General features: G+C 57.9%; 51 protein-coding genes and 1 tRNA gene (2 of these 52 running past the window's edge). 22 read left to right on the forward strand and 30 right to left on the reverse strand.

Annotated elements, in window-relative coordinates; all coding sequences use genetic code 11:
• The 9 genes from ACTG4B_RS00570 to ACTG4B_RS00610 all read left to right on the forward strand — a co-directional run.
• Positions 1-794: the 3' portion of an ABC transporter permease gene (locus ACTG4B_RS00570; protein ID WP_439153720.1), read on the forward strand. Its footprint begins 403 nt before the window's first position; the window shows 794 of its 1,197 coding nt (coding positions 404-1,197); its start codon lies beyond the left edge, outside the window; the stop codon is at positions 792-794.
• Entirely contained in the window at positions 791-2,437 is a 1,647-nt protein-coding gene (locus tag ACTG4B_RS00575) for an ABC transporter ATP-binding protein (protein WP_439153721.1), read from the forward strand. The genes ACTG4B_RS00570 and ACTG4B_RS00575 overlap by 4 nt, the downstream gene beginning before the upstream one ends.
• 74 nt (positions 2,438-2,511) lie before the next feature.
• Positions 2,512-4,053 carry an ABC transporter substrate-binding protein gene (locus ACTG4B_RS00580; protein ID WP_439153854.1) on the forward strand — a complete coding sequence of 514 codons (1,542 nt, stop codon included), beginning with the start codon at positions 2,512-2,514 and terminating at the stop codon, positions 4,051-4,053.
• Positions 4,054-4,250: 197 nt separating this feature from the next.
• Positions 4,251-4,907, forward strand: a complete 657-nt coding sequence (locus ACTG4B_RS00585) for a hypothetical protein (protein ID WP_439153722.1) — start codon at positions 4,251-4,253, stop codon at positions 4,905-4,907.
• A gap of 164 nt (positions 4,908-5,071) precedes the next feature.
• Positions 5,072-5,647, forward strand: coding sequence for a ribosome maturation factor RimP (gene rimP / locus ACTG4B_RS00590; RefSeq protein ID WP_439153723.1), 576 nt, complete (start codon positions 5,072-5,074; stop codon positions 5,645-5,647).
• On the forward strand, positions 5,647-7,257 hold the full coding sequence (nusA, locus tag ACTG4B_RS00595; protein ID WP_439153724.1) for a transcription termination factor NusA: 1,611 nt from the start codon (positions 5,647-5,649) through the stop codon (positions 7,255-7,257). Before rimP ends, nusA begins: the two co-directional genes overlap by 1 nt.
• A gap of 24 nt (positions 7,258-7,281) precedes the next feature.
• A complete protein-coding gene (locus ACTG4B_RS00600; protein WP_439153725.1) occupies positions 7,282-7,914 on the forward strand; it encodes an RNA-binding protein in 633 nt (210 codons plus the stop codon).
• Entirely contained in the window at positions 7,911-10,397 is a 2,487-nt protein-coding gene (gene infB, locus ACTG4B_RS00605; RefSeq protein WP_439153726.1) for a translation initiation factor IF-2, read from the forward strand. The genes ACTG4B_RS00600 and infB overlap by 4 nt, the downstream gene beginning before the upstream one ends.
• Positions 10,398-10,587: 190 nt before the next feature.
• Positions 10,588-11,031, forward strand: coding sequence for a hypothetical protein (locus tag ACTG4B_RS00610; protein WP_439153727.1), 444 nt, complete (start codon positions 10,588-10,590; stop codon positions 11,029-11,031).
• Positions 11,032-11,061: 30 nt separating this feature from the next.
• Here ACTG4B_RS00610 and mutT read toward each other — a convergent pair whose 3' ends face one another.
• Genes mutT through ACTG4B_RS00625 form a run of 3 tightly spaced genes read right to left on the reverse strand, consistent with a single transcriptional unit; the run spans position 11,062 to position 13,520 of the window.
• Entirely contained in the window at positions 11,062-11,460 is a 399-nt protein-coding gene (mutT, locus tag ACTG4B_RS00615) for an 8-oxo-dGTP diphosphatase MutT (RefSeq protein WP_439153728.1), read from the reverse strand.
• The gene (gene argJ, locus ACTG4B_RS00620; protein ID WP_439153729.1) at positions 11,457-12,671 is read right to left on the reverse strand and encodes a bifunctional glutamate N-acetyltransferase/amino-acid acetyltransferase ArgJ; all 1,215 of its coding nucleotides are present in this window, start codon (positions 12,669-12,671) and stop codon (positions 11,457-11,459) included. Before argJ ends, mutT begins: the two co-directional genes overlap by 4 nt.
• Before the next feature lie 6 nt (positions 12,672-12,677).
• Positions 12,678-13,520 (reverse strand): peptidylprolyl isomerase, encoded by an 843-nt coding sequence (locus ACTG4B_RS00625; protein ID WP_439153730.1) that lies wholly within the window; start codon positions 13,518-13,520, stop codon positions 12,678-12,680.
• Between the two features lie 184 nt (positions 13,521-13,704).
• Between ACTG4B_RS00625 and secA the strand changes: the two genes are divergently transcribed.
• Positions 13,705-16,404 (forward strand): preprotein translocase subunit SecA, encoded by a 2,700-nt coding sequence (secA, locus tag ACTG4B_RS00630; protein WP_439153731.1) that lies wholly within the window; start codon positions 13,705-13,707, stop codon positions 16,402-16,404.
• 94 nt (positions 16,405-16,498) lie between these two features.
• A complete protein-coding gene (locus tag ACTG4B_RS00635; RefSeq protein WP_439153732.1) occupies positions 16,499-17,497 on the forward strand; it encodes a translocase in 999 nt (332 codons plus the stop codon).
• 12 nt (positions 17,498-17,509) lie between these two features.
• Here the strand turns inward: ACTG4B_RS00635 and radC are convergent, their stop codons facing one another.
• The 4 genes from radC to ACTG4B_RS00655 form a co-directional block, all read right to left on the reverse strand.
• The gene (gene radC / locus ACTG4B_RS00640; protein WP_439153733.1) at positions 17,510-18,268 is read right to left on the reverse strand and encodes a RadC family protein; all 759 of its coding nucleotides are present in this window, start codon (positions 18,266-18,268) and stop codon (positions 17,510-17,512) included.
• A 41-nt stretch (positions 18,269-18,309) separates the two neighbouring features.
• On the reverse strand, positions 18,310-19,452 hold the full coding sequence (gene dnaJ / locus ACTG4B_RS00645) for a molecular chaperone DnaJ (RefSeq protein ID WP_439153734.1): 1,143 nt from the start codon (positions 19,450-19,452) through the stop codon (positions 18,310-18,312).
• 74 nt (positions 19,453-19,526) lie between these two features.
• Positions 19,527-21,437 (reverse strand): molecular chaperone DnaK, encoded by a 1,911-nt coding sequence (gene dnaK, locus ACTG4B_RS00650; protein ID WP_439153735.1) that lies wholly within the window; start codon positions 21,435-21,437, stop codon positions 19,527-19,529.
• A gap of 228 nt (positions 21,438-21,665) precedes the next feature.
• Positions 21,666-22,487 (reverse strand): ABC transporter permease, encoded by an 822-nt coding sequence (locus ACTG4B_RS00655; RefSeq protein ID WP_439153736.1) that lies wholly within the window; start codon positions 22,485-22,487, stop codon positions 21,666-21,668.
• Between the two features lie 129 nt (positions 22,488-22,616).
• On the opposite strand from ACTG4B_RS00655, the gene cysQ reads away from it, so the two are divergent.
• The 7 genes from cysQ (at position 22,617) to ACTG4B_RS00690 (ending at position 30,458) form a co-directional block, all read left to right on the forward strand.
• Positions 22,617-23,414, forward strand: coding sequence for a 3'(2'),5'-bisphosphate nucleotidase CysQ (gene cysQ / locus ACTG4B_RS00660; RefSeq protein WP_439153737.1), 798 nt, complete (start codon positions 22,617-22,619; stop codon positions 23,412-23,414).
• Positions 23,414-24,214 carry a 3-deoxy-manno-octulosonate cytidylyltransferase gene (locus ACTG4B_RS00665; RefSeq protein ID WP_439153738.1) on the forward strand — a complete coding sequence of 267 codons (801 nt, stop codon included), beginning with the start codon at positions 23,414-23,416 and terminating at the stop codon, positions 24,212-24,214. The genes cysQ and ACTG4B_RS00665 overlap by 1 nt, the downstream gene beginning before the upstream one ends.
• 144 nt (positions 24,215-24,358) lie before the next feature.
• Positions 24,359-25,243, forward strand: coding sequence for a UTP--glucose-1-phosphate uridylyltransferase (locus ACTG4B_RS00670; RefSeq protein ID WP_439153739.1), 885 nt, complete (start codon positions 24,359-24,361; stop codon positions 25,241-25,243).
• A gap of 90 nt (positions 25,244-25,333) precedes the next feature.
• Positions 25,334-26,317, forward strand: a complete 984-nt coding sequence (locus ACTG4B_RS00675) for a glycosyltransferase family 2 protein (RefSeq protein WP_439153740.1) — start codon at positions 25,334-25,336, stop codon at positions 26,315-26,317.
• Positions 26,318-26,329: 12 nt separating this feature from the next.
• Positions 26,330-27,340: a glycosyltransferase family 2 protein gene (locus tag ACTG4B_RS00680; RefSeq protein ID WP_439153741.1), complete on the forward strand. Its 1,011-nt coding sequence runs from the start codon at positions 26,330-26,332 to the stop codon at positions 27,338-27,340.
• Complete coding sequence (locus ACTG4B_RS00685; protein WP_439153742.1) at positions 27,337-29,040, forward strand: DUF5927 domain-containing protein; 1,704 nt, start codon at positions 27,337-27,339, stop codon at positions 29,038-29,040. The genes ACTG4B_RS00680 and ACTG4B_RS00685 overlap by 4 nt, the downstream gene beginning before the upstream one ends.
• Entirely contained in the window at positions 29,037-30,458 is a 1,422-nt protein-coding gene (locus tag ACTG4B_RS00690; RefSeq protein WP_439153743.1) for a sulfotransferase family 2 domain-containing protein, read from the forward strand. The genes ACTG4B_RS00685 and ACTG4B_RS00690 overlap by 4 nt, the downstream gene beginning before the upstream one ends.
• Here ACTG4B_RS00690 and ptsN read toward each other — a convergent pair.
• The 10 genes from ptsN to ACTG4B_RS00740 all read right to left on the reverse strand — a co-directional run bounded on the left by ptsN (position 30,455) and on the right by ACTG4B_RS00740 (position 40,215).
• The gene (ptsN, locus tag ACTG4B_RS00695; protein ID WP_439153744.1) at positions 30,455-30,919 is read right to left on the reverse strand and encodes a PTS IIA-like nitrogen regulatory protein PtsN; all 465 of its coding nucleotides are present in this window, start codon (positions 30,917-30,919) and stop codon (positions 30,455-30,457) included. The genes ACTG4B_RS00690 and ptsN overlap by 4 nt on opposite strands.
• Before the next feature lie 28 nt (positions 30,920-30,947).
• Complete coding sequence (gene hpf / locus ACTG4B_RS00700) at positions 30,948-31,523, reverse strand: ribosome hibernation-promoting factor, HPF/YfiA family (RefSeq protein ID WP_439153855.1); 576 nt, start codon at positions 31,521-31,523, stop codon at positions 30,948-30,950.
• 235 nt (positions 31,524-31,758) lie between these two features.
• Positions 31,759-32,520, reverse strand: coding sequence for an LPS export ABC transporter ATP-binding protein (gene lptB / locus ACTG4B_RS00705; protein WP_439153745.1), 762 nt, complete (start codon positions 32,518-32,520; stop codon positions 31,759-31,761).
• Positions 32,520-33,005: a lipopolysaccharide transport periplasmic protein LptA gene (lptA, locus tag ACTG4B_RS00710; protein WP_439153746.1), complete on the reverse strand. Its 486-nt coding sequence runs from the start codon at positions 33,003-33,005 to the stop codon at positions 32,520-32,522. Before lptA ends, lptB begins: the two co-directional genes overlap by 1 nt.
• Before the next feature lie 27 nt (positions 33,006-33,032).
• Positions 33,033-33,617, reverse strand: coding sequence for a hypothetical protein (locus ACTG4B_RS00715; protein WP_439153747.1), 585 nt, complete (start codon positions 33,615-33,617; stop codon positions 33,033-33,035).
• Between the two features lie 20 nt (positions 33,618-33,637).
• Entirely contained in the window at positions 33,638-34,606 is a 969-nt protein-coding gene (locus ACTG4B_RS00720) for a KpsF/GutQ family sugar-phosphate isomerase (RefSeq protein WP_439153748.1), read from the reverse strand.
• Positions 34,606-35,217 (reverse strand): ribonuclease D, encoded by a 612-nt coding sequence (locus ACTG4B_RS00725; RefSeq protein ID WP_439153749.1) that lies wholly within the window; start codon positions 35,215-35,217, stop codon positions 34,606-34,608. Before ACTG4B_RS00725 ends, ACTG4B_RS00720 begins: the two co-directional genes overlap by 1 nt.
• Positions 35,218-35,276: 59 nt before the next feature.
• Positions 35,277-37,331 (reverse strand): putative bifunctional diguanylate cyclase/phosphodiesterase, encoded by a 2,055-nt coding sequence (locus ACTG4B_RS00730; RefSeq protein ID WP_439153750.1) that lies wholly within the window; start codon positions 37,329-37,331, stop codon positions 35,277-35,279.
• Between the two features lie 582 nt (positions 37,332-37,913).
• The gene (locus ACTG4B_RS00735) at positions 37,914-38,978 is read right to left on the reverse strand and encodes a 2Fe-2S iron-sulfur cluster-binding protein (RefSeq protein ID WP_439153751.1); all 1,065 of its coding nucleotides are present in this window, start codon (positions 38,976-38,978) and stop codon (positions 37,914-37,916) included.
• A 4-nt stretch (positions 38,979-38,982) separates the two neighbouring features.
• Entirely contained in the window at positions 38,983-40,215 is a 1,233-nt protein-coding gene (locus ACTG4B_RS00740) for an aromatic ring-hydroxylating oxygenase subunit alpha (protein WP_439153752.1), read from the reverse strand.
• Between the two features lie 145 nt (positions 40,216-40,360).
• Here ACTG4B_RS00740 and ACTG4B_RS00745 point away from each other — a divergent pair, with 145 nt between their 5' ends.
• Complete coding sequence (locus ACTG4B_RS00745; RefSeq protein WP_439153753.1) at positions 40,361-41,242, forward strand: LysR family transcriptional regulator; 882 nt, start codon at positions 40,361-40,363, stop codon at positions 41,240-41,242.
• Between the two features lie 2 nt (positions 41,243-41,244).
• Here the strand turns inward: ACTG4B_RS00745 and ACTG4B_RS00750 are convergent, their stop codons facing one another.
• A complete protein-coding gene (locus ACTG4B_RS00750; RefSeq protein WP_439153754.1) occupies positions 41,245-41,889 on the reverse strand; it encodes a TetR/AcrR family transcriptional regulator in 645 nt (214 codons plus the stop codon).
• A gap of 117 nt (positions 41,890-42,006) precedes the next feature.
• Here ACTG4B_RS00750 and ACTG4B_RS00755 point away from each other — a divergent pair, with 117 nt between their 5' ends.
• Both ACTG4B_RS00755 and ACTG4B_RS00760 read left to right on the forward strand, forming a co-directional pair.
• Positions 42,007-44,043, forward strand: coding sequence for an FAD-dependent oxidoreductase (locus tag ACTG4B_RS00755; protein WP_439153755.1), 2,037 nt, complete (start codon positions 42,007-42,009; stop codon positions 44,041-44,043).
• 166 nt (positions 44,044-44,209) lie between these two features.
• Entirely contained in the window at positions 44,210-45,553 is a 1,344-nt protein-coding gene (locus ACTG4B_RS00760; protein WP_439153756.1) for a polysaccharide biosynthesis/export family protein, read from the forward strand.
• A gap of 21 nt (positions 45,554-45,574) precedes the next feature.
• On the opposite strand, the gene ACTG4B_RS00765 is transcribed toward ACTG4B_RS00760, so the two are convergent.
• The 4 genes from ACTG4B_RS00765 to ACTG4B_RS00780 form a co-directional block, all read right to left on the reverse strand.
• Positions 45,575-46,354, reverse strand: coding sequence for an IclR family transcriptional regulator (locus ACTG4B_RS00765; RefSeq protein WP_439153757.1), 780 nt, complete (start codon positions 46,352-46,354; stop codon positions 45,575-45,577).
• Between the two features lie 18 nt (positions 46,355-46,372).
• The gene (locus ACTG4B_RS00770; protein ID WP_439153758.1) at positions 46,373-47,731 is read right to left on the reverse strand and encodes a TRAP transporter large permease; all 1,359 of its coding nucleotides are present in this window, start codon (positions 47,729-47,731) and stop codon (positions 46,373-46,375) included.
• Positions 47,731-48,399 carry a TRAP transporter small permease gene (locus ACTG4B_RS00775; protein WP_439153759.1) on the reverse strand — a complete coding sequence of 223 codons (669 nt, stop codon included), beginning with the start codon at positions 48,397-48,399 and terminating at the stop codon, positions 47,731-47,733. Before ACTG4B_RS00775 ends, ACTG4B_RS00770 begins: the two co-directional genes overlap by 1 nt.
• Positions 48,400-48,509: 110 nt before the next feature.
• Complete coding sequence (locus ACTG4B_RS00780) at positions 48,510-49,742, reverse strand: TRAP transporter substrate-binding protein (RefSeq protein ID WP_439153760.1); 1,233 nt, start codon at positions 49,740-49,742, stop codon at positions 48,510-48,512.
• Positions 49,743-49,849: 107 nt separating this feature from the next.
• On the opposite strand from ACTG4B_RS00780, the gene ACTG4B_RS00785 reads away from it, so the two are divergent.
• Entirely contained in the window at positions 49,850-51,457 is a 1,608-nt protein-coding gene (locus ACTG4B_RS00785) for a GMC family oxidoreductase (protein WP_439153761.1), read from the forward strand.
• 97 nt (positions 51,458-51,554) lie between these two features.
• Here ACTG4B_RS00785 and ACTG4B_RS00790 read toward each other — a convergent pair whose 3' ends face one another.
• From ACTG4B_RS00790 to ACTG4B_RS00825, 8 genes are all read right to left on the reverse strand, one after another.
• A complete protein-coding gene (locus ACTG4B_RS00790) occupies positions 51,555-51,809 on the reverse strand; it encodes a hypothetical protein (protein WP_439153762.1) in 255 nt (84 codons plus the stop codon).
• 193 nt (positions 51,810-52,002) lie between these two features.
• Positions 52,003-53,697 carry a SulP family inorganic anion transporter gene (locus ACTG4B_RS00795; protein ID WP_439153763.1) on the reverse strand — a complete coding sequence of 565 codons (1,695 nt, stop codon included), beginning with the start codon at positions 53,695-53,697 and terminating at the stop codon, positions 52,003-52,005.
• 77 nt (positions 53,698-53,774) lie between these two features.
• Positions 53,775-54,035, reverse strand: coding sequence for a helix-turn-helix domain-containing protein (locus ACTG4B_RS00800; RefSeq protein ID WP_439153764.1), 261 nt, complete (start codon positions 54,033-54,035; stop codon positions 53,775-53,777).
• A 330-nt stretch (positions 54,036-54,365) separates the two neighbouring features.
• A tRNA-Thr gene (locus tag ACTG4B_RS00805) sits at positions 54,366-54,441 on the reverse strand.
• Positions 54,442-54,519: 78 nt separating this feature from the next.
• Positions 54,520-55,380 (reverse strand): autotransporter outer membrane beta-barrel domain-containing protein, encoded by an 861-nt coding sequence (locus tag ACTG4B_RS00810; RefSeq protein WP_439153765.1) that lies wholly within the window; start codon positions 55,378-55,380, stop codon positions 54,520-54,522.
• 594 nt (positions 55,381-55,974) lie between these two features.
• Positions 55,975-56,244, reverse strand: a complete 270-nt coding sequence (rpsO, locus tag ACTG4B_RS00815; protein ID WP_439153856.1) for a 30S ribosomal protein S15 — start codon at positions 56,242-56,244, stop codon at positions 55,975-55,977.
• Between the two features lie 132 nt (positions 56,245-56,376).
• Positions 56,377-57,216: a calcium-binding protein gene (locus ACTG4B_RS00820; RefSeq protein WP_439153766.1), complete on the reverse strand. Its 840-nt coding sequence runs from the start codon at positions 57,214-57,216 to the stop codon at positions 56,377-56,379.
• 91 nt (positions 57,217-57,307) lie between these two features.
• Positions 57,308-57,671, reverse strand: the 3' portion of a protein-coding gene (locus ACTG4B_RS00825) for a DUF1643 domain-containing protein (protein ID WP_439153767.1). It continues 146 nt past the right edge of the window; 364 of the gene's 510 nt are visible here — the last part of the coding sequence; its start codon lies off the right edge, out of view; it ends in the stop codon at positions 57,308-57,310.

Genomic DNA, 57,671 nt, shown 5'->3' on the forward strand with positions numbered 1-57,671 from the left:
CACCTTATGGGCAGGAACAGATCATTCCGGGTGTTGCCGCGAATATCGTGCCGGGCGGTGATCCGGCGCTGGGCGGTGATCCTGCGTTTCCATTCGGCACCGACCAGATCGGGCGCGATATCCTGTCGCGGCTGATCTATGGTGCGCAGAATACTGTCGGCATCGCCTTTGCTACGACCGTGCTCGCATTTCTGCTGGGTGGCACATTTGGCTTTCTGGCGGCGACGCTGGGCGGTTGGCTGGATCAGCTGCTGTCGCGCGCGGTCGATGTGCTGATGGCGATCCCGTCGCTGATCTTTGCGCTGCTTTTGATGACGATCGCCAGCGTCTGGGCACCGCGCACCGGCATTCCGCTGACGGTATTCATGGTGTTGATCATCGCGGTGATCGACAGCACCCGGGTGTTCCGGCTGGCGCGTGCCGTGGGGCAGAACATCGTGGTGATGGACTATATCGAGGCGGCCAAGCTGCGCGGCGAGGGGCTGGGCTATCTGGTGTTCAAGGAAATTCTGCCCAATGCGACCGCCCCGCTGCTGGCCGAATTCGGCCTGCGGTTCTGTTTTGTTTTCCTGACCATTGCAGCGTTGTCGTTCCTTGGGGTCGGCATTCAGCCGCCCTTGGCTGACTGGGGCACGATGGTGCGCGATCTGGGCAGTTTTGTGAATTATGCCGCCTTCGCGCCGCAGGCGGCAACTGCACCCCTTTTGGCGGCGGGGGCAATCGCGATGCTGACCGTGGCGGTCAATTTTGTCGTTGACTGGATGCTGCAAAGATCATCGGGGCTGAAAGAATGACAGATACGCTGTTGAAAATGCGCGGTGTCAAGCTGGAAGGCCGCAGTGAAGAGGTGTGGAACCCGATCATCAACGGGATCGACCTGACGCTGGCCAAAGGCGAGGTGCTGGGGCTGATCGGTGAATCCGGTGCCGGAAAATCCACACTGGGGCTGGCCGCGATGGGCTATACCCGTGACGGCGTGCGGATAAGCGGCGGGTCGGTGGAATTTGACGGAATTGACCTTCTGACAGCCTCTGCCGCAGTCAAACGCGGGCTGTTGGGCAAGCGTATCGCGTATGTGGCGCAATCGGCGGCGGCCAGTTTCAACCCTGCGCACAAACTGATCGACCAGCATGTCGAAGGGCCCGTGCAGCACGGTGTCATGTCACGTGCCGAAAGCATTGCAGACGGGATCGAGCTTTACGCCAAACTGCGTCTGCCGGACCCGGAACAGATCGGGTTTCGCTATCCGCATCAGGTGTCTGGCGGGCAATTGCAGCGGGCCATGACGGCGATGGCAATGTCCTGTCGGCCTGACCTGATCATCTTTGATGAACCGACAACCGCGCTGGATGTGACGACGCAGATCGAAGTTCTGGCCGCGATCCGGGATATTGTCGAACAGTTCAACACGGCCGCGATCTATATCACCCACGATCTGGCGGTCGTGGCGCAGATGGCCGACCGGATCAAGGTACTACTGCGCGGGGACGAAGTGGAAACCGCCGACACCCGCACGATGCTGGCGGCCCCCACGCAGGAATACACCAAATCGCTATGGGCGGTGCGCAGTTTTCAACGACCTGTGAAACCCGCGGTATCTGCGGACGCGGTGCCTGTCATCAGCGTGCAAAACGTGGATGCCGCCTATGGCAAGGTGCCGGTGCTGCATGACATCAGCTTTGACATGCATGAAGGGCGCACCGTGGCCGTGGTGGGCGAAAGCGGGTCGGGCAAATCGACGGCTGCGCGCTGTATCACCGGGCTGTTGCCGCCAAGTGCAGGCCAGATCCTGCTGGATGGGCAGGTGCTGCCCCCTGATTACCGCAAGCGTAGCAAGGACCAGTTGCGGCAGATCCAGATGATTTATCAGATGGCCGATACCGCGTTGAATCCGCGCATGTCGATCGGCCAGATCATCGCGCGACCGGTGCAATTCTACCTAGGCCTGACCGGGTCTGCGAAACGCAAGCGCGTGAACCAGCTGCTGGAACAGATCGAGATGGAGCCGTCGGAATATTACAACCGCCTGCCGTCGGAATTGTCCGGCGGGCAAAAACAGCGCATCGGGATCGCCCGCGCGTTGGCGGCCGAGCCGAAGTTCATCATATGCGATGAGGTGACATCGGCGCTGGATCAGCTTGTCGCCGAAGGTATCCTGCGGCTTTTGGCCAAGTTGCAGGACGACTTGAAACTGACATACATGTTCATCACACATGATCTGGCGACGGTGCGTGCCATCGCCGACGAGGTAGTTGTGATGAAAGACGGACGTGTGGTGGAAATGGGTCCCAAGGATGCCATGTTCAAACCGCCCCATGACCGTTATACTGAACTTCTGTTGTCGTCTGTGCCGGAAATGGACCCAGACTGGTTGACCAATCTGCTGGCCGAACGCGGAGTTGATAATATCGGCGATGCCGCCCTTGATAAGATGTAGCACGAATCATGCGCCCTCTGGGCGACGAACAGGCCGAACAGGCCCTGACAAAATCGAAATGGGAGAGTAATCAAATGAGTGGATTAAGTAGACGCGGACTGCTGAAAACGGGTGTTGCTGCTGGTGTTCTGGGCCTGTCCGGCATGCCCCTGCGTGCGCAAACGAAGGGTGGCAAGTTTACTGCTGGCCTGTCCGGTGCCAACACATCCGACAGCTGGGATGGCCGGACACATTCGGATGTGTTCATGATTGCCGCAGCGCTTGGTGGTGTATTTGATGCACTGACCGAGGTTGCCGCCGACGGGTCGCTACAGGGCGAATTGGCCGAAAGCTGGGAGGCCAGCGCCGACGCGAAAGTCTGGACCTTTAATCTGCGTCAGGGTGTGACATTTCACAACGGCAAGGCCTTTGGTGCTGATGACGTGATCGAATCGCTGCAAATGCACGTGGCCGAGGGATCGAAATCCGCCGCGCAGCCGCTGGTGGCCGCTATTACCGAGATGAAAAAGGTCACCGACCATCAGGTGCAGTTCACGCTGGAAGCCGGTAACGCCGATTTCCCCTATCTGATGTCGGATTATCACCTGCTGATGTATCCCGCAGGCCAGATCGAAGAGGCGATTGCCCAGGGGATCGGCACCGGTCTGTATCAGGTCGTGGCCTTTGACCCCGGTGTGCGTTTCGTGGGCCGCCGTGTGGCCGACCATTACAAGGGTGACACCGCAGGTTTCTTTGAAGAGGTCGAGCTGATCGCAATCAATGACAACACGGCCCGCATGAACGCGCTGATGACCGGACAGGTCGACGCGGTCAACCGGATTGATTTCAAGGCCGAGGCCTTGCTGCGCGCCAACCCCCGCATCAACATTCAGGAAGTGACGGGTAATCAGCACTATACCTTCCCGATGCTGACCAAAACCGCGCCTTTTGATGATGTGAACGTGCGCAAGGCGCTGAAATACGGCGTCAACCGTCAGGAAATGGTCGACAAGATCCTGCTGGGTCACGGCAAGGTCGGCAACGATTCCCCGATTGGGCCGGCCAACCAGTATTATGCCAGCGGGCTGGAGCAGCTGACCTATGATCCCGACAAGGCCAAGTTCTATCTTCAGCAGTCGGGGCTGGACAGCATCGACATCAACCTGTCCGCGTCGAACGCGGCGTTCGAGGGGGCTGTTGACGCGGCCCAGCTTTATCAGGCGGCTGCGGCACCTGCTGGCATCAACATCAATGTCGTGCAGGAACCTGCCGACGGGTATTGGTCAAACGTCTGGCTGAAAAAGCCGTTTTGCGCGTCGTATTGGACGGGCCGCTCTACCGAGGACTGGATGTTTTCCTCGGCCTACGAGGCAGGCGTGCCGTGGAACGACAGCCAGTGGGATCACCCGCGGTTCCAGGAACTGTTGTATGCCGCACGCGCTGAACTGGACAGCGACAAGCGCCGCGAGCAATACACCGAGATGCAGATGATCCTGCGTGACGAAGGCGGTGTGATCATTCCGATGTTCGCCAACTTTGTGCAGGCCCTGAGCAGCCGGATTGCGACGCCTGATATCGTCGGGAACACTGCGCAAATGGACAACAACCGCATGTTGGAACGCTGGTCCGTCGCCTGATCGGCCATAAATTGCTGAATAACGCCCTGCCGAAAGGCAGGGCGTTATTTTATGTATCATGTTAATACGTTGATATTAAAAGATAAAATCTTACCAGAATGATCAAACTTTGCGTTTGATGATAACGGATCGTTCAACGCTGGTTCATCGCATAGCCACTACGCAACCTAAGTGGGAAATGAACCAGAGGAGGATTCGTGATGAATCTGTTCAAGAAATCAATCGCAGGAACGAGTGTGCTTGCGCTTGCGCTTTCTGTGACGACTGTGTCTTTCGTATCAGTTTCGCCAACCGCTGCACATGCAGAACGCGGTGGCAACGGTAAAGGCAACGGAAATTCCAATCGCAACCGAAGCCGTAGTGAAAATTCGCGCAGTGACAATGCCCGCGGGGGCAGCGAACGCGGTCGGGTCGCGCGCGAACTGCGGGGCCTGAATGCCGCGCATGCCAACCAGAATGCGCTGGAAAATGCCTCTGGCGACAGCATGCCGGGCAAGCTCTATGTTTATCAGCAGGCACAGCAAGAGTATTCTGACCTTGCTGCGATAGAAGCCGCCGCTGGCGACAAATATCTAAGCTTGCTGGCGCTGACCGAAGACGAAAGAGCAGCACTTTTCCCTGCCGCAGCCGTAGAAGAAACGGTTGTCGTTGAAGGCGAGGAACAAACCGCCGTAGCCTATGATGAAGCAGCATATGACGCTGCTGTCGGCGCTGCGCTTGCTGATCTGGCAGAGGCAGAGGCAGATGCGCAGGAAGCAGAAACAACGCTGCAAACCAGCCTTGATGTTTTGACCAAGGGAGACGAACTGTCAGATGCGGCTTTGGCAGAACTGAACCGGCTTTTGGGTCTGTAAGAAACCAGGACACCAGGGGGCATACGGTTCATCCCGTGTGCCCCCTTGCAGTTTGCGACAACACTGCGTATATCAGCATCAACAGCGGCGCTTTGGTTTCCACCCCCAAGGCCCACCGGGAAACATCAACGGGCCGCGCGCCCGTTTTTTTATGCGTGAGTGACATGAACGACCTGATCGCGAAAGCGGCGATTGACCGCCGGATAGCCGAGATTATTACCCCTGTCGTCGAGGACATGGGATTTGAGGTCGTGCGTGTCCGGCTGATGTCCGGCAAGGACACGATCTTGCAGATCATGGTTCAGAAACCTGATGGCACGATCGAAGTCGATGACTGCGGTCGGGTATCGACCGCGATCAGCGCGGTTCTGGATGTCGAAGACCCGATTCTTGACGAATATAACCTTGAGGTGTCCAGCCCTGGCATCGACCGCCCACTGACAAGGTTGAAGGATTTCGACCAATGGGAAGGGTTCGAAGCCAAGATCGAGACGGAAGCGCTGATTGATGGCCGCCGCCGGTTCAAAGGCCAGTTGGCCGGAACCGATGGCGATGAGGTCCTGATCACGATTGAGGAAGGCACCATCGGGCTGAAATTTGAATGGCTGTCAGATGCCAAGCTGGTGCTGACAGATGAACTGATCCGCGACGTGTTGCGCGGGCGCAAGGATGCGGGCCAGATCGACGAAGCCCAATTTGACGAAATAGAAACCATCATTGATGGCGAGGAGAACTCCTGATGGCATATACATCCGCAAACCAACTGGAACTGCTGCAAACAGCAGAGGCCGTGGCCCGCGAAAAGAACATCGAACCCGGTCTGGTGGTCGAGGCGATGGAAGAATCGCTCGCCCGTGCTGCCAAATCGCGTTACGGCGCGGAAATGGATATTCGCGTGTCCATCGACCGCAAGACTGGCAAGGCCACGTTCACCCGTGTGCGCACAGTGGTCGCGGATGAAGAGCTTGAGAACTATCAGGCGGAAATGACGGTCGCGCAGGCGCGCGAATATCTGGAAGACCCAAAGGTCGGCGACGAATTCATCGAGGAAGTGCCGCCGGTTGAACTGGGCCGGATCGCGGCGCAGTCGGCCAAGCAGGTAATCCTGCAAAAAGTCCGCGAAGCCGAGCGTGACAAGCAATACGAAGAATTCAAGGATCGCGCCGGCACGATCATCAACGCACTGGTGAAGCGCGAAGAATACGGCAACGTCATCGTTGACGTGGGTTCGGGCGAAGCTGTGCTGCGCCGCAACGAAAAGATCGGCCGCGAGGCATACCGCCCCAACGACCGTATTCGCTGCTACATCAAGGAGGTGCGCCGCGAACAGCGCGGGCCGCAGATTTTCCTGTCGCGCACAGCGCCTGAATTCATGGCCGAACTGTTCAAGATGGAAGTGCCCGAAATCTATGAAGGCATCATCGAGATCAAGGCAGTGGCCCGCGATCCCGGCTCGCGCGCCAAAATCGCTGTGATCAGCTATGACAGCTCTATCGACCCTGTCGGTGCCTGCGTCGGTATGCGCGGCAGCCGTGTGCAGGCCGTTGTGAACGAATTGCAGGGCGAAAAGATCGACATCATTCCATGGAACGAAGATATGCCAACGTTCCTCGTGAACGCCTTGCAGCCTGCCGAGGTGTCCAAGGTGGTGCTGGATGAAGAAGCGGGCAAGATCGAAGTCGTTGTTCCAGAAGAGCAATTGTCGCTGGCGATTGGCCGTCGCGGCCAGAACGTCCGTCTTGCGTCGCAGTTGACCGGGCTTGATATCGACATCATGACCGAGGAAGAAGAGAGCAAGCGCCGTCAGGCCGAATTCGAACTACGCACGAAATTGTTCATGGACACCCTTGATCTGGACGAATTCTTTGCCCAACTACTAGTGTCTGAGGGGTTCACAAGCCTTGAGGAAGTCGCCTATGTCGAGCAGGATGAACTGCTGGTCATCGAAGGTGTCGATGCGGATACCGCTGCCGAATTGCAGGCCCGCGCGCGTGACTATCTGGAAGAGCAGAACAAGAAAGCCATGGAAGCCGCCCGCGCTTTGGGTGTCGAGGACAGCCTTGTTGGTTTTGACGGTCTGACGCCCCAAATGCTCGAGGCATTGGGCAAGGATGGTGTGAAAACGCTGGAAGATTTCGCAACCTGCGCTGACTGGGAACTGGCCGGTGGCTGGACGACCGTCGATGGCGAGCGGGTCAAGGATGATGGCGTTCTGGAACCTTTCGATGTCTCGCTTGAGGAAGCGCAGAACATGGTGATGACCGCCCGCGTGATGCTGGGCTGGGTTGATCCGGCAGAGCTTGAGGCAGAAGCCGAAGGCGAAGAAGAAACAGAGGAGGCGGAGGCCTGATCGCAGGCCTTCGGGGGTTCGGGAATGGCGCGCGGTGGCCACAACAAGGAACGGGACGATGCCGAACGCAAGTGCATCGTTACCGGCGAGGTGCAGCCAAAGGCGGGATTGATCCGCTTTGTGGTGGGGCCTGACAATCAGGTCGTGCCTGACGTGCTGGGTAAATTGCCCGGACGCGGCATGTATGTGACTGCTGACCGCGCCACACTGGATGCCGCCCGCAAGGGCCAGTTTTCGCGCAGTGCGAAACAGGCCGTGACGGTGCCCGACGGGTTGATCGACGAGGTGGAACGCCAGCTGGCGCGCCGCGTGATTGACCTGATCGCGCTGGCCCGCAAGGCCGGCCTTGCGGTTTGCGGGTTCGAAAAGGTAAAAGGCTGGCTTGCCGGGGGTGAGCGGGTCCGTGTTCTGGTTCAGGCCTCTGACGGGTCGGAACGGGGCAAGACAAAATTATGGACGCCCGAGGGTGCCAGATACTTCGGCTGCTTGACCGCAGCGGAATTGGGTTTGGCATTTGGACGGCAAAGTGTGATACATGGCGCGCTTGCGGCTGGTGGACTCAGTGATCGTGTTGTAGACGATGCCACAAAGCTACGCGGTTTGCGCGAAGGGAACGGCGGCAAAACGGCCTCCGGGAAGGATAAAGAAGCTAGATGAGCGATAACGACGGCAAAAAGACACTCGGCCTTGGTGGCTCGCGCCCGAGCAATGTAAAGCAAAGCTTTAGCCACGGGCGGACCAAGAACGTCGTGGTGGAAACCAAGCGCAAGCGCGTTGTGGTGCCCAAACCCGGTGCGGCAAAGCCAGCCACAGGGGGCGGTTCGGCACCACTTGGCGGTGACCCGTCCAAGCGTCCCGCAGGAATTTCCGACGTCGAGCTTGCGCGCCGGATGAAGGCGCTTGCCATGGCCAAGGCCCGCGAGGCCGAGGAAAATGCAAAGCGCGAAGCCGAAGAAAAGGCCCGCGCCGCAGACCGCGAGGCCCGTCGCGCCGAGATTGAAGCCAAAGAGGCCGAAGACCGCGAACGTGAAGAACGCGCCAAGGCCAAGGCCGAGGAAGAAAAGCGCAAGGAAGAAAAAGCAGCGCGTGCCAAGGCCGCCGCCGATGCGCCGCCCGCCGCCGCTGATGTGCCAGGTGAGGCCGCGATTTCCCGTCCTTCTGCCGCGCCGCGCAAGGCGGACCGTGGTGCAGAACCACGTGACAAAGCGACCAAGGCCAAGCCTGGACGTGGAGATGACGGTCGCCGTGCAGGCAAGCTGACGCTGAACGATGCCCTGACCGGTCGCGAAGGTGGCCGCCAGCGGTCCATGGCTGCGATGAAGCGTAAACAGGACCGTGCCCGCGCCAAGGCGATGGGTGGCCAGGTCGAACGCGAAAAGGTTGTCCGCGACGTGCAATTGCCCGAGGCGATCACCGTTTCGGAACTGGCCAACCGGATGGCCGAACGTGTGGCTGATGTGGTCAAATCTCTGATGAATAATGGCATCATGGCGACCCAGAACCAGACGATTGATGCCGATACCGCCGAACTGATCATTGAAGACTTTGGTCACCGTGTCGTGCGCGTATCTGATTCGGATGTGGAAGACGTGATCGTTCAAGAGGCAGACAAGCCCGCCGATCTGGTCAGCCGCCCCCCGATCATCACGATCATGGGCCACGTTGACCACGGCAAGACATCGTTGCTGGATGCGATCCGCAACGCCAAAGTTGTTTCAGGCGAAGCAGGCGGAATCACGCAGCATATCGGCGCCTATCAGGTTACGACTGACAGCGGTGCCACGCTGACCTTCCTTGATACCCCCGGCCACGCGGCGTTCACGTCGATGCGGTCGCGCGGTGCGCAGGTCACGGATATCGTGGTGTTGGTTGTTGCTGCCGATGATGCGGTGATGCCGCAGACGATCGAGGCGATCAACCACGCCAAGGCCGCCAAGGTGCCGATGATCGTGGCGATCAACAAGGTGGATAAACCTGCCGCGAACCCCGACAAGGTGCGCACCGATCTGCTGCAACACGAGGTCATCGTCGAAAAGATGTCTGGTGATGTGCAGGATGTTGAGGTGTCGGCGCTGACGGGCAAGGGTCTGGATAACCTGCTGGAGGCCATTGCGCTTCAGGCGGAAATTCTGGAACTGAAAGCGAACCCCAATCGCGCCGCCCAAGGTGCCGTGATCGAGGCGCAACTTGACGTTGGTCGTGGGCCCGTGGCCACCGTTCTGATCCAGAACGGCACGCTGCACCAGGGCGATATCTTTGTCGTGGGCGAACAATACGGCAAGGTTCGCGCGTTGATCAACGACAAGGGCGAACGCATCAAGGAAGCAGGCCCCGCCGTTCCGGTCGAGGTTCTGGGTCTGAACGGCACGCCCGAGGCGGGCGATGTTCTGAACGTCGTCGATACAGAAGCACAAGCGCGTGAAATCGCAGAATACCGTGAAAAAGCCGCGAAAGAGAAACGCGCGGCGGCAGGTGCGGCGACAACGCTTGAACAGCTTATGGCCAACGCAAAGGAAAACGAAAACGTCAGCGAATTGCCCATCGTGGTCAAGGCCGACGTGCAGGGTTCCGCCGAGGCGATCGTGCAGGCGATGGAAAAGATCGGCAACGAGGAAGTGCGTGTGCGCGTGCTGCATTCGGGTGTCGGTGCTATCACTGAATCCGATATCGGCCTGGCCGAGGCATCGGGCGCGCCTGTGTTTGGCTTTAACGTTCGCGCAAACGCATCGGCCCGTCAGACCGCAAACCAGAAGGGTGTGGAAATCCGCTATTATTCGGTGATTTACGACTTGGTGGATGACGTCAAGAAAGCCGCCTCTGGTCTGCTGTCCGCCGAGATCCGTGAAAAGTTCATCGGCTACGCCAACATCAAGGAGGTCTTCAAGGTCTCTGGCGTCGGCAAGGTGGCTGGTTGTCTTGTCACCGAAGGCGTCGCCCGCCGGTCCGCCGGTGTGCGTCTGCTACGCGACAACGTGGTGATTCACGAAGGCACGCTGAAAACGCTCAAGCGCTTCAAGGACGAAGTGGCGGAGGTTCAGTCGGGTCAGGAATGTGGCATGGCGTTTGAAAACTACGAAGATGTGCGCCCCGGCGACGTGATCGAAATCTTTGAGCGGGAAGAGGTCGAGCGCAACCTCTGAGTGTAGCGCGACGAAAGAGCACATCACCAGAACAGCAAAGGGCGGTCCGTTTGGGCCGCCCTTTTGCACAATCCATAAGAAAAAGTCGCTTTATAAACGATTATTATGAATTTTACCCGTGCATCCGGATGGCCTAAGACCAAAGGCAGTCAAGGGCATCAGCGCGCCACAAGGGTGCGGAGGGGGTGAAATGCAAAATCTTAACATCGCACAGCAGGGCCAAGCTGCGACGAACATGGCAGAGGTTCTGACCCTGCCACACTGGCAAGGGCCTGTTGGTTACCGGCTTGGCGGCTACAGACCCGGACCGACCATTGCGGTCACCGGACACAGCCCGGTGGCTGATATCGTCTATGATCGCTTGCTGCGTGTGCCCACCCTTGCCTGGATGCGCGGGACCATGATTCTGATGCATATGGATCTGACCGAAGGCCACAGCCTGCACCAAATTCTGGGGATAGAGCGCGGGGCGCAGATCGACCGCGTCGTTGTCCTGCCGCACTTGCACACCAAGGCAGCATTAGATCTGGGCTATTGGCATGTGCTGCAAGTCTGCACACACCTTGGCATGATAAACGGACGTGGCGTCAGGCCACAGCCCGTCAGAAAAGAGACAGCAAAATCCGACAGCTAAGATTGGCCAAGACCGCGTGCTTTGCGCGGGTCATAGCCAATCGCGCAGGATCGGGATCAATGGTACATCTGCGGCAGGCATCGGATAATCCCGCAGTTGGTTGGCGCGCACCCATTTGAGCGCCTGATTTTCGCGTGATTGCGGCGTGCCATCCCATTTGCGACAGGCAAACAGCGGCATCAGCAGGTGGAAGTCATCATAGGAATGGCTGGCAAATGTCAGCGGCGCAAGACAAGACGCCCAGGTGTCGATGCCCAGCTCCTCTTGCAACTCGCGGATCAGGGCGACTTCAGGGGTTTCGCCTGCCTCGACCTTGCCGCCGGGAAATTCCCAAAGCCCCGCCATTGATTTGCCTTCGGGGCGCTGTGCCAGCAGCACCCGCCCGTCAGGATCGATCAGCGCGACCGCCGCAACAAGAACCGTTTTCATGACCGGTAATCGGCGTTGATGTCGATATACCCGTGGGTCAGATCGCAGGTCCAGACGGTGCATTGGCCATCGCCCAACCCCAGGTCGACGCCGATCGTCAGTTCGGGGTTCTTCATATAGGCGCTTGCCGCGTCTTCGGAATAGTTCGGTGCACGCCAGCCGTTTTCGGCCACCGTAATGTCACCAAAGCGGATCGACAGCTTGTCACGGTCCGCCGCTGCGCCCGATTTTCCAACGGCCATGACGACGCGGCCCCAGTTTGCGTCCTGTCCGGCAATCGCAGTTTTCACCAAGGGCGAATTGGCGATGGCCATGGCAACCTTACGGGCGTCGGCATCATCGGCGGCGCCCGTTACGCTGATGGTGACGAACTTGGTCGCACCTTCGCCGTCACGGACGACCTGATGTGCAAGGTCCAGCATGATACCATGCAGCGCCTGCGCAAAATCATCGCTGCCGGTTACATCAATACCGGACGCGCCGGTCGCGCCCATGATAAGACTGTCAGATGTGGACGTATCGCTATCGACTGTGATGCAGTTAAAAGTGCGGTCGTTGATCCCGGACAACAGCGATTGCAGCGCCCCCTGTTCGATCAGCCCATCGGTAAAGATATAGACCAGCATCGTTGCCATGTCCGGCGCGATCATCCCTGACCCTTTGGCGATCCCGGCGATCCTGACGGGCTTGCCATTCACATCAACCGTCGCAGCGGCGCCCTTGGGAAAGGTGTCGGTTGTCATGATGGCGCGGGCCGCATCAGCGATTTTTTCAGCGCTTTGCCCGTCTGAAAGCTCTGACAGTTTTGCAGTGATCCGGTCGTATGGCAACGGTTCGCCAATCACCCCGGTCGAGGCCGTAAATACGCGGGCCTTTGCAACCCCGGTGACCTGTTCGACGGCGGTGGTCAACGCCTCGACCGCTTCCACACCGTTGCGGCCGGTAAAGGCGTTGGAATTGCCGGAATTCACCAGAATGGCGGCAGGGCCGGATGGGTCACCGCCAATCTTGGCCTGACAATCCAGCACCGGAGCAGAGCGGGTGGCAGAGCGTGTAAACACCCCGGCCACCGCGCTGCCGGGTGCAAGTATTGCCAGCATCACGTCAGTGCGCCCCTTGTAGCGGACCCCGGCCGCGCCTGCGGCAAAGGTCACGCCATCAACAACAGGCAGTTCAGGAAAAGCCGCAGGGGCAAGGGGCGAAAGGGCCATGGTCAATCAATCCAGAAGATCAAGGTTGTTGATGAGTGCAGGGTCGAATTCGCCCTCTGCCGGTTTGGTGACCTCTGTCGCCACGCTCAATTCATCAAGACGGGCGGTGACGGCGGCCTCTTGCAGTTCAGATGTCAGTTCACCGCGCAACTCGTCAAGGCTGGGGCGGGGCTGAACGCGCATTTCGTTCAGCGTGGCCACATGCCAGCCGAATTGCGTCTGAAAGGGGTCCGTTACTTCGCCGACTTCCAGTGCCATGATTGCCGTCTCAAACTCCGGCACCATCGCACCTGCGCTGAACCAGCCAAGGTTGCCCCCGTTTGGCCCGGTCGGCCCAGTGGATACATCGCGTGCCACGTCAGCAAATTCAGCCCCCTCATCAATACGTGCCTTGGCGGTGATCGCCTCTTCCTCGGTTTCGACAAGAAGATGCGAAGCGTTGAATTCACTGACATCATCGGCGTTGGCAAAGCGGGCGTCATAGGCGGCTTGCAAAGCCTCCTCGGTCACAGCGGTTTGGGTGATAGCCGTGATAACCTCGCCTGCAAGCATGGCGCGGCGTTCGTTCTGCAACGCCAGTTCAATGCGGCTTGGCACAGTTTCCAGCACATCCGCCAACAGCTGCTGTTGGATCAATTGATCGACGACACCTTCGAACAGAACGCTGTCCGGAAACTGGTTATACTGTTGCGGCAGCTGTGCGCGGGCGATGATAACCTCGCCCATCGTGATTTCTGTGTCGCCAACACGGGCGACGATAGTATCGGCGGTTACGTCTTGGCCCATTGCGCTGGTTGCCAGCGCGAATGACAGGGCCGCAGACCCCAAAAATGTAACATGTTTCAGCATTTTACGATCCCTTGATTGACCACGCTGGTGCGCGGCGTTGACACTGCATACCCTGCCCCTTACATCCTTTTCAGGCCTTCGAGGGGGCTGGCCCGGGCCCTTTGTAGGTGTCCTGCGATGGGCCTACAAGCAACCTCCTCTCAAATAGATGTCAGACAGGCGCAGACGCGCCATCGGAGAAAATATGCTGGGTATCGGAACCATTGCCAAAAAGGTGTTTGGCACACCGAACGACCGCAAAGTGAAAGCAGTGCGCCCCTTGGTTGAAAAGATCAACACGCTTGAACACGAGTTCGAGGCGCTGTCTGACGAAGGTATCAAGGAAAAGACACAAGAACTGTCTGAACGCGCCAGCAAGGGCGAAAGCCTTGATGCGTTGCTGCCAGAGGCATTTGCCAACTGCCGCGAGGCCGCCAAGCGCGCGTTGGGCCTGCGGGCCTTTGACACCCAGTTGATGGGCGGGATATTCCTGCATCAAGGCAACATTTCAGAAATGAAAACCGGCGAAGGTAAAACCCTTGTCGCGACATTTCCGGCCTATCTGAACGCGCTGACAGGCAAGGGTGTGCATATTGTCACCGTCAACGACTATCTTGCCCGCCGCGACGCCGAATGGATGAGCAAGGTTTACAGTGCCTTGGGCCTGACCACCGGCGTCGTCGTGCCGCAACAGCCCGATGACGAAAAGAAAGCCGCCTATGCCTGCGACGTGACCTATGCCACCAATAACGAATTGGGCTTTGATTATCTGCGCGACAACATGAAATCTGAGCTGGACCAGATGTATCAACGCCACCACAATTTCGCAATCGTGGACGAGGTGGACAGCATCCTGATTGACGAGGCGCGGACCCCGTTGATTATTTCCGGCCCCGCGCAAGACCGTAGTGAAATGTATGCTGCCATCGACAAGGTGATCCCTGACGTCAAGGATGAATACTTTACGCTGGATGAAAAAACCAGGCAGGTGACATTCACCGATGAAGGCAACGATTTTCTTGAGGAACGGCTGACCGCATTGGGCCAGCTGCCCGAGGGTCAGACGCTGTATGATCCCGAAAGCGCGACGCTGGTGCATCACGTCAATCAGGCACTGCGGGCACACAAGCTGTTTTCGCGCGACAAGGATTACATCGTCCGCGATGGCGAAGTTGTGTTGATCGATGAATTTACCGGGCGCATGATGGCGGGTCGCCGCCTGTCTGAGGGGCTGCATCAGGCGATCGAAGCCAAGGAAGGCGTGGCGATCAAGCCGGAAAACGTTACCCTGGCATCAGTGACGTTCCAGAATTATTTCCGCCTTTATGACAAACTGTCCGGCATGACCGGCACCGCAGTCACCGAGGCAGAGGAATTTATGGAAATCTACGGGCTTGGCGTGGTCGAGGTGCCAACCAACCGGCCGATCGCGCGGATCGACGAGCACGATCAGGTGTATCGCACCGCACAGGAAAAGTTCGCCGGCATCGTGACCGAAATCAAGGAAGCTCACGCCAAGGGTCAGCCGATCCTTGTGGGCACGACATCCATCGAGAAATCGGAATTCCTGGCGCAGTTGTTGGAAAAAGAAGGTATCAAGTTCAACGTGTTGAACGCCCGCCAGCATGAAAAAGAAGCGCAGATTATTGCAGATGCGGGCAAGCTGAACGCCGTGACGATCGCGACGAACATGGCAGGTCGCGGGACCGACATCAAACTTGGCGGCAATGTCGAATTCAAGATCATGGAAGCACTGACAGCTGACCCCGATTCCGACCCTGAACAAATCCGCGCCCGGATCGAAGCCGAACACGAAGCCGATGAGCAAAAGGTGAAGGATGCAGGTGGCCTGTATGTTCTGGCCACGGAACGCCACGAAAGCCGTCGGATCGACAACCAGTTGCGCGGGCGGTCCGGCCGTCAGGGTGACCCGGGGCGGTCTGCGTTTTTCCTGTCGCTTGAAGACGATCTGATGCGGATTTTCGGATCGGAACGGCTGGACAAGGTGTTGTCCGGCCTTGGCATGAAAGAAGGCGAAGCGATTGTGCACCCTTGGGTGAATAAATCGCTGGAACGCGCGCAGGCCAAGGTTGAGGCGCGCAACTTTGATATCCGCAAACAACTTTTGAAATTCGACGACGTGATGAATGATCAGCGCAAGGTGATCTTTTCACAGCGCCGCGAAATCATGGAAGCCAACGACCTGTCGGAAATCGTGCGGGACATGCGCCATCAGGTGATTGATGACCTTGTCGCGGACCATATTCCCGCCAAAAGCTATGCCGACCAGTGGGACACCGAGGGGCTGTATGCTGCGGTGATTGAAAACCTTGGCATTGACGTTCCCGTCATGTCTTGGGCCGAAGAAGAAGGCGTGGACGACAATGACATCCGCGAACGGCTTGAACAGGAATCCGACAAATTCATGGATGAAAAGACCCAGGCTCTTGGGGCGGAAACCATGCGCAACGTGGAAAAACAGCTTTTGTTGCAAACCATTGATGCCAAATGGCGTGAACATTTGCTGACGCTAGAGCATCTGCGGTCTGTTGTCGGGTTCCGGGGCTATGCCCAGCGTGACCCGTTGAATGAATACAAGACCGAAGGCTTTCAACTGTTCGAACGTCTGCTGGACAGCCTGCGCAATGACGTTACGAAAAAGCTGGCCCAGATCCGGCCAATGTCAGCCGAAGAGCAGGAAAAGATGATTGCACAGCTGCGCGAACAACAACGCGCAGCACAGGCGCAGGCGGCAGCAGCGACCCAAGTGGCCGAAGGTGCCGGGCCAGCGCGCGAAGGCTTTGATGAAACCAATCCGGAAACATGGGGCAATCCTGGCCGTAATGACCTGTGCCCGTGTGGGTCAGGCCAGAAATTCAAGCATTGCCATGGGCGGCTTGCCTGAAATGTGACACGATCCCGCCACTCGATAACCATCGCATCGTCCTTGTCTGGTCATGCTCTGCCTCCATGATAAAACAGGATTTGTTGGTCCGGGGATGTTCGTGATGTCTGGCAAGGCGACGTTAAAGACGGTTTTGGTGACGGTTGTCGTTGCCTTGGTGGCTGGCTTGTCTTTGCAGATTGCCGGCGCGGGCAGCGCAGAATCTGAACGCACCGGGTCGGCTTACCGTTCTGAAGTCATCAGCACGATGACCGTGAATAACGCACAAAGCGATTCGATCTTTGGTGTGCCTGAGGTCGTGGTGACCCCACTGTCGCATTTGGAAAATGTGCAGACGGTTGCTGCGATCCCGGCCAGCCATCCCGATATGGCGGTGCCGGCCATGGGCACCATCCAGGCAGGGCCAATAGGTGATTGCCAAACGACCTTGGCAGCATCACCCGAGATTGCGGCGATGGTTCATCTGCATGTGTCTGCCAAGTGCCACCGTAACGCGTTCTTCGTAATCCGTCATATGGGGATGACGTTCTCTGGCAAGACCGATAGCACGGGAACGGCACGGATCAGTGCGCCAGCTTTGGCTGTCGATGCCAGTTTTGCAATTTCGTTCGACAACCTGGAAGTGGCCAGCGTGGCGTTGCGCGTTCCAGACTTGGTCTTCTATGACCGTGCGGTCCTTCAATGGCGGGGCAAAGACAACCTGCAACTTCATGCGCTGGAGTTTGGTGCAAAGATCGGAGACCCCGGCCATGTGTGGTTTGCAGCTGCATCCAGCCCTGAAAGGGCGCTTGCAGGGGAACGGGGTTTCATAAAAAGGCTTGGTCTAGCTGCCGCTGATATGCCTTATATGGCAGAGGTGTATACGGTTCCATCAGGGTTGATGAAGCGCGGTGGCGCCGTTTCGCTGTATGTCGGCGCCCTGGTCACAGAGCGGAATTGCAATCGGACTGTCGATGCCCACGCAATCCAGACAAGGGCGGGCAATATGCTGAGCGCTCGCGATTTGTACATTCCTTTGCCAAACTGCGATGCGCAGGGCCGGTCGCTCTTGATGCCGAATATGTTCGAGGACGTGATATTGGCTGCTCGCTAAAGTCCAAATGCTTTAGCCAAAGAGCCCTTCGGCGCGGAAACTGATCTCGCAGGATTTTCCGATAATCAGATGGTCGTGAACCGTGATATTCAATGGTTGCGCGGCCTGTGCGATCTGACGTGTCATGGCGATATCCATGTCCGATGGCGTCGGGTCACCGGACGGATGATTGTGGACAAGGATCAGTGATGCCGCGTTCAGTTCCAACGCGCGTTTGACCACCTCGCGCGGGTAGACGGGCACATGATCAAGCGTACCCTTCCCCTGTTCCTCATCCGCGATGAGCACATTTTTCGTGTCTAGGTAAAGCACCCTGAACTGTTCTATGTCACGATGCGCCATGACCGTATGGCAATAGTCCAGCAAGGCCGCCCAACTGGAAACAACGTGCCGCCGCATAACGCGGGCGCGGGCAAGCCTGTGGGCTGCAGCCTCGACCACTTTCAATTCGAGAGCGACAGTATCGCCAACCCCCTTGGTGCGCATCAGTTGCGTGATCGGCGCGGACAGAACCCGGTTGAAATCGCCGAAGGTGTCGATCAGATCCCGCGCCAACGGTTTGACATCCTGCCGTGGAATCGCCCGAAATAGCACCAATTCCAGTAGTTCATAATCAGGCATGGCATGGGCCCCGCCAGCCATGAACCGTTCGCGCAGGCGTTTGCGGTGGTCGCGCAGATAAGAAGGCGTGCGAGCGCCCCCTATGGGCGGGATATCCACGACATCATCAATATCGGGAAAAAGTGAACGGTTTTCGGCAAAGTGGGTCATCTGCCCACTCTGCCGCATGATTAGTTAAATGCCGGTTAATATCAGCTTTTCATCGCGTCCCAGAAGCTTTTCACCGATTTGAAAAAGCTGCTGCCTGCGGGATTGTTTTCCTCGCTGAGGCTGTCGAATTCCTTGAGGATTTCGCGCTGTCGTGCCGTCAGTTTGACTGGCGTTTCGACAGCAAGCTCGATGAACATATCGCCGTTTGCGCCACCACGCAGGGCTGGCATACCTTTGCCACGCAGCCGCATTTGCCGACCCGATTGCGATCCTTCGGGAACTTTCACCCGGCTACGCCCGCCGTCGATGGTCGGTACCTCGATTTCGCCACCCAATGCAGCGGTGGCGATAGATACGGGCACCCGACAGAAAAGGTTAACCCCATCGCGTTCGAACAGCGCGTGTTCGCGGACTTCGATAAAGATATAAAGATCGCCCGTCGGGCCGCCGCGCAGTCCGGCCTCGCCTTCGTTGGCCAAGCGAATGCGCGTGCCGGTTTCAACACCCGCAGGGATATTGACTGACAGCGATTTTTCTTTTTCTACCCGACCAACGCCATGACATGTGTTGCAGGGGTTCTTGATGGTCTGGCCGGCCCCGGAACATGTGGGGCATGTGCGTTCGACCGTAAAGAAACCCTGCTGCGCGCGCACCTTCCCCATGCCGGAACATGTCGGGCATGTCTGCGGCTCTGATCCGCCTTCGGCACCTGTGCCGTTGCAGGATCCGCACGCGACTGCGGTTGGTACGGTGATCGTCTTTTGCAGGCCGCTATAGGCATCTTCAAGGTTGATGCGCAGGTTGTAGCGCAGGTCATTGCCGCGTTGCGCACCGCCTCGCCGTGCCCCGCCGCGCCCGCCCATGAAATCGCCGAACAGGTCGTCGAACACATCGGAAAACGCACTGGCGAAATCGCCTTGGCCGCCACCACGTGGCCCGCCGCCACCGCCCATGCCGTTTTCGAACGCAGCATGACCATAGCGGTCATAGGCGGCCTTCTTGTTCTCGTCTTTCAGAACTTCGTAGGCTTCGTTGGCTTCCTTGAACTGCGCCTCTGCCTGTGGATTGTCGGAATTACGATCGGGGTGCAATTCCTTGGCCTTTTGGCGATAGGCCTTTTTGATCGCCGCAGCATCGGCCCCTTTGGCGACGCCGAGCACCTCGTAGTAGTCACGTTTTGCCATGATATTTTTCCCCTTGGGAACAGAAAAGACCGACCCGGGTTTGGGCCGGTCTGTTTCCTCAGAAGGTGGCGGCTTTAGTTGCCACGCTTGTCGTCATCAAGATCTTCGAAATCGGCATCAACGATGTCGTCAGGCTGGTCTGCGCCGCGTGCTTCAGGCTCTGCTTCGCCTGCCTCTTCCTGGCTGGCCTTGTAGATGGCTTCACCCAGCTTCATGGCGCTTTCGGTCACGTTCTGAATACCGGATTTGATCTTGTCGGCATTGTCGCCTTCCAGATCGTCCTTGAGCGCGGCAATGGCCAGTTCGATTGCTTCGATGGTGGTCGGATCAACCTTGTCCGCATGCTCTTCCATCGACTTTTCGGTCGAATGGATCAGGCTTTCGGCCTGGTTTTTCGCGTCGACAAGCTCGCGACGGGCCTTGTCGGCCTCGGCGTTTTCTTCTGCGTCCTTGACCATGGCTTCGATGTCGTCGTCAGACAAACCGCCCGACGCCTGGATCGTGATCTTCTGTTCCTTGCCGGTGCCTTTGTCCTTTGCGCCCACCTCGACAATGCCGTTGGCGTCGATGTCAAAGGTCACTTCGATCTGGGGCATGCCGCGTGGTGCCGGCGGGATGTCTTCCAGGTTGAACTGGCCCAGCAGCTTGTTGTCGGCGGCCATTTCCCGTTCACCCTGAAACACACGCAATGTCACGGCATTCTGGTTATCTTCGGCGGTCGAAAAGACCTGAGATTTCTTGGTCGGGATCGTGGTGTTGCGGTCGATCAGGCGGGTAAAGACGCCGCCCAGTGTTTCAATGCCCAAGCTTAGCGGGGTCACATCAAGCAGCACCACGTCTTTCACATCACCCTGCAAGACACCGGCCTGAATGGCGGCACCCATGGCAACAACTTCATCGGGGTTCACACCCTGATGCGGTTCCTTGCCAAAGAATTTGCCAACCTCTTCCTTGACCTTGGGCATCCGGGTCATACCACCGACCAGAACGATTTCGTCGATGTCACCAACAGACAGACCTGCGTCTTTCAACGCATCCTTGCAAGGCTTGATCGAGTTCTTGATCAGGTCGCCAACAAGGCTTTCCAGCTTGGCACGGGTCAGCTTCATGACCATGTGAAGCGGCTGCCCGTTGGAGCCCATGGAAATAAACGGCTGGTTGATTTCGGTGCTGGACGATGACGACAGTTCGATCTTGGCCTTTTCGGCCGCTTCTTTCAGACGCTGAAGGGCCATCTTGTCCTTGGTCAGATCGACCTGATGCTCTTTCTTGAATTCGTCAGCCAAGTAGTTGACGATCCGCATGTCGAAATCTTCACCACCCAGGAACGTGTCACCATTGGTGGATTTCACCTCGAACAGGCCATCGTCGATTTCAAGAATGGTCACGTCGAACGTACCACCGCCAAGGTCATAAACGGCGATCGTCTTGTTGTCTTTCTTGTCCAGACCATAGGCCAGTGCGGCAGCGGTCGGCTCGTTGATGATGCGTAGCACCTCAAGTCCGGCGATTTTGCCGGCATCCTTGGTCGCCTGACGCTGCGCGTCGTTGAAATAGGCAGGAACGGTGATGACGGCTTGCGTCACTTCTTCGCCAAGATAGCTCTCGGCGGTTTCTTTCATCTTGCCAAGGATGAAAGCGGAAATCTGTGATGGCGAATATTTATCGCCCTTGGCCTCGACCCATGCGTCGCCGTTGCCGCCATTCACGATGGCAAACGGCATGTTCTTTTTTTCCTTGGCGAGGTCTGAATCGTCAAACCGGCGACCGATCAGACGCTTGACAGCAAAGATCGTGTTTTCGGGGTTTGTGACAGCCTGACGTTTCGCAGGCTGACCGACAAGACGTTCGTCATCGGTGAATGCCACGATTGATGGCGTCGTGCGCGCACCCTCTGCGTTTTCGATAACCCGCGGTTTCGAACCATCCATGATGGCAACACAGGAGTTGGTCGTTCCCAGGTCGATACCAATAACTTTGGCCATTTTTCAAATCCCTCTCATTCAGGCGGTTTGAGCGACGCGAACCCGTTGCGGCATACGCGCCAGTTTCATGTATCAGATCGGGTTTGCCGCGCCGACCTGTGATCTAGGCGTATATAGGGACGGGATTTGTGGCCTGCAACCGCAGCTCTTGGAGGAAAATCGCGAAAACGAGGGGTTTTTTCTTTTCAAATTGTTAACGCAACGGCAACCGGGGCCATCACAACCGGGTCAGCGTGTCGCGTTCCAGCTGGCTGATGCATTTCTGCGCGTGTAAAATTCGCCCATCAAGCCGATTAGCAGCAGAACCAAGGATAGATAAATTGGATAGCTGATCGACGTGAAATGCGGGTTGTAGTGCAGAAATACAAAGCCCCGCGTCTGATCGATGATATGAAACAGGGGGTTCCAGTCAAAAACCGCGATCATATGAGCGGGCAGGGTATTGGCCACGAACATCTTGCCGGATGCGATCATGTTGGCGCGTGAATATATCGTGCTGGCCAGACCGACAAAATCCGGGGCCCACGGCTTGATCGCCAGAAAAATCACCCCGACCGCCAGACCGGAAAACCACGCTAGCAGCACCATGCCCATGGCACCCACCGGCGCGTCGATCGTGATCGGGGTCACGGCGATGTGGTAGACGAACAGGATCACCGCCATGGACAGCAACTGTATATAGAGTGACGACAGGGCGGCGGCGCAGATCGCGATGATCGTGTTCATCGGCGCGTGTTGCATCATTGGCGATGCCGGACCCTCTGACATGAGAACGGCGCCGACCGTCTTGATATGTGTCAGATAGAGAAAGATACCTGACATGATATATAGTAAAAAATCGCCCCTGAGCGCCGACTGACGCATGCCAAGCAGTTCGAACAGCACAAAAAAGGCCAGCACAAAGACAAAGGCCTGCATCATGTTCAGAAGCAGCCCGATCATTGCATTGCGATGCGATCGGCGGATATCGCGAACGACTGAATGATAAATCAGTTCGGCCATCCCGAACAGGCCGCGTGCTCTTGTTGGCTTCGCTGGAGCCTGAAACATATGATTTCCCAGATGGCACGGTGCGGGTGTTCCGACCGCGGCATGATTTCCTTGCCGTTCGCCTGATGGCCTAGCATAAGGAGACGACCAATTTCATTAACAAATACTCGGACCGCAGGCGTTTATGACATGGATTATGACAAGCTGACTACAGTAATGCGCGATCTGGCCTTGCAGGCCGGTGACAAGATCATGGAAATCTACGCCGCAGACGATTTCGCAGTGCGCGCGAAAAGCGATGCAAGCCCGGTAACCGCTGCCGATGAGGCCGCAGATGCGATCATCAGCGCGGGCTTGCACGCCGCCTTTCCCGATGTGCCACTGGTGACCGAAGAGCAGGCGGCGTCCCACACGCAGGACGTTAGCACGTTTCTGATCGTCGACCCGCTGGATGGGACCAAGGAATTCATAAAACGGCGGGGCGATTTCACCGTCAATATTGCGTATGTCGTGGATGGTGTGCCCGAGCGCGGGATCGTCTATGCCCCGGCAAAGGAACGCCTGTTCTACACCGATGCCGCCGGTCACGCGGTCGAGGAGACAGGCCCGTTTGACAAGGTGACCGTCGGGGAGACAGTGCCATTGTCGGTTTCAAATCCGGACAACAATGCGCTGCTGGTCGTCGCATCCAAGTCGCACCGTGACGAAGCAACTGACGACTACATCAATAAATACAGCGTCCGCGACATGCGCAGCGCGGGGTCGTCGCTGAAATTCTGTCTGGTCGCCACAGGCGAGGCCGATCTTTACCCGCGTCTGGGCCGCACGATGGAATGGGATACCGCAGCAGGGCATGCGGTACTGGCGGGGGCCGGTGGCGAAGTTGTGCGTTTCGATAGTCATACACCGCTGCGCTATGGCAAGCCCGGTTTTGCCAACCCGTATTTTATCGCCCACGCGCCGGGCGTCGTGTTGGAGAAACCGTGATGTCGGTGCTTGTCGTGATCCCTGCGCGCTATGCCTCAACCCGCTATCCCGGCAAGCCGCTGGTTGATTTGCGCGGCGCGACCGGCGCGGCGCGCAGCCTGATCCGCCGGTCTTGGGATGCGGCCATGGAAGTTTCGGGTGTGGATCGGGTGGTCATTGCTACCGATGACGACCGCATCGCTGATGCCGCCCGCGGTTTCGGAGCCGAGGTTGTGATGACCGCGACCACCTGCCGCAACGGCACTGAACGCTGCGCCGAGGCGTTGGGCAAACTGGGTGGCGATCATGACATCATCGTCAACTTGCAAGGCGATGCACCCCTGACGCCTGCATGGTTCATCGAAGAACTGGTTGCCGGTCTGCGCGCGCACCCTGATGCACTGGTTGCCACGCCTGTCTTGCGTGCCGATGGCCGGACGCTGAACGGGCTGCTGGCCGATCGCAGGGCGGGGCGCGTCGGTGGAACAACGGCAGTATTTGGCACCGATCACAACGCCCTGTATTTTTCCAAAGAAGTGATCCCGTTTACCGGGCAAATCTATTCCGACGGCGATCAGACGCCGGTGTTTCACCATGTTGGCGTTTATGCCTATCGCCCGCAGGCGCTGACGGCCTATCCCCATTGGGCAGAAGGGACGCTGGAAACGCTGGAAGGGCTGGAACAGTTGCGATTTCTGGAACGGGGCATCCCGATGCTCTGTGTCGAGGTCGCCGCGCAAGGCCGCCAGTTCTGGGAACTGAACAACCCAGAGGATGTCCCCCGGATTGAAGCGATGCTATGTGACATGGGTTTTGCGTGACCGGCGGCCCGCGAAATTTGGCCGAGCCTATCGGATGTTGTCAAGAATTCGTAGGCATCGGGCCTTAGGATCGCCATGATCGCATGCGACGCCAAGCGATGCGACCAACCCAATCGCCAGATCACCCAGACCAGAGGCAGCATGATGAAAAGAAAAGTAACCAAAGCGATTTTTCCTGTGGCAGGTCTGGGCACAAGGTTTTTGCCCGCGACCAAATCCGTGCCCAAGGAAATCATGACATTGGTGGACCGTCCCCTGATCCAATATGCCATTGATGAGGCCCGCGCTGCCGGGATTGAGGATTTCATCTTTGTCACCTCGCGGGGGAAATCTGCGTTGGAAGATTATTTCGACCTGGCCCCCGACCTGGAAGCTGCGCTTGAAAGTTCAGGCAAGACAGACCTGCTGCGGTTGTTGCGCACCACCAACATGGAAAGTGGTGCCATCGCCTATCTGCGCCAACATAAACCGCTTGGCCTGGGTCATGCGGTGTCTTGCGCGGCCAAGCTGATCGGGGATGAACCCTTTGCAGTGATCCTGCCTGATGATGTGATCGCCGCCGATACGCCCTGCCTGCAACAAATGGTCGAAGCCTACGCCGAAACCGGTGGCGCAATGGTCGCGGCGATGCAGGTCACGCCGGAAAAAACTTCTTCCTATGGTGTGCTGGACATTGCCAGCGAAGATGGCCCGATTGTCCGCGTCAAAGGTATGGTCGAAAAACCCGCGCCCGGAACTGCGCCGTCAAACCTTGCTGTGATTGGGCGCTATATCCTGACCCCGCGTGTTCTTCAGAATTTCGAAAAGATTACCAAAGGTGCCGGGGGCGAGATCCAGTTGACGGATGCCATCGCTCATGAACTGACCGAGGGGCGCGATGTCTTTGGGTATCAGTTTTCCGGTGAACGCTATGACTGCGGCTCAAAGGCGGGGTTCTTGCAGGCTACGGTCGCCTTTGCGCTGGGCAGGGATGAATTGCGCGACGAACTGGCAGCCTATCTGCGGCAGCTTGATCTGCCCGCGACATAAGGGACATGCAGGCGGGTGCGGACCACTGAACGCGGCAGATTGGCGGGGCCTTGGCTGGCATACAGATTACGCTGGAAGCGACGGCGCTTGTTGTTCCGGATCTGGCGCAAGCGCCGCCAGATCACCGTGCAAGAAGATCGGACCAGGCAGATTGGCCCTGATGACATCCTGCTGTTCGCGACCGTCCGCAACGAGATTGCCCGCCTTCCGCATTTTCTGGACCACTATCGCAAGCTGGGTGTCGGGCATTTCCTTTTTGTCGATAACGCAAGCGACGATGGCACGACGGATTTTCTGGCCGCGCAGCCCGATGTCTCTCTTTGGACGACGGCGCACAGCTATCGCCTGTCGCGGTTCGGGATGGATTGGCTGGGCTGGTTGCACTGGCGGCACGGGCATGGCCATTGGTGCCTGACCGTCGATGCCGACGAACTGCTTGTCTATCCCGGCTCGGGCCGGCGCGACCTGCGTGCATTGACTGGATGGCTGGACAGCCAGGGGCAACAGTCCCTTGGTGCGTTGATGCTTGATCTTTATCCCAAAGGCCCCGTTGACACGGCTGATTATCAGGCCGGCGATGATCCGCTGACGGTGCTGGAATGGTTTGATGGCGGCAACTATCGCCACCAGCGGCACCCGGTCTTTGACAATGAATGGATACAAGGCGGAGTCCGCGAACGGGTTTTCTTTGCCGATGATCCGCACCGCGCGCCGACCCTGAACAAGACACCGCTGGTCCGCTGGCATTGGCGCTATGTCTATGTCAGCTCGACCCATCAGGTGCTGCCGCGACGCCTGCACGACGTGTTTGATTTCAGTCACGACAGCCGGACAACGGGTGTCTTGCTCCATACCAAGTTTTTACCCATCATCGGCGCCAAATCAGCCGAGGAGCTGCGGCGTCGCCAACATTTTGAGAATTCCGATCTCTATCAGCACTACCACCGCAGATTGACCGAGGGCCCTGATTTGTGGTCTGCGGCATCCCACCGATATGATGGGCCGGAAACCTTGATAGATCTGGGCCTGATGTCGTGGGGGAATTGGGACTGCAATGGTGACCCGCAAGGATAAAAGAGTAAAGATTTGAGCGTTCTGACATCATACAGGCTGCGCTTGCAACGCAAGCGATGGCGCATCCGTGCGTGGCGCAAGCGACGTGAACTGGTGCCGGTGGCAGACCGGACAGCCCAGATCGCACCTGATGATATCCTGTTGTTCTGCACATTCCGCAACGAAGCGGTGCGCTTGCCATATTTTATCGACTACTATCGCAAACTGGGCATCAACCACTTTGTCATGGTCGATAACGCAAGCGACGATGGCGGCCGCGAATTTGCCGAGGCGCAGCCTGATGTATCACTTTGGACGGCACGCGCCGGCTATGGGAATGCCAGGTATGGCATTGACTGGCTGACATGGCTGCAAGGCAAATACGCCCATGGGCATTGGGCGCTTACCGTGGATGTGGACGAATTTTTCGTCTATCCGTTTTGCGATACCAGACCTGTTCGCGCGTTGGCCGATTGGCTGGATGCATCTGATGTTCGGTCATTTGGCGCGATGCAGTTGGACATGTATCCAAAGGGCCCGGTCAGCCAAACGACGTATACGGCCGGCCAGAACCCGTTTGAAATCGCGAACTGGTTTGACGCCAGCAACTACATCATGACCCGCAATAACCGGCTGCGGAATCTGTGGATTCAGGGCGGCCCGCGTGCCCGGGTATTTTTTGCAGGCAAGCCAAAGGCGGCACCGGCGTTGAACAAGGTGCCTTTTGTGAAATGGCAGCGCAACTATACCTATGTCAGCTCGACGCATATGATCCTGCCGCGCGGGTTGAACCTTGTCTATGATCAGTCGGGCGGCGAAAAGACCTCGGGTTTGTTGCTGCATGCAAAATTCATCAACCTGTTTCAGGACCGCGCCGCACAAGAGGCCGCACGCGGCCAGCACTATGGCGCGGGCCGCGAATATCAGACCTATGCCAGCCAGCATGATCGTGATCCAGATCTGTGGTGCAAATGGAGCGAGCAATATATCAACTGGCGCCAGCTAGAGGTGCTGGGCCTGATGTCAAAAGGGAACTGGGCATGACGCTTGGTGTTGTAATGCTGGTTCACACCGCATTCGACCGCGCTGAACAGGTGGTGCGCCATTGGGCGGATGCCGGATGCCCGGTGGTGATCCACGTGGATCGGATTGTAGATGCGGCGACCTATACGGCCTTTGTCGCCGCTGTGTCTGATCTGCCTGACGTTCAGTTTTCGGAACGGTATCGTTGCGAATGGGGAACGTGGGGCCTTGTTGCGGCGGCGCAGGCGGGGTCGGCGCAGTTGTTGGACTGCTTTGCCGATGTGCGTCATGTCTACCTTGCGTCGGGGGCGTGCCTGCCATTACGGCCGGTTGCGGAATTGCGCAAACATCTGGATGCACACCCGCAGACCGATTTCATCGAAAGCGCCACGACAGCGGATGTAGACTGGACCGTGGGCGGTTTGGACAAGGAACGCTTTGTGCTGCGTTTTCCGTTTTCATGGAAAAGGCAGCGCAGGTTGTTTGACAGATACGTCAAGCTGCAACAACTTCTGGCCGTCAGGCGCAAGATCCCCCAAGGGATCACGCCGCATCTGGGGTCGCAGTGGTGGTGCCTGACGCGGCAAACGCTGTCCGCTATTCTGACGGACCCGCAGCGCGCGGAATACGACAGGTATTTCCGGCGCGTCTGGATCCCGGACGAAAGCTATTTCCAGACATTGTCGCGCAAACACTCGGACCGGATTGAAAGCCGCTCACTGACCATGTCCAAATTCGATTTTCAGGGCAAACCTCACATTTTCTATGACGACCATTTGCAACTATTGGCCCGATCCGGTTGCTTTGTGGCACGCAAAATCTGGCCGCTAGCCGGGCTTCTGTATGATCATTTCCCCTGCAGCAGCGCACCCGCAGACGCGGATCGCGTGCCCCATACCGCCACGATCGACCGTTTGTTCGACAATGCCGTAGTACGCCGCACACGTGGGCGTCATGGGCTTTATATGCAAAGCCGCTTTCCACCGATGGAACGCGAGAACGGGTTCGCCGCCGCGCCCTATTCGGTGCTGCACGGTTTCGATGATGTTATCCCCGGTTTTCAGGACTGGCTGAAAAGGCAGACCGGAACCGAAGTGCACGGCCATCTTTTTGGCCCCGACAAGGCGCATTTCATGAACGGGGAGGCCGTTTTTCGCGGCGGTTTGTCTGACCACCCGCGGCTGCGCGACTACAACCCCCGCATGTTTTTGACCAACATGATCTGGGCTGGGCGTGAACGGCACCAATGTTTCCTTTTCGGCCCTCAGGATGCACAGGATATCTGCTGGATGCTGGCGCGGGATACGAATGCGCGGCTTACGGTGATTACAGGCGCTTGGGCGTTATCGTTGTTCCGCTCTGGTGCATCGGCGTCTGACGCCCGGACAGAGGCCGCCGCACTGCAACAGACCGAACAGGCCTTTTTGCGTATTCTGCGGTCGCACGATGCACGCGCCCGGATCCGCATCGTCAGTCTTTCGGATTTTGTTCGTGCGCCGCGTGATATCTTGCAGGACATGATTGATGAAATTGCGGGCCATCGCGCCAATGTCCTGCATGCGATCCCGCCGATGACGGATTTGACCGGCCTGGGTGAATTCTTGCAGAGTCTGAAAAATCAGGGGATGCCCCCTTTTCTGACGGGCGCGTTTTCGGTGGGCCCCGTGCCTGAAAGGCCGACGCAGACAAGACGCAAACCCTATGTAAGGTCCGGTGAATGAGTGAATTTGATTATTTCGTCATCCTTGCCGACATGCGCACAGGATCCAATTTTCTGGAAGCAAACCTGAACAAGGTCGCGGGGATCACCTGCCACGGAGAGGCCTTCAATCCTGCGTTCATCGGGTATCCGAAATCAGATGATCTGCTGGGCATTTCGCTGGAACAACGTGAAAGGCGACCCACTGTTCTGCTGGATGCGATCAAGGCCGCGCCGGGGCTTGGCGGTTTCCGGTTCTTTAACAGCCATGACCCCCGAATTCTGCACACTTGCCTGAATGATCCACGCTGCGCCAAGATTGTGCTGACCCGCAACCCGATCGAAAGTTTTGTCAGCCTGCAAATCGCCCGTATGACAGGGCAATGGAAACTGACCAATGCGACCCGTCTCAAATCGCAGCAAGCGACATTTGACAGCGATGCCTTTTCCGAACATTTGCAGACATTGCAGACGTTTCAGTTACTTATTCTGAACACGTTGCAAAAGACCGGGCAAACCGCATTCTATCTGGCCTACGAAGATTTGCAGGATGTTGAGGTGATCAACGGGCTTGCGGCCTATCTGGGTGCGTCCGGGCGGGTTGAAAAACTTGACAAGAAACTCAAGAAACAAAATCCACAACCATTGTCTTACAAGGTCGCGAATTTTCACGATATGGAAACGGCTCTGGCGCGGTTCGATCGGTTCGATCTGAACAGGACGCCAAACTTTGAACCGCGCCGTGGGGCCGCGATACCTACCTATATCGCAACACCCAAGGCGGGGCTGCTGTATGTGCCGTTGCGGTCGGGCCCTGATGCTGCAATCTGTGACTGGCTTGCACGGCTGGATGATATCCCGCCTTCGGCACTGCTGCGCAAGTTTTCACAAAAATCCCTGCGCGACTGGATGCGCGAACATCCTGATTTCCGCAGCTTTGCGGTGCTGCGCCATCCGGTTGCCCGCGCCCATGCGGCGTTTTGTGATCGGATTCTACAAGACGGACCAGACAGTTTCCCCGAAATTCGCGCGACACTGCGCAAGGTATACAAGCTGCCGCTTCCTGCGAATGCACCGGACGGAAACTATGATATGGCAACGCATAAAACGGCGTTTCTGGCGTTTCTGGCGTTTCTGCGCAGCAATCTGTCAGGGCAGACAAATGTCCGGCTGGACCCATCGTGGGCCAGCCAGTTCGCCTTGCTGCATGGCGTGGCGCAGTTTGCATCGCCTGACTTGATCCTGCGCGAGGATTGGTTGCAGCGCGATCTGGCCATGCTAGCAGCGCAGGCAGGGGTTGATCATATTCCCGACGCGCCCGAAACCCGACACGAGAAAGACGATATGCTGGTCGCAATCTATGATACAGAAATCGAAGCTGCCGCGCGCAATGCTTACGCGCGCGATTACCTTTTCTTCGGATTCGGAAACTGGGCCTAGGCCGCTTGTGTGGCGTGCTGTTCTGTCAGGATCGTGTGCAGCGTCGCGGCGTCATTATTTGCACGCAACTTTGCACAGATCGACGGATTGCGTAATGTGCGCGACACCAGCGCCAAAGCCTTGAGATGATCAACACCAGCATTTTCCGGCGCTAGCAAAGCAAAGACAAGATCGACAGGTTGACGATCAACCGCATCAAAGTTCAAAGGTTTTTCAAGCCGCAAAAACATACCAACCACACGATCAACATCTGCGAGCCGCGCGTGGGGCAATGCAATCCCTTGCCCCACACCGGTTGGACCCAAACCTTCACGTTCGATCAACGCGTCGATGACATTTGCCGCGGGCAACCCATAGCAGTTTTCCGCCAGTTCACCCAAGTCGTGAAATAGGCGTTTCTTGCTGGTGCAAGAGGCGATTACCTTCACGGCTTCCGGCTTGAGAATGTCAACAACCTGCATGTGTCGCTTCTTTCAAGGTTCAAAGGATTTAACCCGTCGAAACCGGGTCAATCCATCCTATGTTTCCGTCATCTCTGCGGTAGACAACATTAATTCCGCTGTGTTTTTCATTGCGGAACACCAAAACAGGCGCATGTGCAATTTCCATTTGCATCACTGCCTCGCCAACCGAAAGTGATGGGATTTTCGTCTCCATCTCGGCAACGATCATGGCGTTTACAATGTCTTGCTCACCCTCATCGGATTCTTCCTGTGACTCGATGATATATGACCCCGCATCGGAAAGTTCAACAGGCTGCGACCGACCGGCGTGATGGTCTTTCAGGCGGCGTTTATAGCGCCGCAACTGCTTATCCATTTTCTCGGCAGAACTGTCGAACGCCGCATAAATCTCCGCTGCGCGGCCGGTTGCCTGCGCTGTCAACCCGGTGGAAAGGTGCACCACGGATTCGCAGACAAATTCATGCCCTGACTTTGAAAAAACGATATAGGCTTCTGTCGGGCGACCGGCATATTTGCTGAGGATTTCCGTCAATTCGGTCTGCACGTGGGTCTGCAGGGCTTCGCCAATATCGATCTGTTTGCCGCTAATTTGATACCGCATCGTTTCTCCTGTGGTTATTGGCATGTCGCGCGAAGATGGCCGCCCTAACGGGTGGATTCGACGTGCGACACTGTTGTGGAAAACGATAACGCCCCGATTTTGCTTAATTTTACCCTATCTGCTGGCAGGGTCACCAGCAAAAATATGGGAAAGGAAAACGAGTCTGTCATCCATTATATTGGGCGACAAAAGACCAGTGCTTGTCAATAAGACAGTGGTTAACGGGTTAAGAAACTCAATTCACCCGAAAGCTGTTGCCAAGATAGACGCGGCGCACGTTTTCGTCTTTGACGACCTCGTCAGTGGTCCCGCTCATCAGAACCTGACCATCGTGCAGGATATAGGCGCGGTCGACGATCTGTAGGGTTTCCTGCACGTTGTGATCGGTGATTAGCACACCAATCCCACGGTTTTTCAGATCAGCCACCAGATGCCTGATTTCACCAACGGCGATCGGATCCACCCCCGCAAAAGGTTCGTCAAGCAGCACATATTTTGGCCCGGCTGCAAGACAGCGCGCAATTTCAACCCTGCGCCGTTCGCCCCCCGACAGTGCCAGGGCCGGCGCGCGGCGCAGGTGTTCGATCGAAAATTCTGACAACAGTTCTTCCAGACGCTCGCGCCGTCTGTGCCGGTCTGACACGGCGATTTCCAGAATTGCCATGATATTATCTTCAACTGTCATTCCGCGAAAAATTGACATTTCCTGCGGCAGGTATCCGATCCCCAGCTTGGCGCGCCGATACATCGGCAGGGTCGTCACATCACGCCCGTCGATAATGACATGCCCGCCTTCCGGCGAAATCAGACCGGCGATGGCGTAAAAACAGGTGGTCTTGCCCGATCCGTTCGGACCCAACAGCGCCACGACCTCTCCCCGGCCCAGATCAATGCTGACGTCACGGATGACCGGCCGTTTGCGATAGCTTTTACGCAGGTTGACGATGTGCAGCCCCATATCGCCGTCTTGCAGCGTCAGGTTTGGGGTGTCGGGCATCAGTTGTCGCCCTGTTGCAGGACGGTTCGTACGCGTCCTTCCATGGTCGCTGTTCCGGTTTCGACGTTCAGCACCATGCGTCCGGCTGAAATGGCGCTCGCTCCTTGGGTCAAAAGGACATCACCGGTCAGCGTCAGCACCCCGGTCGTAATATCGTAATCGGCACTTTGTGCCTCGGCGGCATCAGTGTCGGTGGCGAACAGAACATCGTCACTGGCGATCAGCCGCGCAATATCGCCGGTCTCCTCGCTATAGATCACCTCGACCTGGCCCGCAGACAGGCGCAGATTACCTTGCCCGATCACCACATTTCCGGTGAAAATGGCCGTTCCGCTGTCTTGATCGACTGTCAGGCTGTCTGCCGTGACTTCGATCGCGGCAGATGTATCGACGCTCATGCCGCCAAGGTCTACATTGGTCTGGGCGATGCTGAAGCCCGCGCCAAGAAGGAACAGCACTATGCTGAGAGCGATGGATTTTATCACGTGGGACTGTTCCTTTGGCACAGGTCTTTATTGGTCTTGGGGTCTGTATATCAGCCTGACCCCGTCTGTGAAATGCATCAGCTGACCCGTCTGATCGCCGGTTACCTTGAACGTCACCTTGCCGGCCGTCAACTCTCCAAAGGGAGCCCGTATTTCAAGCAGCCCGTGCGATGTGACAATCCCTGTGTCAAGTTCCGCAGTCAGGCCGTTAGTCTCCATTTCGAAACCGGATGAAGTTTCCAGACGCGCCAGCCCCAAAAAACGGGCAATCCGGTCGCGGCCATCAAGTTCGCCAGTGGTGGCCGTCACGGTCAGATTGCTGCCGTCGGGGTTTTCCATCCGAAAGATCAGTGCATCAATCATGACAGTGTCAGGTTGCGTGGCGTCCGGTTGGGCGCTGCGTGCCGTAAGGATCACAACTGATCCGTCATCTGTCAGGCCGGAAAATTTCGGCGCAGTGATACGTTGCTCGCCGGCGATATCCGCAATCTCTGAAAAAGGTATGGTAGTTTGATTCGATGGCTTGCGCGCAAGCATGAAAAGTGTGGACAGCAAGGCAAGCGCGCCAAGTGGCAGAATGATCTTGGCCCAGCCGACAATTTGCGAATGCATGTTATCGGCCGGGCGCATGGTCAGACCACCCCGGCCCGCAGGCAGTCATGGATGTGTAAGATGCCCTGGGCCTTTCCGGATATGTCGGGGTCCAATGCGAAAAGGCAGGTGATCGTGCGGGCGTTCATCAGCGCAACAGCTTCTTCGGCCAACGCGTTGGGCCGCACGGTGGTTGGAGCAGCCGTCATGACCTGCCCTGCCGTTCGGTCAAGTAGCCCGTCCATGTGGCGGCGCAGGTCGCCATCGGTCACGATGCCGACAAGCCGACCATCGTCATCAATCACACCGACAACGCCAAACCCTTTTTGGCTGATCACCAGCAGCGTGTCCTGCATCGGTGTTGTCGCAGTGACCAGTGGCAACGCATCGCCGGTGTGCATCAGATCACGCACCCGCGACAACCGTGCACCCAGCTTGCCGCCCGGATGAAAGTCACGAAAATTTTCGGGGGTGAACGCGCGGTGTTCCATCAGCGCCACGGCAAGCGCGTCGCCCAAGGCCAATGTCATCGTGGTCGAGGTGGTGGGGACAACGCCAATGCCGCAGGCCTCTTCTACTTGAGGCAGCAAAAGACCAATGTCGGCCTGTTTGATCAGTGTGCTGTCGGGGCGGCTGGCGACACCGATCATCGGAATTTGAAAGCGGCGGGTATAGGCGACCACATCGGCCAGTTCCGGCGTCTCGCCCGAATTGGACAGAACCAGGACAACGTCATTTCGGGTCAGCATGCCCAGGTCGCCATGGCTTGCTTCGGCGGGGTGGACGAATTGAGCAGGCGTGCCGGTGCTGGCCAGGGTGGCGGCAATCTTGCGTGCGATATGCCCGGATTTTCCCATGCCGGACACGATGATCCGGCCCTTGGCCTCCAGAAGCAGTTCGACGGCTTTGACAAAACTGTCGCCAAGTCCGTCTGACAGCTTGCGAAGACCGTCTGCTTCGTCTGTTATGACGCGGCGTGCGGTGCCCAAAAGTTTTGCGTGATCCACCATCAGTGCGAAAAGATGTCGATTTCGGGCCAGCCGGCCAGATCCAACCGCGCCCGTGTTGGCAAGAAGTCAAAACAGGCCTGCGCAAGGTCCGTGCGTTTTTCACGGGCCAAAAGCACGTCAAACGCATCTTTCAGTTGATGCAGATAAAGAACATCGGATGCCGCATAATCCAGCTGCGCCCCGGTGAGCTTTTCCGCGCCCCAATCGCTTTGTTGCTGGTGTTTGGAAATATCAACGCCGATCATGTCTTGCAGCAGCGTTTTCAGCCCATGCCGGTCGGTAAAAGTGCGCACAAGTTTGGATGCAATCTTGGTGCAGTAAACCGGCGCGGTCAGTGCGCCAAATGCATTGTACAATGCCGCGATATCGAAGCGTCCGAAATGAAAAAGTTTCAGCACTGTCGGGTCTTCGAGCATCCGGCACAGGTTGGGGGCCGTCGTTTGCCCCATTGCGACCTGCACCAGATGGCAATTTCCGTCTCCGCCGGACATCTGGATCAGGCACAGCCGGTCGCGGTGCGGGTTCAGTCCCATCGTTTCGCAATCGATTGCGACCACAGGACCAAGGTCAAGCCCATCAGGCAGATCGTTTTGGTAAAGAAAATTCGCCATGTCTGGTCCTTCCGGGATCGGCAGTATGCGTTACCAGATACGGCCTGCGAGATCATTCCTCAAGCCCAGGTGAAAATTGGGGGGTGTCCGGCGTCCTTACCTATAGTCGGGGCGGCATATTCGCGCAGCCAGACCCGAAAATCTTTGGCTGACATCGGGCGGGCAAAGCCAAACCCTTGGCCGACCGCGCATCCATGTGCGTTCAGCGATCGGGCTTGGTCTTGTTGTTCTATTCCTTCCGCCACCACTTGCAGATCAAGCTCGACCGCCAGCGCCAGAATTGCACGGATCACGCTGTCGGCTGCGGCCTCTGGCAACGGCGAAATGAGCGAACGGTCAAGTTTTATACCGGCAAGCGGCAATTGGGTCAGCTTGGAAAGGGACGCATAGCCCGTGCCAAAGTCATCAAGTTCCAGCGCCACGCCGCATTCTGCGAGGGAATCGATGTTGATCGAGGCCATGTCATCTTTGCCGTCAATGACAGTTGTTTCCAGCACCTCGATGATGATCTGCTCAGGACACAGACCATTGAGGTGGAGCAGCAACAAGAACCGTTCCATCAAATGCGGATCAGAGATCGTTTCCGGTGCTGCATTCAATGAAATATGAGGAATATTGATACCTTCACTTTGCCAATTCTGAAGGTTTTTCATCGCGGCCTGCCAAATGGCGAAATCAAGATCGATCATCAGGCCGGCGCGGACTGCTGCGGGCAAGAATTTGTCAGGTGAAAGGAGGCCATGTGAAGGGTGCCGCCATCGGGCCAAAACCTCTGCGCCGTGCATCATCCCGTCTGACAACCTTATTTGGGGCTGGAACCACGGTTCAATCTGTCCGGTCGCGATCGCATCGGGAAGTTCAAGCTGGAGTTTTTGCAGTGTTTCCATATCGACCCGGAGTGACGGCCTGAATTCCAGTGTCCGATTGCCCCCGGCCACTTTCGCGATTTGGAGAGCGACCCCTGCGTCGGCGATCAGCGACAAGGCGTCGGCGCTGCCGTCACTGGACTGCAAATAGCCGATGCTTGCGTTTACGTGCAGTTTACGCCCCCCGACGTTAAAGGGCTCTGTCAACGCGCTGGTCACACGTTTGGCAAGTGTCGATGGCGCTTCGAAGGTGACCAGCACGAATTCGTCCCCGGCGACGCGTGCAACCATGTCCTCGGTGTCGATGCAGCTTTGAAACCGGGTGGCGACGGATTTTAGCACCTGGTCGCCAGAATCATGGCCCGCTGCGTCGTTCAGGGCTTTGAAGTCGTCAAGACCAACAAACAGAACGCCAATATCGGGCGCGGGATGTGCGTGCACGACCTGATTCAGGTGCCTGACGACTGAACCGCGGTTGGGCAACCCCGTCAGCGCATCATGATTTACAAGATATTCCAATTTCTTGTTCATCTCGACCAACTGCGATCGGGATTTGCGCATGACTTCGGTTTTTTGGCGCAGTTCGGCGATTGATGCGCGAACCGTCATTTGTGCGGGTGCAAAAATGAATATCGCCTCGGCCAGCAGAACAAGTGCCGAGACCGTCAATATGGCTTGTTGTATGTCCTCTAGCCGCTGGCCTTGATCAACGGCTGTGAGTTCTAACAGGTGCAAGGTTTCCTGCTGCCTTGCCGTCATATCAGCGTCTGTATGAAAACCGCGCAACGTATTCAGCGCGGCTTTGCGAGAGTGGGCAGGGCGGGTTGCCAGTTCTGTCGCCAATGCCAGATAGCGTTCCGCGTCACCGACTAATCCGGTGCTATCGGAAAAGAAATGCGCCTGCAGTTCCGGGGACCACAGCCCAATGTCCGGCAACGTCTTTTGTATTTGTGCCAACCCGGCGATAGCGGTTTCAAGCGCGGCCTGGGCGTCGGCCACGCCCAAGGCATATTGGTCTGCCGCCACCAAGATCGCGTTGTCCGCGATGATGGTGGCATTTGCGGCGCGCAGCGCGTTGGCCGCGATGCTGCCATGCTCGATTATCCTTTTGTTCACCTCATGTGTTGCCACCAAAAGGCCCATGATCAGGAAAAGCGCACAGGTATAGTGGATCCAAAGACGCTCTGGATTGTTGCGGTTGACCTGTCGCCTGATCCAGTCAAAGCATGCCCCGATTACTGCCATCATCTGATTCCCATAACGCCACCCTTCTAATCTGGGGGATTTTGATTAACGTGGCGTTTCATTGCCATCGCGCGGACATAAACCGCAGATCACGCCCCAAATGTCGCCTGATCGTGGGGCTGAATCAGTCTTGGCGCCGGGCGTTGCTTTTCTTTGTGCATGCCGACTCCGATGTTCCTATGTGTCTGGCAACTGCAAGGGAATTGGCGCAAGCGGTGGCGCATTAAAAACGAAAATACCTGGAATAGAAGGCGTATTTAGCCTATGAAACCAGTGGTTTGCGCCAATGCAACTCCGCCCGGCCGGTTATGCAAGGGCGCTGCGAACGTAGGCGGTTGAGTGTTGGATCATCGTATCTGATGCCGGATCAGCAGGGGCAAGTTTTTGGCGCTTTGGCCTGAGGCGCAGCACAGTCCATAATCAGAGTGGTCGAGCCTGAAAGGCTCTGACCCGAAGTATACTGGACCATGGTGCCCGCCCCGTCATGGGTCAGAATGGGACCGTTTGAATTGGTTTACCATCTTGTTCCATGTCTGATGTGGTCAGTGCCGCAGGTGCATACGGTTGAGCGGTGCGGTGCCGGACTCAGACTTCGACCGCGACCTTGCCGATGGGATTGCTGCAACAAGCCAGAATATAGCCATCGGCAATATCGTCGTCGGTAATACCGCCGTTGTGGACCATATGCACCTGACCTGCCGTCTTCTTGATCTTGCAGGTCCCGCAAACCCCAAAGGTGCAGCCTGACGGGATCACGATACCGGCAGATCGCGCAGCCGCCAGCAGGGTTTCGGTTTCTGCACATTCAACGGTCAGGCCCGACGCCGTGAATGCGATCTGCGCCTTGATCTCTTGATCAAGCGTCACATCGTCGGGAACGGCGCCGGTGTCCCCGACAGGAGCATGGAAACTTTCCTGATGATAGCGGTCCATGTCGAAACCCAGACCTGCCAGCGCCTCGCGCACGGAGGTCATGAAACTTTCCGGACCACAGCAAAATACCTCGCGTTCAAGGTAATCCGGCGCGGCAAGCCCCAGCAAAAGCTGGTTGAAACGCCCACGATACCCTGTCCATGGCTGGTAACGGTCTGTCTGTCCAACCACCCATGCCAGTTCGATGCCGGTGATCCGCGATGCCATATGTTCCAGCCTCTGGCGAAAGATGATCTCGGACGGGCGGCGCGCGCAGTTGATGAACACCACATCGGGGTCGCGGCCTGCATCATACATATATGTCGTCATCGACATCATCGGCGTGATGCCGGAACCGGCAGAGATGAACAGGTATTTGTCCGACGGGTAATTCACATGCGAAAACGTGCCCCCCGGTCCTGTGGCCCGCAGCCGCACACCGGGGCGGAGGTTATCCAGCATCCAGCGCGTGCCGATCGACCCGTCCTGCGCCTTGACCGTGATCGTCAGCGACGTGGGCCGCGAGGGCGAGGATGATATCGTATAAGTCCGGTGCAGCGGCCCGCCCGGCACAGACAGTTCCAGCGTGATGAACTGTCCCGGCTTGAACCGGAACAACGCGCCCGATGGCGCCTGAAAGGTGAAAGTGACGACATCCGGCGTCTCTGGCAGAAATGACACACATTCCAGCGGTTCGTCATCGGTCCAAAAGGCGAGTGTGGGGGTCATCGCTGTCATCGGGTCATTCCGCCGCCACGGCGCGGGGGGTCAGCCCGCGCTGCATTGTTTGCACATACCAATCGACGAATTGTTCCACCCCGGATTCCTGTTCAGGGCTGTAAGGGCCGGGCAGATAAGCGGGTGAATTGATGCCCTGCTGGTTGCCCTCGACGATTTCACGGTCTTCATCGTTGGTGGCGACCCAGACCTCGGTCAAGCGTTTCAGGTCGTAATCCACCCCTTCGACAGCATCCTTGTCGACCAGCCACGTCGTTGTCACCTCGGTTTCCTGCGGGCCGATGGGGGTGACGCGGAAAGTCAGCGAAATATCGGGCAGGAAATGGTTCCATGTTGACGGATAATGGAACGCCAACAGTGATCCCGCGTCCGGCAGGGCCACCCGCCCCAACGCGCGCCGCGATGCGGCCTTGCCATCCATCGTATAGCTGACGGCGGTTTCCTGAAGAGGCATGCGGGCGAAACGATATTGTCCGGCAAATCCTGCCAATCGGAATTGTGCCTGCGCGCCTGTGGCCTCGCACCGGTCGAAATGCGCCTGAAGCCGCGGCGAAATGGTGCCGTCCGCAGATACGCCCGCGACTTCCGGATCAAGGGGGAATGACCGGCACAGCGCAGGATGCGTGCCACCGCAATGATAACATTCGCGGTTGTTTTCCCAGACCAGTTTCCAGTTTCCCTTTTCCACGATCGAGGAGGTATAGGCGACTTTGGCGCGGTGCAGGTCGTGGATTTCCAGATAGGGGCGGGCCAGATCGGCGTAAGCATCGAAATCGGGCACATCATCGGCGAGGCAAATATAGACCAGCCCGCAAAATTCGCGCAGATGGACGGGGCGCAGGCTGAACCTGGTCGGGTCAAAATCGGGGCCCATGTCGCGCGCCCAGATCAGGCGCCCGTCAAGGTCATAGGTCCATTGGTGATAGGGACAGACCAGTTTGGCGACCTGTCCATCCCGTTCCTTGCACAGCACCGACCCGCGGTGCCGACAGGAATTGTGGAACGCTCTGATCTGGCCATCGGACCCTTTGACTATCACGACGTTATACGCCCCGATCTGGATGCGCGCATAAGCGCCTGTCTTGGTCAACTGGCAGGCTGGGATGGCATACAGCCATTCGCGGTAAAAAATCTGGTCAAGATCTTGCGCATAGATATCCGGATCGGTGTAAAACGCCTGATCGAGCGAATAGCCGGGTTGACGGCGGGCAAGCATGTCGGTCAGCGCAGCGTGCATGGCAATGTGTCCTGAAGCGTTATAGATGAGTTTGAATAATTCAATGCGGACGAATTTTTCCGTTTTCAATGGTAATAATTCTCATCTAGCATTAGTTATATTCACCTGATTTATTTGCGACCTTCGTAGGAAAGAACACGACCCCATGGCCCGTCCTTATGACCTTCCGTCGATGACTGCGCTGGTCTGTTTCGAAACTGCTGCACGCTATTTAAGCTTCAAGCAGGCCGCGGCGGAATTGAACGTGACCCCTGCGGCGGTCAGCCACCAGATAAAGGCGCTGGAATCGGCCTTGGCTGCGCCGCTGTTTCGGCGCCAGCATCGCGGTGTCGATCTGACCGAGGCAGGCGCGTATCTGTTCGTGGCGCTACAGCGCAGTTTCGAAGGCATCGCCGAGGCTGTCGATGCTATCCGCGCCCCCGCCGACACCGAGGATGTGATCGTGCAGGCGACGACCGCCGTCAGCGCATTCTGGCTGACCCCCCAGATCACAGCGTTCTGGAAAGACAAACCTGATACAATCGTGTCGCAAATCGTCAGCGATGTCGCCTTGCCAGAGGGCCGCCCCGATCTGAGTATCCACTATGGACCGATGCCGGAAAACGATGACGGCTGCCGCCTGTTGTTTCATGACGATATCGTTGCAGTGGGCACGCCAGAGTTCGCGCGTGCGCATCGGATAACCTGCATCGACGATCTGCGGTCCGTTCCTGCAATCCACGTCGCGGCAGAGGGCACGGATTGGACGGGCTGGGCCGACTGGTTCGGGGTGTTCGGCCATGCGGGGCCTTTGGGGCGGCGCATTGCCGTCAATAACCACATGATCGGGTTGCAACTGGCCCGTGACGGCGCGGGCGCGGTGTTGGGGTGGACGGGGCTGATCGGGCCGCTTTTGGAAAACGGCGATCTGGGGCTGTTGGTGCCGCAACGGATGCCATCGCCCTATGGGTTTTACCTGCGGACGCATCCGCGCGCATCCTCACGTGCGCTGGAATTCCGCGATTGGCTGGTGGCCACACAGCGCTGACCTCAGGTAACCGGCGAAAAGCCGTGGCGCGCATGGAACCTTGCCAGGTCCCCTTCGGTCGGGGACTGGCCGCAGTAGGTGCGCACATAGGCCGGGATCCGTGCCATACGGGCGGCAAGGCTTTCGTGGGTTTGCAGGGAGATATACCCGATTTGCACAAGGTAAACAGTGCGCGCCCGCACGTCTGCGTCATCGGCGTCAAAGCCAAAGCGCGCGAACATCTCGCGGATCGCGGCAAGGCGTTGCTCATCCGCAGCTGCCACTCGTGCCATTACGGGGTCTGACTGATGCGCCCAGCCACGCACCGCCATGTCAAAACGCGGCGCAAAGCGGATTTCGTCCAGAAACACGGTCAGAAGGTTCAAAACGGCCTCTGCGATCGTTTCGGCATAGGCGCTGCACGCGTCTGTCAGGGCCTTGGTATTTGTCGCTTCCCAGTCATCCAAAAGCGCATCAAGAAGCGCGTGCCGATCTTTGAAGAACCAGTAAAAACTGGTGCGCGACAGGTTGAGCCCGCTGGCGAGCGGCTGGATTTTCACAGCATCAATGCCACTTTCCAGAAACGCCGTTCTGGCCGCATCCAGCCAAAGCTCACGCGAGCCACGCCAGCCTTTTTCGGTCGGATCGCTGGTTTGCACATCACTCATGACGCCAACCTATCTGCCGCCTGACACGGCAACAAGAAAAATATTCACCTATGAACTAAAACTTGACGCAACTGAACATTTAGTGGAATTGTGCTGTAGCAGCCACGGAGTCGCCTCATGTCCACCGATCCCCTTTTGCAGTCCTACACGCTCAAGCATCTGACACTGAAAAACCGGCTGATGATCACCAGCCACGAACCGGCCTATCCCGAGGACGGAATGCCCAAGGACCGCTATCGCGCCTACCACGTGGAACGGGCGCGGGCCGGCGTGGCGCTGACTATGACCGCCGGATCGGCCAGCGTGGCGCGCGACAGCCCGCCGGTGTTCAACAATATTCTGGCGTGGAAGGACGAGGTTGTCGGCTGGATGAAACAGCTGACTGACGAATGCCACGATCACGGCTGCGCGGTGATGATCCAGTTGACCCACCTTGGTCGCCGCACCCGCTGGGACAAGGCGGACTGGCTGCCGGTGGTATCCCCCAGCCATGAACGCGAACCCTCGCACAAGGCATTCCCGAAAAAGGCCGAAGACTGGGACATCGCCCGCATCATCCAAGATTACGCCGATGCGGCAGAGCGGATGCAGGCCGCCGGTCTTGATGGGATCGAACTGCAAGCCTATGGGCACTTGATGGATCAATTCTGGTCGCCGCTGACCAATGATCTGGAGGGGCCTTATGGAGGCAGTCTGGAAAACCGGCTGCGGTTTACATTCGATGCGCTTCGTGCGATCCGCGACCGCTGTGGCGATGAATTCATTGTCGGGGTGCGCTATACTGCGGACGAAGATATGCCCGGCGGCCTGACCAAAGCGGACGGCATGGAAATCTCGCAGCGCCTGAAAGACAGCGGGATGGTGGATTTCCTGAACGTCATCAAGGGCCATATCGACACCGATGCCGCCCTGACCGACGTGATCCCCGTGCAGGGGATGCCCAGCGCACCGCACCTGGATTTCGCGGGCGAAGTGCGCGCCGCAACCAAGTTCCCCACGTTTCACGCGGCCAAGATTCAGGATGTCGCCACGGCCCGCCATGCCATCGCCAGCGGCAAGCTGGATATGGTCGGCATGACCCGCGCGCATATGGCCGACCCCCATATCGTCGCCAAGATCATGCGCGGCGAAGAGGACCGGATCAGACCTTGCGTTGGTGCAAACTACTGTCTTGACCGGATTTATCAGGGCGGAATGGCGCTTTGCCTGCATAACCCCGCTACGGGGCGCGAGTTGGAGCAGCCGCATGTTGTCGCAAAGGCCGATACGCCCCGGCGCATCGTCATTGTCGGTGCCGGCCCTGCCGGGCTGGAGGCCGCGCGCGTTGCTGCCGAACGCGGGCATACTGTCATCGTGCACGAGGCCGCAAATGATCCCGGTGGCCAGATCCGCCTGACCGCGCAGACCGAACGGCGGGCCGAAATGATGCAGCTGATCCAATGGCGGTTTGCAGAATGTGAACAGATGGGCGTGACGTTCCGGTTCAACTCTTTCGCGGATGCGGAAACCGTGCGGTCCGAGGACCCCGACGTGGTGATCATCGCCACGGGCGGGTTGCCGCATACAGAGATTTTGGCGGAAGGTGATGCGCTGGTCATATCGGCGTGGGATATTCTGTCAGGCGATGCACAGCCCGGTGAAAACGTTCTGATCTATGATGACGCAGGCGATTACGCTGCGTTGCAGGCCGCCGAGAAAATCGCCGCGACCGGTGCAAAGGTCGAGATCATGACCCGCGACCGATCATTTGCGCCCGAGGTCATGGCGATGTCGCTGACCCCCTCGATGCGTGAACTGCAAAAGCGGGACGTGACATTTACAGTAACGTGGAAACTTGATGCGGTGCGCCGCGACGGCAACAAGCTCTTGGCGACCATCGGCAGCGATTACGGCGGGGTTACGCGCGAACGGCTGGTTGATCAGGTCGTGGTCAACCACGGCACGCGCCCGCTGGATGATGTTTATTTCGATCTGCGCCCCGCCGCGACCAACCTTGGCGAGGTGGATTATGAGGATCTGGTCGCAGGCCATCCGCAGACCGTGAACCGCAATCCTGAAGGCAGCTATCAGCTGTTCCGCATCGGCGATGCCGTGGCCGCGCGCAATACCCATGCTGCGATCTATGATGCGCTGCGGTTGGTGAAAGTGCTGTAATCCAGTCAACCGGTCCCTTACCGGGGTAGTCTTTTTGGGTTCTCGAAAAATTAACCATTTCTTAATTGTGGGTTGGTAGCGGTTGATCACGCTGTTGGCTTTCTGTCCGCGGCACGAGGATGAGACGATGCGGTCTTGACCGCCATCGCCCCGCACGGAGAACCCGATGCTGAAATGGCCGGCAGTTGCCGCGATTGTGTTGTGCCTTTCCGGTTGCGGGGCGATTTATATCTCTCCGCAGGTCGATGCCGAAAATGATAGGGTGCAGGTCGTTCCGCTGACTGCCAAGACCTTACAACGCGCCAATCAAGACCCCTATGAACCTGTGCAGGTGCCCGATGCCTTTTTCCAGACTGCGCCTGTTTCCGGCATCGTTTCAGGGCCAAGGCAAACCCCTAAACCCAGTCTTGCTGCGCAGGCACGTCCGACGGTGATGCCGATCTCTCCACCGCCGGACCCGGCCACTGGTCCGTATCGGATCGGCGTCGGAGATGTGGTCATTCTGGCAAGCAAGACTGCCGGCAGCACCGTGCAGGAACTTTCCGGCTTGCTTGCCGCGCAGAGCAGTAGACAGGGCTATACCGTTCAGGATGACGGCGCAATCGCCGTGCCTGATGTCGGGCGTATTCGGCTGGCCGGGTCCACCCTGCAAGAGGCAGAAGGGCAATTGTTCCAAAGCCTTGTGCAGAAAGGCATTGAACCGACCTTCAGCCTCGAGATCGCAGAGTTCAACTCGCAGAACGTAACGCTGGGTGGAGCGGTGGCGCAGCCGGTCATCATTCCAATCGATTTGACCCCGCTTTTTCTGGACGAGGCGCTGGCGCGCGCGGGTGGTTTTTCCAGCGATGATCCTGAGTCTACGTCGCTCCGTATCTATCGCGCGGGAACGCTGTTTCAGATTCCGCTGACAGAATATCTTGCGCGTCCGGTCTATCAGAAAACCCGGCTGATCGCGGGGGACAGCATCTTCGTCGATAGCGCCTTTACGCTGGAAAAGGCGCAGGCCTATTTTCAGGAACAAATTACGCTTGCCCAACTTGACCAACAGGGCCGGGCGCAGGCGCTGGCCGAATTGACCGCAGAAATCGCGCGGCAGCATGCGGCCCTTGCGGAACGCCGTGCGACGTTTCAAGATCTTGTCGCACTCGATGCGGTTGCGCGCGACCATGTCTATTTATCAGGCGAGGTGGCCCGGCCCGGGCGGTTCGCCTTGCCATTCGGGCGCGCCGCGACGGTTGCCGATGCCCTGTTTTCGGGGAACGGTTTTTCCAGTGAAACCGGGAATCCATCGCAAATTTATGTGCTGCGGGGTGTGTCGGGTTCAGACCTTGTCACGGCTTGGCGCATAGATACCAGCAATGCGGCAAACCTTGTGCTGGCAACGCGCATGGAGCTGCGGCCAAATGACATAATTTTCATTGCCGAACAGCCGGTGACCCGCTGGAACCGCGCCTTGCAGCAGATCGTTCCATCGTTGATCACCAGTGGCGCGGCGCTTGCGAGTCAATAATGCGACTTGCGTCAAAGCCGCTTAATCCTGCGCCAGCTTTTCCAGTTTGCGGGCCGCATTCTGCAATGGGCCAAGTTGCGCTTCCAGATCCGCCAAGGTCTTGCGTTGCACGGGGGCATGGATCGACAGCGTGGTCAGAAGCCTTTGTTCGTTATCCTTGATCGCAACACAGATTGCGGCCATCCCATCCATGAATTCCTGGTCGTCGGTGGCATAGCCCCGCGCGCGCGTCGCAGAGATTTCATCGTGCAACACGTTAGGGTCGGTCAGTGACTGGTCCGTGCATCGCTGCAAATCAATCGCGCTGATAAGCCGGTCAAGTTTGTCTGCACGCAGGGATGACAGATACATCTTGCCACTGGCGGTGCAGTTGAACGGCACCTGCGTGCCAACCGGCAACTGAATGCGCAGCGGCCAATGCGTTTCGACCCGATCCAGATACACCATGCCATACCGGCCGGGTGCGGCAAGGTTGCAGGTTTCACCCACCTGCTCGGCCAGTGCCTTCATGATCATCAGCCGTTCGGTGCGCACCCGCTGCGATGACAGTGTGTTGGCCGCCAGCCGCCGCAACCGTTTTCCTGGCCCGTATGACCGACCATCAACGTCGCGCTGCAAAAACCCTTTGGCCTCGGCGGTGGTCAACAGACGGTGTATCGTCGGCTTTGGCAGGCCCAATGCCTCGGAGAGTGATGCAGGCGACACGGGCAGGCCCGTCCGTGCGACTTCTTCCATGATCAGAAGAAGCCGCAGGTTCGTCGGGATCTGGTCCCGGGTGTCAGCGTGTTGGTCGTCGGGCATGTGCTGACCTTTCGCAGCTTAGCGATCGGGAAGCAGCATCAAAGCCAGGTCGGGTGTCAAAGCAACCAGAATCCAAACGCTGATCAACGCGATCAAATAAGGCACCGTGTAGCGAAGAAGCCGGAAATAGGGAACGCCCGTCACACCGGATGCGACATAAAGGTTCAGCCCGTAAGGCGGGGTAATGAACCCGATGGATGCACCAACAAGGAAGATAACCGAGAAATGGATCGGATCCACCCCGACATTTGCGGCAATCGGCGCCAGGATCGGCGCCAAGATAATCGTCACCGGCAGTGATTCCAGCACCATCCCTGAAAAGAACACGATGACCATCGCAGTGAACAACACTGCGTAATAGCCGCCCATGGATGTCACGAAATCACCGATGACCTGCTGCGCGCCCAACAAGGACAGGATCTGCTGCATCACGACGGAAATGGCGATCAGCGGGGCAAGGATCCCCGTGATCTCTGCCGACCGCATGGTGATGCTGGGGATTTGCCAAGGGGTGAACCCGTCGACAACCAGCATTTCGCCATAGCTTTTTTCGTCCCATGTCTTATCGGATTTTAGCCGCAGAACCCTTGTCACCAAGGCCGACAGAACACCAGCGATAATGCAGAAACCCACTGTCACGCCTGCCGCTTCGGTCGGGGAAAACTTGCCGGTGTAGATGCCCCACAGCACCAGCCCGATGGCAAAGAACCCCAGCCATGCGCCAAAGGCTGTTTTCAGCACCCGGTTCAGTTGCAGCGGAATCAGATAACCCCAGCCGTTGATCCGGCAGATGATCCAGCAGGCAAACTGCATGCCGATCACCATCAGCGCACCGGGGATGATCCCTGCCACGAACAATTCGGAAATTGGCAGGTTCATCAGGAACCCATAGACAATGAAAATGATTGACGGTGGAATGATGATCCCCACCGTCCCGCCCGCCGCAGCGGTGGCCGCAGAAAACCGTTCATCATAGCCGCCCTTGACCATTTCAGGGTGCAGCATCGACCCGATCGTCGCCGTTGTGGCCGAGTTTGACCCCGATATCGCCGCGAACAGCCCACACGCCCCCAGCGCCGCCATGCCCAGACCGCCACGCAGCCAGCCCAGACAGGAATATGCGAAATCGGACAGTCTGCGCGCGATCCCTGATTTGTTGATCAGGTCACCTGTCAGGATGAACAGGGGCATGGCCAGCAGGGCAAATCCCTTGTTGAACACGTTCAACAATTCGGCCCCCATATTGTCCAGCGTCAGCCCCAGAACAAAGGAACAACCGATAACCCAATAGGCGATGACCAGCAGAACCGGCACCCCCAGCATGAAAAGAAATGTCACCCCAACCGAGATGAGCGTGACCAGTGTACCATCAGCCATCAGCCCTGCCCCCCGATGACGGCCTGCCGGATCAGCGGCGCGCCAGAGCGGAAATTCGCGAAATCGTCCTGGATATTTTCAATGGCCCGCGCCGCCATCAGCGTGGCGGCCAGTGGTGCCGAGATCAGGAACCACCACTGCATCGTATTGTCGGTGCCCAGCACGATCTGGAAATTCGACGCCGACAGCGCTACCAGTCGTGATGTTGTCACCAGCAGGATCAGCGCGAAACCGAACCAAAGCACGCAATCAAGGCAAAGGCAGGCAAGCTGTGCAGGGCGCGGCATGGATGTGCGGAATTCGGAAAAGCTCAGGTGCGTGCGCACCCGGATGTTATAGGATGCGCCGAACCATGCCATGATCATGAACAGCAGCGGTGGCAGGGTCGTGGACCAGGGTTGCTGATTGGAAAATACGAACCGGTCGATCACGCCCCAGAAAATGATCAGGGCTATCGCCAGATAGCTGACCACCATGATCGTGCGTTCCAGATACCGTTCGATGACCGGCACATGATGATAAATCCACGCCAGCGCCCAACCTGCCAGCAAAAGGAATGCCAGCCCGATGAACCACGTGTTTTCGGATTTCAGTGCCTCGCGGATTGTCCAGGAATCCTGACTTGCAAAGGCGGCAAACAGCGCGCCCGTATCGGACCAGAACGACATCGGTCCACCCTCCCCTTTGGTTTCTCCCACCCGGTCGGACCGGGCCCGTGGATTCGCCGGCCCCAGTGTGATGGGGCCGGCGACCTGTCTTACAGCCTAGAGAAGGCTGATCAGCCTTTCCACCAGCGGCGGGGCTCGACGTTCTCAGGCAGCATATCCGCATCGACTTCGCGGGCGATGTCATAGATTTCCTGATAGGTGTCGATGCCACCGGCCCAGCCGTTCAGACGCTCGCGCCACTGTTCCCACAGTTGCGGCTGGAATTCAGGCGAACACATCTGTTCGGCCTTCTTGATTTCTGCATCGTCCAGGAACGCCACGCGCACGTCGTTTTCATCGAAAATCGTGCCCGGCATCTGCGGATCAGAGAAACCGACCGTCTTGACCAATGCGGCTTCGTTCGCGGCCTGCACATGGGTCTGCGCCCAATAGGAGGATTCCATCACGGCGTCCTGCAATTCACCGCCCAGGCCGTCGAAGACAGAAGCGCTCATTGCGGTGTGCTCTGTCCCGCAAAAGAATTTCAGGTCAACGCACTGGCTGACGACGGGCGACATGTTGGCATAGGCCACGGCGGACGCCCATGTTTCGGCCCCGTCGATCAGACCCTGTTTCAGACCATCGAGCGTTTCTTCCCATGCGACGGGCACGGGGTTCAGGTTCAATGCCTCCATCGCGATGCGGCCTAACTGTGTGCCGGTCACGCGGTTCTTGGTGCCGAACAGTTCTTCCAGCTTGGTGACGGTGGGCCGGTCCTGCCAGCTAAGCCCCAACTGGATGCCGCGCAATTCGCAGTGGCTGAACAGGAATTTCAGGCCGTGCCGTTTTTCATAGGGGTCGCGCAGGATTTCCTGGCTCTTGGGGTGATACAGGAAATGATACTGCGACGCCCGACCGGGGAACATGTAGGCATAGTCCAGCACGTTCAGATAGGGCGCGCCCCCGGCAGAGTTCTGGGTAGAGGCCGCATAGATATCGGTGATGCCCTGCTGGGTTTTTTCAACGCAGGACAGCTGGCCGCAAATCTGGTTGTTGCCGATGAAATCAACGCGGATTTCACCATCGGTCCGCGCCTCAAGATCACGCGCGAATTCCAGCGCGCCGGCCCGTTCAATCAACAGGTTTTGCGGGTTGAAACCGGATGCACCAAAGGTCAGCGTGTGTTTTGCTTCCTTGGCAAAGCGCCGTTCATAGGTCGATTCTGCCGCCCGGGCCAGGTTGGCCGCCGTCATGGCGCCGCCAAATGTCCCCGCCGCGAGCAACGTCGAACTCATCCCGTAAGTTCCTGCGATCTTGAAGAAATCCCTGCGGGACACCCCCTTGATGCGATCATTGATAGCCATTGTTTCCTCCCTAGTTGACAATTAATGATACGTTTTGTCCCAAAAAACTGTAGATTAGTCTTTTCAACTTGCATAGAGTTTTTTTGGACAAGTCGGGAGGACCCCCTGTGGAAGCGGACTATGTGATCATCGGCGCGGGCTCGGCCGGATGCGTTATTGCCAACCGGCTGAGCGCCGTTTCAAGCAACAAGGTCGTCCTGCTGGAGGCAGGCGGGCGCGATTGGAACCCGTGGATTCACATCCCGGTCGGCTATTTCAAGACGATGCATAACCCGACACTGGACTGGTGTTACCGCACGGAACCCGATCCGGGCCTGAATGGGCGCGCCATCGACTGGCCGCGCGGCAAGGTTCTGGGCGGGTCGTCATCACTGAACGGTTTGCTGTATGTGCGGGGCCAGCCGCAGGATTACGACCGCTGGCGGCAGATGGGCAACGACGGCTGGGCCTGGGACGATGTGCTTCCGCTGTTCAAAAGGGCCGAAAACAATGAGCGCGGCGCGGATGAATTTCATGGTGACAGCGGCCCTCTGGCGGTGTCGAACATGCGTATCCAGCGCCCGATCTGCGATGCATGGGTCGCGGCGGCGCAAACTGCGGGCTACCCGTTCAACCCCGACTATAACGGCGCCGATCAGGAAGGCGTAGGATATTTCCAACTGACGACAAAGAACGGGCGCCGGTGCAGTGCCGCAGTGGCCTATCTTAAACCCGTGCGTGACCGTGAAAACCTGCAAATTGTGACCAAAGCGCAGGTGAACAAGATCAACATCGAAGGCAAGCGCGCGGTCAGCGTCACCTATGCCGACCCGTCCGGCGCCCTGCACACCGTCACCGCCCGCCGCGAGATTATCCTGTCAGGCGGCGCGATCAATTCGCCCCAGCTATTGATGTTGTCGGGGATTGGCGATGCGGACGAATTGAAATCCAACGGCATCGACCCGGTGCATCACCTGCCGGGTGTCGGCAAGAACCTGCAAGACCATTTGCAGGCGCGGCTGGTGTTCAAATGCAATGAACCCACCCTGAACGACGAGGTGCGCAGCCTGTTCAATCAAGCGCGGATCGCGTTGAAATACGCCATGTTCCGGTCCGGTCCAATGACAATGGCCGCCAGTCTGGCCACGGGGTTTCTGAAAACCCGCCCCGATGTGGCCACGCCGGATATTCAGTTCCACGTGCAACCGTGGTCTGCCGACAGCCCGGGCGAAGGAGTGCATCCGTTTTCCGCCTTCACGATGTCGGTGTGCCAGCTGCGCCCCGAAAGCCGTGGCGAAATCCGGCTTGATGGCAATGATCCGCGCAAATATCCCAAGATCGTGCCCCGCTATCTGTCCACCGAGACTGACTGTCAGACCATTGTCGAAGGCGTGAAGATTGCGCGGCGCATCGCGCGCTATGCCCCGCTGTCATCCAAGATATCCGAAGAATTCCGCCCCAATCCCGCGCTTGATCTGGAAGATGATGCAGGCACGCTGGACTGGGCGCGCAGTAACAGTGTCTCGATCTATCACCCCACCGGCACCTGCAAGATGGGCAGTGGTCAGGATGCGGTGGTTGACGCGCAACTGCGTGTGCATGGCATCGCAGGGCTGCGCGTGGCGGATTGTTCGATCATGCCGGAAATCGTGTCAGGCAACACCAACGCCCCCGCGATCATGATCGGCGAGAAAGTATCGGACCTGATCAACGATACCGCAGGACAATCGCTCTGATCCTCTGCTTGGGGTGTGGCGCAGACCAGTCCGATATCGTGGATCGGCAGGGCAGTCCCCGGCAATGTGGGCCGGGGGCAGTATCTGGCCGAACGGTCTATCGTCTTTCCGTGCCGTTGTCGTCGCGCCTTTCCCAGATCTGGGTCCATCCGACGCGGTCGGTCGGGCGCACCAGCCCGTCGCGCTCCATGCGGCGCAAAAGATGCAAAGTTCCCGAATTGCTCATTCCAAGAACATCGCGCAGCTCTGACTGGGCCCTTGGCTGATCAAGCGCGCGCAAGACGACACGTCTGCGAAAATTCGCCCCCGAGTTGCGGCGGCGCAAAAGTGCTTTTGCTTCTCTTTCTGGCATCGCTTGCCTTGTCGTTTCTAAGTGGACTGCGGGGTGAAAATGTTGAATGCCGCCCTGACCGCACGCCAGGGTCCCTTGCTTGGGTTCCAACGATCTGGGCGGGCGTTGACCGCAAGCAACGTGGATGGGCGCATATTGCGATCAAACAGACCGCGGCGCAGCATCTTGGGCGGTGACGGCAAGAAATGATACATCATGTGGTCGCCTCTGCCTCGCGGGCAAGCGCGCCTTCGACTGTCGTTGTATAGCAGGTTTCGGGCGGTCGGACGCCATGCGTCAGCAGGGCCTGCCGGATATCGGGATTGGCCGCCGCCACATAAAGCCGCACATCTTGCCGTCGGGCCTTTCGGGCCAACCCTTCGATCACGTTCGCCCCTGTCGAATCCAGAAACGGCACAGCAGCGAAATCGATGATAAGCGCCTTGTGTGTCGCCTGAATCCGATCAAGCACTGATCCGATCGAGGCCGCGGCACCAAAAAAGAAAGCACCGGTGATATGATATATGACGATCCGAGGATTCGCGCCGGTGGCCGCATCATAGTCGGTGTCCCCGTCCGGCGCATCCTGGCCGACAAAGGGGGTTTCCGTTTCGACGGCGGCATGTTGGCTCATCCGGTTGATGAACAGCACAGAGCCAAGTGCAAAACCGACAATGATGGCCTCGGTCAGGTCGCGGAAGATGGTGAGCAAGAATGTGACCCCCAAGACGGCCGCATCGCCCCGACCCGACCGTAAAAGCACGGCGATGGCAGGTTTCTCGATCATGTTCCACGCGACGACGGCCAGCACCCCGGCTAGGGCTGCCAACGGGATGTAGGCGGCAAGCGGGGCTGCGATCAGCATGAACAAAAGGATAAATACAGAATGCAGCATACCGGCGACCGGGCCATGCGCCCCGGCACGCACGTTGGTCGCCGTGCGGGCGATGGTGCCGGTCACACAGAACCCGCCAAAAAGAGCCGACCCGATATTGGCGACGCCCTGCGCCACAAGTTCGCAATTTGAACGATGCCGTCGGCCGGTCATCCCGTCGGCCACCACCGCCGAAAGCAGCGATTCGATTGCCCCAAGCAAGGTAAAGGAAATCGCCGCCGGTAAGACCTGCCAAGCCAGATCAACTGTAAATACCGGCAGTTTCGGTCCAGGCAGTCCCGACGGGATGCCGCCGAACCGTGTGCCGATGGTCTGAACCGGAAGCGACAGAAGTATCGCTGCCGCAGCAACGACGGCGACGGCGATCAGCATGCCGGGCCAATGGGGACGCCAGTGTTTCAATCCGAGAATAATGCCCACAGTGCCTGCCGACACCACCAGCGCGGCCGGCGTCAGCGTCGCCCGCACATCCCAGAGCGCGGGCAGCTTTTCCAACAGCGCGCCCGGTTCCTGCGCAAGTGTCAGCCCTAGCAACTCCCTGATCTGACTGGCAAAGATGATGACAGCAATACCAGCAGTGAAACCGACGGTCACCGGAAAAGGGATAAACTTGATATACGTGCCAAGGCGCAGGAAGCCAGCCACCATCAGCATGAAGCCTGACATCATGGTGGCCAGAATCAGCCCTTCCATGCCATGTGCCGCGACCGTGCCGGCGACCAGAACGATAAACGCCCCTGCGGGTCCGCCGATCTGAAACCGCGAACCACCTAGTAAAGAAACAAGAAAACCGCCCACAATGGCGGTGTAAAGCCCTTGTGCGGGGGTCGCACCCGATGCAATGGCAATCGCCATGCTTAGCGGCAGTGCCACGATGGCAACAGTCAGTCCGGCCATGGCGTCGCTGCGCAGCTGTGCCATGCCATAGCCTTCGCGCAGGACGGTCAGCAATTTCGGCGTGAACAGCGCGGCAAAGCCGGGTGGCGCGCCCTGTCGGATTGTCTGGTCTGTCATCGTTAGCCGCACCTTTGTCAGGTTGTGCGGTGGGATCGTCGGCAATTGGTCGGCGGTCGCCGTCGCGTGTTGAAGCGTTAATGTTTAGGTGGCGGTGTTTTCAGGCGCACCCCGCGCCCGCCTGCCGTGCTAGAGGCACCTTCGGCAATCAGTTCAATGCCCGCAATGTCAAGCGCGGCGACAATTTTCGTCAAGCTGTCCACAACCCCGCGGACATTTCCCGAACTTGCCTCCATCCGTTGGATTGTCGGCACAGACAACCCTGAAAGCCCGGCCAGCGTTTTCTGATCGATACCAAGAAGAGCCCGCGCGGCGCGCAACTGTGCAGCAGTAATCATGATAACTGTTCCAAAATCGTCATAGAGATGCTTAAAATAAACTAACTCATGTTTCAAGTATCACTTTTAAAGTTTTTGGCATTTCTAATACGCGGCTATATCACGGCCCTGGTCCGTTTCGTTCCCAAAACATGCGCTTGTTCTACGCTGCTTTTGCAATCGCCACTACGCGGTCTTGGCAGGGTCTGGAACGATCTGGCGGGTTTGATGGCACAATCTGTGGTGCCGCAGAAATGCTTGCAAAGCAGGCGGACCGGCATTTGCGCCATGGTTCAAGGCACTTTGCAGTTGCAAAAAGGCAAAGCGAAACCTCTGGGATATCTGAAATTTTGGTGCCCCAAGACGGACTTGAACCGCCGACCTACTATTTACGAAACAGTTGCTCTACCGACTGAGCTATTGGGGCTTGTGGCAAGGCGTTTAATCGGTCGCGCGGATCAGTGCAAGACAGGATTGCGCCTGCCTTGTTCTGACCCGCGTCCCGTCAAAAGCGCAGGCTGACCTGCAGGTTGACGCCCAGGCTTTTATAGTTGTCTTCGCCGATGCCATTATAGATCGCGTTCGCGGACACGTTCAGGCCGCTGTCCAGCGAATAGCTGCACCCAAGGTTGACCCGGCCATAGCCCGTTTCGGTGGTCACAGCATTTGCTTCGGCCTGTGACCAGACGCCCGCGATGCCGCCCTTCAGGGTCAGTTCGCCCGTCGCGACGCTGATCGGCGTTACAAAATCCAGCCCGGCGGCGACATCTGTCATCGCCATGTCCTGTGCGGCGACGACATTGGCGTTGTTGTCGGTAAAGGCCGCCTGATCGTCCTGCACATAGGTCGCGGCCAGCGATGGGATCAGTGTCGTGGTGCTGGTTGCGACCTCGCCCGATACCTTGACCTTGGCCAAGACGCGGTCGGTGTCAAACGTGCCCACTTCGGTCCCGGCGTCGGTGATGTCATTGGTCGAGGTTCCGCCCAAGGCGCGTGCCTCGAAATATAGCAGTTGGCTGGGCAGTTTCGCCACCAGATAGGGCCCGACCAGATAGCCGGTGCCGGTGGTTTCCACGTCCCCATTGGTTTGCGTGGTTTTGTCGAAGCTGACCATCAGACCCAGCAATGTATTTGCCGAAAGGTCCATATGCGCGCCAACGGAACCCGCGAAATAATTGGTTTCAGCGCCGTCCGTTTCGGACCAATTGCCTGATAACTGCGCCCAGACAGGTTGGTTACTGTTGGTGGCCAAATCGAATGTCCCGGCGGCCTGGGTCGCGGCAACGTTGAAACGCCCGGCGCTGCCGGTCATCAACCCGGTCAGATCGGGCTGTGATGCGGCCAGTTGACGGGCGCGGGATTGCATGAAGCTGCTTATTCCTCTCGCGCTGACCTCAACTTCTGGCTGAGGAATTGGCGGCGGTGGGAATCCACTCTCGCCCGTACCGACGCGGAACTCGTAAGTACCTGCCGGATAGTTTGCATCATTTTGCGAATTCGTGGCGGTGGTAAAACGAAAGCCGATGTAGTTGTCGGTTTCAAATGTCCCATCCGCGCATAAGCGGTTTTGCCGGAGTCTGCTACCCTGTTAACGTTGCAAGAGCCAAGAGGAAAGGAGTTGGAGACGAAATCCTCTACATCAAATGCCTGAGCAAATTGGGGTGCCAATGCCACCGCCATAGCCAATGAAAGTGATTTGGGTTTTTTCACGGATGCGGCCCTCCTGTGGCCCACAGTCCGGGGCGATCCTTGGTGATGGCGCAACACACAAAATCACAAGAAAGATCAACCGATTAACAAGTTCTTACTGGGACGCTAAAACCAGCGGAGCTTGGCTTTTGCGTGATTCAATTGCGGCGAAGTGCGGGCGGTTGCAGAATGGGGAAGAGACAAAAAAACGCCCACCAAATGGCGGGCGTTCCAACGTCTTGGCATTTGCCTGACGCAAAGTCCGGCTGCGTTAGCGACGCAGACCGAGACGCTTGATGAGATCCTGATAACGTGCCTCATCCTTGGCGCGGGCGTAGTCGAGCAGCTTGCGGCGCAAGGCGACCATTTTCAAAAGGCCACGGCGACCGTGGTTGTCTTTCTTGTGGGTCTTGAAATGCTCTGTCAATGTTGCGATGCGCGACGACAGGATGGCAACTTGGACTTCGGGCGAACCGGTGTCGCCTTCCTTGGTTGCGAATTCTTTCATCAGCCGTGCTTTTTCTTCAGCAGTAATCGACATCGGGGTCTCCTTGTCTAAAGGGTGAATGGCGCGATCCGGGATGTCGTCCAGAAAGGCCCGTGGAGGGTCCACACGGGAGATTCCCGCTTGGATGCGTGCGTTTAGGGCTTTTCGGCCCGGATGAAAAGGGGTTTATGCCGGGATCAGGGATACCCGGCCCAGATCAAGCACACTTTGGTTGGCAAATGTCGCAACAGCGATCCCGTCCGCCAGCAACACTAGCCCGTCATCTGACAACGCGGTGGACAGCGCGGGCATCGTGCCTTCAAACGTCAGTTCGATCAGATCCTCGGCCGGATCATAATCCGCGACAAGCGGGTGCCCGCCGGCATCCAGTGCGAATGTATCGGCCCCGGTCCCGCCGTGCAGATTGTCACCCGTATCGCCCGTCAGCACGTCATTGCCAGCGCCGCCATTCAGGAAGTCGCGGAAATTGTCGCCGCGATCATCCAGAATGTCGTCACCCGCCCCCCCGTGCAGCACGTCTGCCCCGTCGCCCCCTGTCAGCACGTCATTGCCCAGTGATCCCAGTAACGTATCATTCCCGGCGCCGCCCCTCAGCACATCGTCACCCGCACCGCCATTCAGCGCATCATTTCCTGCGCGGCCCATGATCATGTCATCACCGACATGGCCGTTCAGCGTATCATCACCTGCGCCACCATCCAGCACATCATCGCCCCGCCCACCCTGAATCGTGTCATGGCCGGCACCACCGACCAGATGATCGTTGCCGTCTTCGCCATCGACATAGTCGTTACCCGCCCCTGTCTGGACAGTGTTGTCATCGTCACCGGCAAAGATCACCGTGTCATCGTCGGTCATTTTCAACACCTCGTCCAGCGGGGCGATTTCGATTTCCGGTCTGTCATGCTCCTGGGCTTCTCCCGGGGTTTCAGGATCGTCGAAATCGGTCTTTCCGACCACGATCGCCGACATGGCGATGCCCATAAGTCCAAGAATTGCCAACATGATAAACCTGATCTGATCGCAGCCGCCCCCGACCCCTTGCGCTGTGCTAGCATATCGGGACCGTTTGCCGGTGCAGAAACTTAACGTTTGGTTAACCGCCCCAAGGCGCGGGCTGCTGGCTGTAACTGATATATAGCGGATGCTTGGGGTGGCCGTCCTTTGTCAGCCCCAGTGTCATCAGTGGCTGTTGGCTTGCGTGCAAAAGGCGCGCGACCGCAGGGCCCCGGCCAAGATGCGCGCCATGGGTGCCCCATGCGGCGATGATCTGGTCAGCCCATGCGGCGCCTGCGCGGATCATCGCGTCATTGTCCGGTCCGACCGGGTCGGCCACCTTGCGCATCTTGTGCGGATCGGTTTCGCGCCATGCAAAGATATTGGTCACCTGAAATGCGCCAAATCCCAACGCCCGTGCGCGGCGTTCACAGCGTTCGACGGTGGGGTCGTTCTGCACCTCT

The sequence above is a fragment of the Yoonia sp. genome (assembly GCF_965660735.1).
Classification (GTDB): domain Bacteria; phylum Pseudomonadota; class Alphaproteobacteria; order Rhodobacterales; family Rhodobacteraceae; genus Yoonia.

Coding starts and splice junctions, on each gene's coding strand:
- ACTG4B_RS00575 (WP_439153721.1), top strand. CDS start 791: ATGACAGATACGCTGTTGAAAATGCGCGGTGTCAAGCTGGAAGGCCGC.
- ACTG4B_RS00580 (WP_439153854.1), top strand. CDS start 2,512: ATGAGTGGATTAAGTAGACGCGGACTGCTGAAAACGGGTGTTGCTGCT.
- rimP (WP_439153723.1), top strand. CDS start 5,072: ATGAACGACCTGATCGCGAAAGCGGCGATTGACCGCCGGATAGCCGAG.
- nusA (WP_439153724.1), top strand. CDS start 5,647: ATGGCATATACATCCGCAAACCAACTGGAACTGCTGCAAACAGCAGAG.
- ACTG4B_RS00600 (WP_439153725.1), top strand. CDS start 7,282: ATGGCGCGCGGTGGCCACAACAAGGAACGGGACGATGCCGAACGCAAG.
- infB (WP_439153726.1), top strand. CDS start 7,911: ATGAGCGATAACGACGGCAAAAAGACACTCGGCCTTGGTGGCTCGCGC.
- ACTG4B_RS00610 (WP_439153727.1), top strand. CDS start 10,588: ATGCAAAATCTTAACATCGCACAGCAGGGCCAAGCTGCGACGAACATG.
- mutT (WP_439153728.1), bottom strand. CDS start 11,460: ATGAAAACGGTTCTTGTTGCGGCGGTCGCGCTGATCGATCCTGACGGG.
- argJ (WP_439153729.1), bottom strand. CDS start 12,671: ATGGCCCTTTCGCCCCTTGCCCCTGCGGCTTTTCCTGAACTGCCTGTT.
- ACTG4B_RS00625 (WP_439153730.1), bottom strand. CDS start 13,520: ATGCTGAAACATGTTACATTTTTGGGGTCTGCGGCCCTGTCATTCGCG.
- secA (WP_439153731.1), top strand. CDS start 13,705: ATGCTGGGTATCGGAACCATTGCCAAAAAGGTGTTTGGCACACCGAAC.
- ACTG4B_RS00635 (WP_439153732.1), top strand. CDS start 16,499: ATGTTCGTGATGTCTGGCAAGGCGACGTTAAAGACGGTTTTGGTGACG.
- radC (WP_439153733.1), bottom strand. CDS start 18,268: ATGACCCACTTTGCCGAAAACCGTTCACTTTTTCCCGATATTGATGAT.
- dnaJ (WP_439153734.1), bottom strand. CDS start 19,452: ATGGCAAAACGTGACTACTACGAGGTGCTCGGCGTCGCCAAAGGGGCC.
- dnaK (WP_439153735.1), bottom strand. CDS start 21,437: ATGGCCAAAGTTATTGGTATCGACCTGGGAACGACCAACTCCTGTGTT.
- ACTG4B_RS00655 (WP_439153736.1), bottom strand. CDS start 22,487: ATGTTTCAGGCTCCAGCGAAGCCAACAAGAGCACGCGGCCTGTTCGGG.
- cysQ (WP_439153737.1), top strand. CDS start 22,617: ATGGATTATGACAAGCTGACTACAGTAATGCGCGATCTGGCCTTGCAG.
- ACTG4B_RS00665 (WP_439153738.1), top strand. CDS start 23,414: ATGTCGGTGCTTGTCGTGATCCCTGCGCGCTATGCCTCAACCCGCTAT.
- ACTG4B_RS00670 (WP_439153739.1), top strand. CDS start 24,359: ATGAAAAGAAAAGTAACCAAAGCGATTTTTCCTGTGGCAGGTCTGGGC.
- ACTG4B_RS00685 (WP_439153742.1), top strand. CDS start 27,337: ATGACGCTTGGTGTTGTAATGCTGGTTCACACCGCATTCGACCGCGCT.
- ACTG4B_RS00690 (WP_439153743.1), top strand. CDS start 29,037: ATGAGTGAATTTGATTATTTCGTCATCCTTGCCGACATGCGCACAGGA.
- ptsN (WP_439153744.1), bottom strand. CDS start 30,919: ATGCAGGTTGTTGACATTCTCAAGCCGGAAGCCGTGAAGGTAATCGCC.
- hpf (WP_439153855.1), bottom strand. CDS start 31,523: ATGCGGTATCAAATTAGCGGCAAACAGATCGATATTGGCGAAGCCCTG.
- lptB (WP_439153745.1), bottom strand. CDS start 32,520: ATGCCCGACACCCCAAACCTGACGCTGCAAGACGGCGATATGGGGCTG.
- ACTG4B_RS00715 (WP_439153747.1), bottom strand. CDS start 33,617: ATGCATTCGCAAATTGTCGGCTGGGCCAAGATCATTCTGCCACTTGGC.
- ACTG4B_RS00720 (WP_439153748.1), bottom strand. CDS start 34,606: ATGGTGGATCACGCAAAACTTTTGGGCACCGCACGCCGCGTCATAACA.
- ACTG4B_RS00725 (WP_439153749.1), bottom strand. CDS start 35,217: ATGGCGAATTTTCTTTACCAAAACGATCTGCCTGATGGGCTTGACCTT.
- ACTG4B_RS00730 (WP_439153750.1), bottom strand. CDS start 37,331: ATGATGGCAGTAATCGGGGCATGCTTTGACTGGATCAGGCGACAGGTC.
- ACTG4B_RS00735 (WP_439153751.1), bottom strand. CDS start 38,978: ATGACAGCGATGACCCCCACACTCGCCTTTTGGACCGATGACGAACCG.
- ACTG4B_RS00740 (WP_439153752.1), bottom strand. CDS start 40,215: ATGCACGCTGCGCTGACCGACATGCTTGCCCGCCGTCAACCCGGCTAT.
- ACTG4B_RS00745 (WP_439153753.1), top strand. CDS start 40,361: ATGGCCCGTCCTTATGACCTTCCGTCGATGACTGCGCTGGTCTGTTTC.
- ACTG4B_RS00750 (WP_439153754.1), bottom strand. CDS start 41,889: ATGAGTGATGTGCAAACCAGCGATCCGACCGAAAAAGGCTGGCGTGGC.
- ACTG4B_RS00755 (WP_439153755.1), top strand. CDS start 42,007: ATGTCCACCGATCCCCTTTTGCAGTCCTACACGCTCAAGCATCTGACA.
- ACTG4B_RS00760 (WP_439153756.1), top strand. CDS start 44,210: ATGCTGAAATGGCCGGCAGTTGCCGCGATTGTGTTGTGCCTTTCCGGT.
- ACTG4B_RS00765 (WP_439153757.1), bottom strand. CDS start 46,354: ATGCCCGACGACCAACACGCTGACACCCGGGACCAGATCCCGACGAAC.
- ACTG4B_RS00770 (WP_439153758.1), bottom strand. CDS start 47,731: ATGGCTGATGGTACACTGGTCACGCTCATCTCGGTTGGGGTGACATTT.
- ACTG4B_RS00775 (WP_439153759.1), bottom strand. CDS start 48,399: ATGTCGTTCTGGTCCGATACGGGCGCGCTGTTTGCCGCCTTTGCAAGT.
- ACTG4B_RS00780 (WP_439153760.1), bottom strand. CDS start 49,742: ATGGCTATCAATGATCGCATCAAGGGGGTGTCCCGCAGGGATTTCTTC.
- ACTG4B_RS00790 (WP_439153762.1), bottom strand. CDS start 51,809: ATGCCAGAAAGAGAAGCAAAAGCACTTTTGCGCCGCCGCAACTCGGGG.
- ACTG4B_RS00795 (WP_439153763.1), bottom strand. CDS start 53,697: ATGACAGACCAGACAATCCGACAGGGCGCGCCACCCGGCTTTGCCGCG.
- ACTG4B_RS00800 (WP_439153764.1), bottom strand. CDS start 54,035: ATGATTACTGCTGCACAGTTGCGCGCCGCGCGGGCTCTTCTTGGTATC.
- ACTG4B_RS00810 (WP_439153765.1), bottom strand. CDS start 55,380: ATGCAATCCCGCGCCCGTCAACTGGCCGCATCACAGCCCGATCTGACC.
- rpsO (WP_439153856.1), bottom strand. CDS start 56,244: ATGTCGATTACTGCTGAAGAAAAAGCACGGCTGATGAAAGAATTCGCA.
- ACTG4B_RS00820 (WP_439153766.1), bottom strand. CDS start 57,216: ATGTTGGCAATTCTTGGACTTATGGGCATCGCCATGTCGGCGATCGTG.